Annotated in this window: 53 protein-coding genes; 42 read left to right on the top strand and 11 right to left on the bottom strand. The window is 72.4% G+C overall.

From position 1 onward, the window contains the following. The 23 genes from ACYU96_RS01910 to ACYU96_RS02020 form a co-directional block, all read left to right on the top strand. The coding region (locus tag ACYU96_RS01910; RefSeq protein WP_460748596.1) for an SEC-C metal-binding domain-containing protein at positions 1–447 on the top strand (447 nt) is incomplete at its 5' end. Between the two features lie 16 nt (positions 448–463). After that, the gene (locus tag ACYU96_RS01915; protein WP_460748598.1) at positions 464–1747 is read left to right on the top strand and encodes a homoserine dehydrogenase; all 1284 of its coding nucleotides are present in this window, start codon (positions 464–466) and stop codon (positions 1745–1747) included. A gap of 2 nt (positions 1748–1749) precedes the next feature. After that, complete coding sequence (gene thrC / locus ACYU96_RS01920) at positions 1750–2850, top strand: threonine synthase (RefSeq protein WP_460748600.1); 1101 nt, start codon at positions 1750–1752, stop codon at positions 2848–2850. 70 nt (positions 2851–2920) lie between these two features. Next, complete coding sequence (gene thrB / locus ACYU96_RS01925) at positions 2921–3895, top strand: homoserine kinase (RefSeq protein WP_460748707.1); 975 nt, start codon at positions 2921–2923, stop codon at positions 3893–3895. Between the two features lie 299 nt (positions 3896–4194). Continuing rightward, positions 4195–6207: a transcription termination factor Rho gene (gene rho, locus ACYU96_RS01930; protein ID WP_460748602.1), complete on the top strand. Its 2013-nt coding sequence runs from the start codon at positions 4195–4197 to the stop codon at positions 6205–6207. Between the two features lie 122 nt (positions 6208–6329). Beyond that, on the top strand, positions 6330–6545 hold the full coding sequence (rpmE, locus tag ACYU96_RS01935) for a 50S ribosomal protein L31 (RefSeq protein ID WP_460748604.1): 216 nt from the start codon (positions 6330–6332) through the stop codon (positions 6543–6545). A gap of 150 nt (positions 6546–6695) precedes the next feature. After that, positions 6696–7796 carry a peptide chain release factor 1 gene (gene prfA / locus ACYU96_RS01940; RefSeq protein WP_460748605.1) on the top strand — a complete coding sequence of 367 codons (1101 nt, stop codon included), beginning with the start codon at positions 6696–6698 and terminating at the stop codon, positions 7794–7796. Positions 7797–7839: 43 nt separating this feature from the next. Then, positions 7840–8916, top strand: a complete 1077-nt coding sequence (locus ACYU96_RS01945) for a N5-glutamine methyltransferase family protein (protein WP_460748607.1) — start codon at positions 7840–7842, stop codon at positions 8914–8916. 13 nt (positions 8917–8929) lie between these two features. Further along, positions 8930–9595, top strand: coding sequence for an L-threonylcarbamoyladenylate synthase (locus ACYU96_RS01950; protein WP_460748609.1), 666 nt, complete (start codon positions 8930–8932; stop codon positions 9593–9595). Further along, entirely contained in the window at positions 9592–10848 is a 1257-nt protein-coding gene (locus tag ACYU96_RS01955) for an MraY family glycosyltransferase (protein WP_460748610.1), read from the top strand. The genes ACYU96_RS01950 and ACYU96_RS01955 overlap by 4 nt, the downstream gene beginning before the upstream one ends. Then, the gene (locus tag ACYU96_RS01960) at positions 10841–11263 is read left to right on the top strand and encodes a hypothetical protein (protein WP_460748612.1); all 423 of its coding nucleotides are present in this window, start codon (positions 10841–10843) and stop codon (positions 11261–11263) included. Before ACYU96_RS01955 ends, ACYU96_RS01960 begins: the two co-directional genes overlap by 8 nt. A 200-nt stretch (positions 11264–11463) precedes the next feature. Beyond that, positions 11464–12270, top strand: a complete 807-nt coding sequence (atpB, locus tag ACYU96_RS01965; RefSeq protein ID WP_460748613.1) for a F0F1 ATP synthase subunit A — start codon at positions 11464–11466, stop codon at positions 12268–12270. A 140-nt stretch (positions 12271–12410) separates the two neighbouring features. After that, positions 12411–12647 (top strand): ATP synthase F0 subunit C, encoded by a 237-nt coding sequence (locus ACYU96_RS01970; protein ID WP_119142629.1) that lies wholly within the window; start codon positions 12411–12413, stop codon positions 12645–12647. Beyond that, positions 12647–13240, top strand: coding sequence for a F0F1 ATP synthase subunit B (locus ACYU96_RS01975; RefSeq protein ID WP_460748709.1), 594 nt, complete (start codon positions 12647–12649; stop codon positions 13238–13240). Before ACYU96_RS01970 ends, ACYU96_RS01975 begins: the two co-directional genes overlap by 1 nt. Further along, complete coding sequence (locus ACYU96_RS01980) at positions 13240–14052, top strand: F0F1 ATP synthase subunit delta (protein ID WP_460748615.1); 813 nt, start codon at positions 13240–13242, stop codon at positions 14050–14052. Before ACYU96_RS01975 ends, ACYU96_RS01980 begins: the two co-directional genes overlap by 1 nt. A gap of 57 nt (positions 14053–14109) precedes the next feature. Further along, a complete protein-coding gene (atpA, locus tag ACYU96_RS01985) occupies positions 14110–15735 on the top strand; it encodes a F0F1 ATP synthase subunit alpha (RefSeq protein WP_460748617.1) in 1626 nt (541 codons plus the stop codon). Between the two features lie 3 nt (positions 15736–15738). Continuing rightward, on the top strand, positions 15739–16638 hold the full coding sequence (locus tag ACYU96_RS01990; RefSeq protein WP_460748618.1) for a F0F1 ATP synthase subunit gamma: 900 nt from the start codon (positions 15739–15741) through the stop codon (positions 16636–16638). Between the two features lie 67 nt (positions 16639–16705). Next, positions 16706–18172, top strand: a complete 1467-nt coding sequence (atpD, locus tag ACYU96_RS01995; protein WP_460748620.1) for a F0F1 ATP synthase subunit beta — start codon at positions 16706–16708, stop codon at positions 18170–18172. Positions 18173–18260: 88 nt separating this feature from the next. Beyond that, complete coding sequence (locus ACYU96_RS02000; protein WP_460748622.1) at positions 18261–18521, top strand: F0F1 ATP synthase subunit epsilon; 261 nt, start codon at positions 18261–18263, stop codon at positions 18519–18521. An 11-nt stretch (positions 18522–18532) separates the two neighbouring features. Next, positions 18533–18943 carry a DUF2550 domain-containing protein gene (locus ACYU96_RS02005; protein ID WP_460748623.1) on the top strand — a complete coding sequence of 137 codons (411 nt, stop codon included), beginning with the start codon at positions 18533–18535 and terminating at the stop codon, positions 18941–18943. 99 nt (positions 18944–19042) lie between these two features. After that, positions 19043–19738, top strand: coding sequence for an endonuclease NucS (nucS, locus tag ACYU96_RS02010; RefSeq protein WP_460748625.1), 696 nt, complete (start codon positions 19043–19045; stop codon positions 19736–19738). A 54-nt stretch (positions 19739–19792) separates the two neighbouring features. After that, positions 19793–21124 (top strand): N-acetylglucosamine-6-phosphate deacetylase, encoded by a 1332-nt coding sequence (locus ACYU96_RS02015; RefSeq protein WP_460748627.1) that lies wholly within the window; start codon positions 19793–19795, stop codon positions 21122–21124. Between the two features lie 24 nt (positions 21125–21148). Then, the gene (locus ACYU96_RS02020) at positions 21149–21766 is read left to right on the top strand and encodes a ribonuclease FAU-1 family protein (protein WP_460748628.1); all 618 of its coding nucleotides are present in this window, start codon (positions 21149–21151) and stop codon (positions 21764–21766) included. Positions 21767–21800: 34 nt separating this feature from the next. Here the strand turns inward: ACYU96_RS02020 and ACYU96_RS02025 are convergent, their stop codons facing one another. Next, complete coding sequence (locus ACYU96_RS02025) at positions 21801–22403, bottom strand: hypothetical protein (protein ID WP_460748630.1); 603 nt, start codon at positions 22401–22403, stop codon at positions 21801–21803. Between the two features lies 1 nt (position 22404). Further along, positions 22405–23010: an RNA polymerase sigma factor gene (locus tag ACYU96_RS02030; RefSeq protein ID WP_460748631.1), complete on the bottom strand. Its 606-nt coding sequence runs from the start codon at positions 23008–23010 to the stop codon at positions 22405–22407. An 86-nt stretch (positions 23011–23096) separates the two neighbouring features. Between ACYU96_RS02030 and ACYU96_RS02035 the strand changes: the two genes are divergently transcribed. Next, entirely contained in the window at positions 23097–23507 is a 411-nt protein-coding gene (locus tag ACYU96_RS02035; RefSeq protein WP_460748633.1) for a hypothetical protein, read from the top strand. Between the two features lie 15 nt (positions 23508–23522). Here ACYU96_RS02035 and ACYU96_RS02040 read toward each other — a convergent pair whose 3' ends face one another. Continuing rightward, positions 23523–26057 carry a glycoside hydrolase family 3 C-terminal domain-containing protein gene (locus ACYU96_RS02040; RefSeq protein WP_460748635.1) on the bottom strand — a complete coding sequence of 845 codons (2535 nt, stop codon included), beginning with the start codon at positions 26055–26057 and terminating at the stop codon, positions 23523–23525. A 199-nt stretch (positions 26058–26256) separates the two neighbouring features. On the opposite strand from ACYU96_RS02040, the gene ACYU96_RS02045 reads away from it, so the two are divergent. Genes ACYU96_RS02045 through ACYU96_RS02055 form a run of 3 tightly spaced genes read left to right on the top strand, consistent with a single transcriptional unit; the run spans position 26257 to position 29871 of the window. Further along, complete coding sequence (locus tag ACYU96_RS02045) at positions 26257–27927, top strand: type 2 periplasmic-binding domain-containing protein (protein ID WP_460748637.1); 1671 nt, start codon at positions 26257–26259, stop codon at positions 27925–27927. Positions 27928–27929: 2 nt separating this feature from the next. Further along, positions 27930–28952: an ABC transporter permease gene (locus ACYU96_RS02050; RefSeq protein ID WP_460748639.1), complete on the top strand. Its 1023-nt coding sequence runs from the start codon at positions 27930–27932 to the stop codon at positions 28950–28952. Beyond that, positions 28939–29871: a carbohydrate ABC transporter permease gene (locus tag ACYU96_RS02055; RefSeq protein ID WP_460748641.1), complete on the top strand. Its 933-nt coding sequence runs from the start codon at positions 28939–28941 to the stop codon at positions 29869–29871. The genes ACYU96_RS02050 and ACYU96_RS02055 overlap by 14 nt, the downstream gene beginning before the upstream one ends. 28 nt (positions 29872–29899) lie before the next feature. Here ACYU96_RS02055 and ACYU96_RS02060 read toward each other — a convergent pair whose 3' ends face one another. Then, positions 29900–30700 carry an S-methyl-5'-thioadenosine phosphorylase gene (locus ACYU96_RS02060; RefSeq protein WP_460748643.1) on the bottom strand — a complete coding sequence of 267 codons (801 nt, stop codon included), beginning with the start codon at positions 30698–30700 and terminating at the stop codon, positions 29900–29902. 132 nt (positions 30701–30832) lie between these two features. Here ACYU96_RS02060 and ACYU96_RS02065 point away from each other — a divergent pair, with 132 nt between their 5' ends. Continuing rightward, a complete protein-coding gene (locus ACYU96_RS02065) occupies positions 30833–31843 on the top strand; it encodes an NAD-dependent epimerase/dehydratase family protein (protein ID WP_460748645.1) in 1011 nt (336 codons plus the stop codon). 45 nt (positions 31844–31888) lie between these two features. Here ACYU96_RS02065 and ACYU96_RS02070 read toward each other — a convergent pair whose 3' ends face one another. Beyond that, a complete protein-coding gene (locus ACYU96_RS02070; protein ID WP_460748647.1) occupies positions 31889–33022 on the bottom strand; it encodes a sensor histidine kinase in 1134 nt (377 codons plus the stop codon). Continuing rightward, entirely contained in the window at positions 33022–33774 is a 753-nt protein-coding gene (locus ACYU96_RS02075) for a response regulator transcription factor (protein WP_460748648.1), read from the bottom strand. Before ACYU96_RS02075 ends, ACYU96_RS02070 begins: the two co-directional genes overlap by 1 nt. Positions 33775–33913: 139 nt before the next feature. Here ACYU96_RS02075 and ACYU96_RS02080 point away from each other — a divergent pair, with 139 nt between their 5' ends. The 3 genes from ACYU96_RS02080 to ACYU96_RS02090 are packed head-to-tail and all read left to right on the top strand — an operon-like array spanning position 33914 to position 35960. Then, the gene (locus tag ACYU96_RS02080) at positions 33914–34567 is read left to right on the top strand and encodes a glycosyltransferase family 2 protein (RefSeq protein ID WP_460748650.1); all 654 of its coding nucleotides are present in this window, start codon (positions 33914–33916) and stop codon (positions 34565–34567) included. Next, the gene (locus ACYU96_RS02085; RefSeq protein WP_460748652.1) at positions 34564–35298 is read left to right on the top strand and encodes a TIGR04282 family arsenosugar biosynthesis glycosyltransferase; all 735 of its coding nucleotides are present in this window, start codon (positions 34564–34566) and stop codon (positions 35296–35298) included. The genes ACYU96_RS02080 and ACYU96_RS02085 overlap by 4 nt, the downstream gene beginning before the upstream one ends. Beyond that, positions 35295–35960 (top strand): methyltransferase domain-containing protein, encoded by a 666-nt coding sequence (locus tag ACYU96_RS02090; RefSeq protein ID WP_460748653.1) that lies wholly within the window; start codon positions 35295–35297, stop codon positions 35958–35960. Before ACYU96_RS02085 ends, ACYU96_RS02090 begins: the two co-directional genes overlap by 4 nt. A gap of 45 nt (positions 35961–36005) precedes the next feature. Here the strand turns inward: ACYU96_RS02090 and ACYU96_RS02095 are convergent, their stop codons facing one another. The 4 genes from ACYU96_RS02095 to ACYU96_RS02110 all read right to left on the bottom strand — a co-directional run bounded on the left by ACYU96_RS02095 (position 36006) and on the right by ACYU96_RS02110 (position 40240). After that, the gene (locus ACYU96_RS02095) at positions 36006–36362 is read right to left on the bottom strand and encodes a hypothetical protein (protein ID WP_460748655.1); all 357 of its coding nucleotides are present in this window, start codon (positions 36360–36362) and stop codon (positions 36006–36008) included. Continuing rightward, positions 36359–37660, bottom strand: coding sequence for a molybdopterin-dependent oxidoreductase (locus tag ACYU96_RS02100; RefSeq protein ID WP_460748656.1), 1302 nt, complete (start codon positions 37658–37660; stop codon positions 36359–36361). Before ACYU96_RS02100 ends, ACYU96_RS02095 begins: the two co-directional genes overlap by 4 nt. Further along, positions 37654–39120, bottom strand: coding sequence for a hypothetical protein (locus ACYU96_RS02105; RefSeq protein ID WP_460748657.1), 1467 nt, complete (start codon positions 39118–39120; stop codon positions 37654–37656). Before ACYU96_RS02105 ends, ACYU96_RS02100 begins: the two co-directional genes overlap by 7 nt. A gap of 79 nt (positions 39121–39199) precedes the next feature. Continuing rightward, complete coding sequence (locus ACYU96_RS02110; protein ID WP_460748659.1) at positions 39200–40240, bottom strand: LacI family DNA-binding transcriptional regulator; 1041 nt, start codon at positions 40238–40240, stop codon at positions 39200–39202. A gap of 225 nt (positions 40241–40465) precedes the next feature. Between ACYU96_RS02110 and ACYU96_RS02115 the strand changes: the two genes are divergently transcribed. From ACYU96_RS02115 to yicI, 5 genes are all read left to right on the top strand, one after another. Continuing rightward, positions 40466–42592, top strand: coding sequence for a beta-galactosidase (locus ACYU96_RS02115; protein WP_460748661.1), 2127 nt, complete (start codon positions 40466–40468; stop codon positions 42590–42592). Further along, entirely contained in the window at positions 42589–43914 is a 1326-nt protein-coding gene (locus ACYU96_RS02120; protein WP_460748662.1) for an ABC transporter substrate-binding protein, read from the top strand. Before ACYU96_RS02115 ends, ACYU96_RS02120 begins: the two co-directional genes overlap by 4 nt. A 112-nt stretch (positions 43915–44026) precedes the next feature. Then, a complete protein-coding gene (locus ACYU96_RS02125) occupies positions 44027–44899 on the top strand; it encodes a carbohydrate ABC transporter permease (RefSeq protein WP_460748711.1) in 873 nt (290 codons plus the stop codon). Beyond that, positions 44896–45735 (top strand): carbohydrate ABC transporter permease, encoded by an 840-nt coding sequence (locus ACYU96_RS02130; RefSeq protein ID WP_460748663.1) that lies wholly within the window; start codon positions 44896–44898, stop codon positions 45733–45735. The genes ACYU96_RS02125 and ACYU96_RS02130 overlap by 4 nt, the downstream gene beginning before the upstream one ends. Positions 45736–45859: 124 nt before the next feature. After that, on the top strand, positions 45860–48319 hold the full coding sequence (gene yicI, locus ACYU96_RS02135; protein WP_460748665.1) for an alpha-xylosidase: 2460 nt from the start codon (positions 45860–45862) through the stop codon (positions 48317–48319). 38 nt (positions 48320–48357) lie between these two features. Here the strand turns inward: yicI and ACYU96_RS02140 are convergent, their stop codons facing one another. Beyond that, on the bottom strand, positions 48358–48597 hold the full coding sequence (locus ACYU96_RS02140) for a hypothetical protein (RefSeq protein WP_460748667.1): 240 nt from the start codon (positions 48595–48597) through the stop codon (positions 48358–48360). 172 nt (positions 48598–48769) lie between these two features. Between ACYU96_RS02140 and ACYU96_RS02145 the strand changes: the two genes are divergently transcribed. The 6 genes from ACYU96_RS02145 to nrdF all read left to right on the top strand — a co-directional run bounded on the left by ACYU96_RS02145 (position 48770) and on the right by nrdF (position 56221). After that, positions 48770–50215 (top strand): GH1 family beta-glucosidase, encoded by a 1446-nt coding sequence (locus tag ACYU96_RS02145; protein WP_460748668.1) that lies wholly within the window; start codon positions 48770–48772, stop codon positions 50213–50215. Positions 50216–50314: 99 nt separating this feature from the next. Continuing rightward, complete coding sequence (locus tag ACYU96_RS02150; protein WP_460748670.1) at positions 50315–51823, top strand: serine hydrolase domain-containing protein; 1509 nt, start codon at positions 50315–50317, stop codon at positions 51821–51823. 461 nt (positions 51824–52284) lie between these two features. Continuing rightward, positions 52285–52527: a glutaredoxin-like protein NrdH gene (gene nrdH, locus ACYU96_RS02155; protein WP_460748671.1), complete on the top strand. Its 243-nt coding sequence runs from the start codon at positions 52285–52287 to the stop codon at positions 52525–52527. A 26-nt stretch (positions 52528–52553) separates the two neighbouring features. Continuing rightward, the gene (nrdI, locus tag ACYU96_RS02160; protein ID WP_460748673.1) at positions 52554–53003 is read left to right on the top strand and encodes a class Ib ribonucleoside-diphosphate reductase assembly flavoprotein NrdI; all 450 of its coding nucleotides are present in this window, start codon (positions 52554–52556) and stop codon (positions 53001–53003) included. Next, positions 53000–55135: a class 1b ribonucleoside-diphosphate reductase subunit alpha gene (gene nrdE / locus ACYU96_RS02165; RefSeq protein ID WP_460748674.1), complete on the top strand. Its 2136-nt coding sequence runs from the start codon at positions 53000–53002 to the stop codon at positions 55133–55135. The genes nrdI and nrdE overlap by 4 nt, the downstream gene beginning before the upstream one ends. 105 nt (positions 55136–55240) lie before the next feature. Next, the gene (gene nrdF / locus ACYU96_RS02170) at positions 55241–56221 is read left to right on the top strand and encodes a class 1b ribonucleoside-diphosphate reductase subunit beta (protein WP_460748676.1); all 981 of its coding nucleotides are present in this window, start codon (positions 55241–55243) and stop codon (positions 56219–56221) included. Positions 56222–56537 lie beyond the last annotated feature (316 nt).

Consider the following 56537-nt stretch of genomic DNA (forward strand, 5'->3'; position numbering starts at 1 on the left):
CCGCCCGGCGCCGCCCCGGCGACCGGCCCCGCGGGCCCTGCGCGGACCACCGCCGACGCCGCCGCCGTCCCGGGCGCGAGCGGCATGACCAACGTGATGCCCGCGGTGGGCCGCGACGAGCAGGTCCCGCCCCGCGGCGGGCGGCTCGGCACCGGTCAGCCGGAGCCCACCGAGACGCAGCAGCTCCCGGTGCTCCAGGCCCGTGGACTCGAAGCGCCGCGTCGTACCCCGTTGACGTACAGTGCGCCCAGTGACGACGGCAGCGGTTCCGCCTTCGTCCAGGGACCGGGGACCCGTCGCGGCCGTCGTGCCGCGGGAGGGGCGACCGGCCAGGCGTCGTCGGGCACTGCCGACACGCGAACCTTCCCGGGCACGCCGCGCAACGCGCAGTGCCCCTGCGGTTCTGGCAAGAAGTACAAGGCCTGCCACGGCCTGAACGACACGTGAGGAGACACGAGAGCCGATGACCGGACCCCGCCCGCTGCGCGTCGCCCTGCTCGGGTGTGGAGTCGTCGGCACCCAGGTCGCCAAGACTCTCCTGTACGACCAGGAGGACCTCTCCGCGCGCGTCGGCGCGCCGCTGGAGATCGCCGGCATCGCGGTGCGCGACGTCGACGCTCCGCGCGACATCGCGATCCCCCGCGAGCTGTTCACCAAGGACGCGGAGGCGCTGGTCGACGAGGCGGACGTCGTCGTCGAGCTGATGGGCGGGATCGAGCCCGCGCGCACCCTGCTGCTGCGGGCGATCGAGGACGGCGCCGCCGTCGTCACGGCGAACAAGGCGCTGCTGGCCGACGACGGGCCCACGCTCTACCAGGCCGCGGACGCCGCGGGCGTCGACATCCACGGTGAGGCCGCCGTCGCCGGCGCGATCCCGATCGTCCGGCCGCTGCGTGAGTCCCTCGCCGGTGACGACATCACGCGCGTGCTCGGTATCGTCAACGGCACCACGAACTACGTGCTCGACCAGATGTCCTCCCTGGGGCTGGAGCTCGACATCGCGGTGAAGCAGGCGCAGGAGCTCGGCTACGCGGAGGCGGACCCTACCGCCGACGTCGAGGGGCACGACGCGGCCGCCAAGGCCGCCATCCTCGCGAGTCTCGCCTTCCACACCAGGGTCCGGCTCAAGGACGTCTCCTGCGAGGGCATCACCGGGATCACGGCCGAGGACGTGGAGTGGGCGGACCGCACGGGGTTCTGCGTGAAGCTGCTGGCCATCGCTGAGCGGACGTCGGAGGGCGTCTCCGCGCGCGTGCACCCGGCGCTCGTCCCGAAGGACCACCCGCTGGCGAACGTGCGCGGCGCGTTCAACGCCGTGTTCGTCGAGGCCGACGCGGCCGGCCCGCTCATGTTCTACGGCCAGGGCGCGGGCGGTCGTCCGACGTCGTCGGCCGTGCTGGGCGACATCGTCTCCGCGGGCCGGCACCGCGTGCTCGGCGGCAAGGGCCCGCAGGAGTCCACGTACGCCGCGCTGCCCGTGCTGCCGCAGGACGCCGCGGTCACCCGCTACCAGATGCGCCTCGAGGTCGCCGACCGCCCGGGCGGTCTCGCCGAGGTGGCCGGCGTGCTCGGTGACCACGGCGTCTCGATCGACACCGTGCGCCAGACGCCCGCCACCAGCGGCAGCGCCACTCTCGTCCTCACGACGCATGCCGCGCGTGAGGCCTCCCTGGCGGCCACGGTCGCCGCGGCGGACGGCCTCGAGTCCGTCCGCCGGATCGTGTCCGTCCTGCGAGTCGAGGGATGAAGATGACCGTCGCAGCACCCACCGCCCACCAGTGGCGCGGTGTCATCAACGAGTACGCCGACCGCCTTCCGGAGCACCTCACGACGCACGTCGTGACGCTCGGCGAGGGGGGCACGCCACTGATCCCGGCCCCGGCGATCGGTGACCGCGTCGGCGCCGAGGTGTACGTCAAGTTCGAGGGCATGAACCCGACCGGCTCGTTCAAGGACCGGGGGATGACGGCGGCGATCTCGGCCGCGGCCGCCCGCGGCGCGGAGGCGGTGGTGTGCGCCTCGACGGGCAACACGTCCGCGTCCGCCGCCGCGTACGCCACGCGCGCCGGGATGACCTGCGCGGTCCTCGTGCCGGACGGCAAGATCGCCATGGGCAAGCTGAGCCAGGCGATCGCGCACGGCGCCCGGCTGCTGCAGGTGGACGGGAACTTCGACGACTGCCTGGTCGCCGCCCGGAAGCTGGCCGAGGCCTACCCGGTCGAGCTCGTGAACTCCGTGAACCCGGACCGCATCGAGGGCCAGAAGACCGCCGCGTTCGAGGTGGCCGACGGGCTCGGCGACGCGCCGGACATCCACGTCCTGCCCGTGGGCAACGCCGGGAACATCACGGCGTACTGGAAGGGCTACACGGAGTACGCGGACCCGGCGGCAGGGCCGGTCGGCGCGACGCGCACGCCGGCGATGTGGGGCTTCCAGGCCGCCGGCGCCGCGCCGATCGTGCTGGGGCACCCGGTGGACCAGCCCGAGACCGTCGCGACGGCCATCCGCATCGGCAACCCGGCGTCCTGGCAGCAGGCGATCGACGCGCGGGACACGTCCGGCGGCGTGATCGAGGCCGTGTCCGACGAGGAGATCCTCGCCGCGCACCGGATCCTGTCGGCCGAGGTCGGCGTGTTCGTGGAGCCGGCCTCCGCCGCGGGCGTCGCGGGCGTGCTGTCGCGTGCCGCGCGCGGCCTCGTGCCCGCCGGCGCGCGGATCGTCATCACCGTGACCGGCCACGGGCTCAAGGACCCGGGCTGGGCGCTGCGCACCGCCGACGGCGGCGAGGTCAGGCCGACGAAGGTCGGCGCCGACGTCGTCACCATCGCCGCGGCGCTCGGTCTCGACTGACCCGGACGCTGGGCAGCCCGCCCGCTTCCTCCAATACCGCTCCGCCGCCATGACCCAGAAGGCAGACCAGATGCAGCTCGGTGCCGACCACGTGGTGGTCCGGGTGCCCGCGACGAGCGCCAACCTCGGTCCGGGGTACGACGCCCTGGGGCTCGCGCTCGCGGTGTACGACGAGGTCGAGGTGCGGCTCGTCGCGGCCGACGAGGTGACCGTCGAGGTCGAGGGCGAGGGCGCCGGGGAGGTGCCGCTCGGGGAGGACCATCTCGTGGTGCGCGCACTGCGCCGCACGCTGGACCTCGCGGGCGCCACGCCGACCGGGATCCACATGACCTGCCGCAACGTCATCCCGCACGGGCGGGGCATGGGGTCCTCGTCGGCCGCCGTCGTCGCCGGGATCGTCGCGGGGCGAGCCCTGCTGGCCGACCCGCGCGCCATCGACGCGGCGACCGTGCTCCGGCTCGCCACCGACTTCGAGGGCCATCCTGACAACGCGGCGCCGGCCATCGCCGGCGGTGCCACGGTGGCCTGGACCGACGACGACGGGCCGCGCGCCGTCGACCTGGAGGTGGACCCGGACATCGAGGCGACGGTGGTCGTGCCCGACGTGCGCCTGGAGACCTCGCGCGCTCGTGCCGCGCTGCCGGAAGCCGTCCCGCACGCCGACGCCGCGTTCACCGCGGGACGCGCCGCGCTGCTGGTCGAGGCGCTGGCACGCCGGCCCGAGCTGCTGTTCGACGCCACCGAGGACCGGCTGCACCAGTCGTATCGTGGGGCGGTGCTCGGGGCGTCCGGCGAACTTCTGCGTTCGCTGCGCGCGGAAGGACTCGCGGCGACGGTCTCCGGTGCGGGACCCTCGGTGCTGGTTCTCACGAGCAGCCAGGACACCGGGCGGTTGGACGGTGTGCTGGCGGCGCTGATCGACGAGACCGCGGGCTGGCGCGTGCTGCGGCCCGGGATCGATGCCGCGGGTGCGCGGGCGAGGAGACGAGCCGGCAACGCGGATGCGTTATCGTCCGCGCCCAGGACCCGGGAAAAAAGGGCCTGAGTTACTGGATACCAAGCCTTGACGAGGTGGTAGGATGCAGTGAGCCTTTCGGGATAGAAAGCGGCATCAAGTGAGTCATCACGCCGCGAACCCGTGAGCAAGGCCGAACCACCCGCCGTCCACACTGTGTTCGTGTGCGCGAGCTCGTTCGGTTGCCGCATCTCAGGCCGACAACTGCCCCCGTCAGCCGACGTCGTACCACTGATGCGAGGTTTTCAGCGCCCGTTCCCATCTGGGCGCACCGCCTATGTGGCCTTCCCAAGAGAGCAGGCCGCAGTTCCGAGGGGGAAGGGTCCTTCGTGACAGACACCACCGATAACGCCAAGCCCGCAAGCGGCGCGCTGAGCGCCATGCGTCTGGCAGAGCTTCAGTCGCTCGCCTCCGAGCTCGGCGTCAAGGGCATCTCGAAGATGCGCAAGAGCGATCTCGTCGAGGCCATCCGAACCACCACCGGTGAGCCCGTCGGCGGCGCAGCGTCGCGTCGTCGGCCTGCGAAGGCGGCGAGCGCATCGCAGCCCGCCGACACACCGGCCGAGTCCGCTGCTCCCGTCGCGGCCGCGGCGTCCGCCCCCGTGGCGACCGCCGTGGTCCCCGCCACGGCGAGCGCGACCACCGAGACCAATGCTCCGTCGGGCGAGGACCGCGCCGCCCGCCTCGCCGAGCTGGCCGAGGCCGTCGCGCAGCCGCGCTCGCGCCGCGCGAGCCGCGACCAGGGCACCCCCGCCGGGGACGGCCAGCAGAACGGCGAGACCGGTGAGAACCGCCACGGCCAGACCCGCCAGGGCAAGCAGGAGCGCACGGGCAGCGGCTCGGGGCGCGACACCGGCCGGGAGAGCAACGGCCGGGACGGCAACGGCCGGGACGGCGCTCGTGACGCCGGCCGGGACACCAACGGCCGCGACGGCGGCGCCCGGGATAGCCAGGCCCGCGACGGCGGCAACCGCGGCGAGGCGCGTCGCGACACCCGCCAGCGGGACAACGGCCCGCGCACCGACGGCCCGCGCACCGAGCGTGAGGACGACCGCTCACGCCGGCGCCGGGGCCGGGACCGCGGCCGGGACCGCAAGCGTCGCGGTGGCCGGGGCCAGGGCCCGGACGTCGACCTGGAGAGCGTCGAGGTCACCGAGAGCGATGTGCTGCTGCCCGTCGCCGGCATCCTCGACATCCTCGACAACTACGCGTTCGTCCGGACGTCGGGCTACCTCGCCGGGTCGAACGACGTGTACGTGTCGCTGAACCAGGTCCGCAAGTCGGGCCTGCGCCGCGGTGACGCGATCACCGGCGCGGTGCGCCAGCCCCGCGAGGGCGAGGAGCCGCCGTCGGGCAAGAACGCGCGGAACAAGTTCAACGCGCTCGTCCGGCTCGACACGGTCAACGGCATGACGCCGGAGGAGGCGGGGGAGCGCCCCGAGTTCGGGAAGCTCACCCCCCTGTACCCGCAGGAGCGCCTGCGTCTGGAGAACCCCGAGGCCACGAAGCTCACGCCGCGCGTGATCGACATCGTTGCCCCGATCGGCAAGGGCCAGCGCGGCCTGATCGTCGCACCGCCCAAGGCCGGCAAGACGCTGATGATGCAGCAGATCGCCAACTCGATCACGGCGAACAACCCTGAGGTCCACCTCATGGTGGTGCTCGTGGACGAGCGGCCGGAGGAGGTCACCGACTTCTCGCGGTCGGTGCAGGGTGAGGTCATCTCCTCGACGTTCGACCGGCACGCCTCGGACCACACGCTGGTCGCGGAGCTCGCCATCGAGCGGGCGAAGCGCCTCGTGGAGCTGGGCCAGGACGTCGTCGTGCTGCTGGACGGCATCACCCGCCTGAGCCGTGCGTACAACCTCGCGGCCCCCGCCTCCGGGCGCATCCTGTCCGGCGGTGTGGACGCCGCGGCGCTGTACCCGCCCAAGAAGTTCTTCGGCGCCGCCCGCAACATCGAGAACGGCGGCTCGCTGACGATCCTCGCCACGGCGCTGGTCGAGACCGGCTCCAAGATGGACGAGGTCATCTTCGAGGAGTTCAAGGGCACCGGGAACATGGAGCTACGGCTCTCGCGTTCTCTCTCCGAGAAGCGCATCTTCCCGGCGATCGACGTCAACGCGTCGAGCACCCGCCGGGAAGAGATCCTCATGTCCAAGGAGGAGCTGGCGATCGTCTACAAGCTGCGCCGCGTGATGGGCGCACTCGACACGCAGCAGGCCACCGAGCTGCTGCTGGGCAAGCTCAAGGAGCACAAGTCCAACGTCGAGTTCCTCATGGAGGTCCAGAAGACGACGCCGGGCAAGCTCACGGACGAGAACCCGGGCGAGACCGTCTGAGATCACACGTCGCCGGGGCCGACAGCCTCGGCGACGTCTGGCAGAATAGTTCCTCGGCCTGCCGCTTCACGGCCCGCAGACAGCGGGGCGACCCGGCAGCCTCAGATCAAGGAGCATCATCCATGAAGTCCGGTATCCACCCCGAGTACGTCCTCACCGAGGTCACCTGCACCTGCGGGAACACCTTCGTGACGCGTAGCACCGAGACGTCCGGCAAGATCAGCGCCGACGTGTGCAGCGCCTGCCACCCGTTCTACACGGGCAAGCAGAAGATCCTCGACACCGGTGGTCGCGTGGCTCGCTTCCAGGCGCGCTACGGCAAGAAGACCGCCAAGTAGCACTCTCGCAGCGCCGGCGGGACCGCCGCGTCACAACCTCTCCAGGGGCAGTCGACGCGCGGGCCCGCCGGCGCTGCTGTTGTCCCGAGCGCAGGGGCCGGTCGGTCGTGCGCCGGACGCCCTGCCCGCAACCGAACCTGAGGTGACTCCGTGACCGAGCAGTTCTCCGCCGTCGGGCCGCTGCTCGAGGAGCATGCCGACATCGAGCGTGCGCTCGCCGATCCGGCCGTGCACGCCGATCAGGGGCGCGCGCGGAGCCTCGGACGGCGGTACGCCGAGCTCAACCAGGTGGTCGCGGCACATCGCGCGTGGCAGCGGGCGCGGGAGGACCGGGAGACGGCGGAGGAGCTCGCCGCGCTCGAGGACGGCGCCGACGCGGAGTTCGCCGACGCGCTCCCCGGCCTCCGGGACGCCGAGGCGGAGGCTGCCGAGAAGCTCCGCCGGGTCCTGATCCCGCGCGACCCCGACGACGGCCGCGACGTCATCCTGGAGATCAAGGCCGGTGAGGGCGGCGACGAGTCCGCCCTGTTCGCCGGGGACCTGCTGCGCATGTACGTCCGGTTCGCGGAGCGGCGCGGCTGGTCGGCCCAGGTGCTCGACGGGAACCGCACCGAGCTCGGCGGGTACAAGGACGTCCAGCTCGCGATCAAGGCGAAGGCCGTCGAAGACCCGTCTCAGGGCGTGTGGGCCAACCTCAAGTACGAGGGCGGCGTGCACCGGGTGCAGCGTGTCCCGGTCACGGAGTCGCAGGGGCGTATCCACACGTCAGCCGCCGGCGTGCTGGTCTTCCCCGAGGTGGACGACCCGGGCGAGATCGAGATCGACCAGAACGACCTGCGCATCGACGTCTACCGGTCCTCCGGTCCCGGCGGCCAGTCGGTCAACACCACGGACTCCGCGGTCCGCATCACGCACGAGCCCACCGGCATCGTCGTGTCGATGCAGAACGAGAAGTCGCAGCTCCAGAACCGTGAGGCCGCGATGCGGGTGCTGCGGGCGCGCCTGCTCGCCGCCCGGCAGGAGGCGGCCGCCGCCGAGGCCGCCGACCTGCGCCGTTCCCAGGTGCGCACCGTGGACCGCTCCGAGCGGATCCGGACGTACAACTTCCCGGAGAACCGCATCGCGGACCACCGCACCGGCTTCAAGGCGTACAACCTGGACCACGTCCTGGACGGTGACCTGGAACCGGTCGTCCGCTCGGCGATCGAGGCGGACGAGGCGGCACGGCTGGCGGAAGCGGGCGAGGCGTGAGGTCGCCGGCGCGCGCACGGTCCGCCGGCGCCCGCACGGCCCGATGAGCGTGCCGCACGTGCCGGGCCCGCCACCGGCGGACACGGACGGTCTCGTCCGTCAGGCCGCGCAGGTGCTGTCCGACGCCGGTGTCGGGTCCCCGCGGGTCGACGCCGAGCTCCTGCTCGCACACGCACTCGGCGTCGGGCCCGCGGAGGTGCGCCGCCGCGCGATCCTCGGCACGCCCGTGTCCGACGACGAGCGCGCGCGTCTCGCCGGTCTCGTCGCCCGCCGTGCGGCGCGGGAGCCGCTGCAGCACCTGACCGGTGTCGCGGCCTTCCGGTACCTGGAGCTCGCGGTGGGCCCGGGTGTCTTCGTCCCCCGCCCGGAGACCGAGCAGGTCGCCCAGGTCGCCGTCGACGAGGCCGCCCGCCTCGCGCGCGCGGTCGTCGTCGATCTGTGCACCGGGTCCGGGGCGATCGCGCTCGCCGTCGCGACCGAGGTCCCGGGCAGCCGCGTGCACGCCGTGGAGCTCGACGCCGGCGCTCACGCGTGGGCGGCCCGCAACATCGCCGCCGCACCTGTGCGAGCCGCCGCGCCCGGTGGCGGGTACGCCGACCCGGTGGACGCCGCCGGGCGGGCCGAGGCGCTGGTGCACCTCGTCAAGGGCGATGCCCGGACCGCGCTGCGCGAGCTGGACGGCGCGGTCGACGTCGTCGTGTCCAATCCGCCCTACGTGCCGCCGGACGCCGTGCCGCGCGACCCGGAGGTGGCCGAGCACGACCCGGCCGTCGCGCTGTACGGGCTGGGCGCGGACGGGCTGGAGGTGCCGCGCGGGATCGCCGCCGCGGCCGCGCGGCTGCTGCGGCCCGGCGGCCTGTTCGTCATGGAGCACGCCGAGGTGCAGGCGTCCGAGGCCCGCGCGATGGTGGACGCGGTTCCCGAGCCCGGCGCCGCCCGCCGGGCCACGCCGGGACCGTCCGGCCCGGAGCCCACGGAGCCCACGGGGCCCCGGACGCCCGCCCCGGCCGCCGTCGGCCCCGCGTTCGGTCGCGCCGCGACGCGCGACGACCTCGCGGGCCGGCCGCGGATGGTCGTCGCGCGCCGCGCGGACCGGCGCGGACGAGCACGCGAGTCATGAAAGACTGTGACGCGTGACCGTACCTGTACGTCCCGTGCTCGATGCCACTGACCCGGGGTCCTGGGGACCGGCGATCGACGAGGCGGTCAACGCGATCTCGCGCGGCAGCCTCGTGGTGCTGCCCACCGACACCGTCTACGGGATCGCAGCCGACGCCTTCGACGCCGCCGCCGTCGCCGCGCTCCTCGCGGCCAAGGGCCGCGGCCGCCAGATGCCCCCGCCGGTGCTGATCGGCGACGTCGCCACGCTCGACGGGCTCGCCACCGACGTGCCAGGCGTCGCCCGCGACCTCGCCGAGGCCTTCTGGCCCGGCGGCTTCACGATCATCCTGCACGCCCAGCCGTCCCTGCAGTGGGACCTGGGGGAGACGAACGGCACGGTCGCGCTGCGGATGCCCGACCACCCGGCCGCGCTCGCGCTGCTGCGCCGCACGGGGCCGCTGGCGGTGTCGAGCGCGAACCTCTCGGGCCAGCCGGCCGCGGGCGACGTCCACGAGGCGCTCGAACAGCTCGGTGACTCGGTAGCCGTCTACCTGGACGGCGGGGCGGCGCCCGGAGGGACGGCGTCGACGATCGTCGACGCGACGGGGGAGGAGCTTCGCGTGGTACGTTCCGGCGCGATCGGGCCCGGGGCGTTGCACGAGGTGGCGCCCTCGCTCAGCCTGGAGGAAGACGCGTGAGGGTGTACCTGCTGCTGATGCTCGTGGCCGCCGCGGTCACGTTCCTGACGACCCCTGCCGCCCGCTGGGTGGCGCTGCGCACCTCGGCCATCTCGGCGGTCCGCGCCCGCGACGTGCACTCGGTGCCGACGCCGCGCGCCGGCGGGCTGGCGATGATGCTCGGCATCATCGTGGCGGTGCTGCTGGCTTCCCGGATGCCGTTCCTGGAGGGAGTCTTCGCGGACCGCCAGGTCTTCGGCATCGTCGGCGGGGCGCTCATCGTGTGCCTGCTCGGCTGGGCCGACGACGTCTGGGACCTCGACTGGCTGACCAAGCTCGCCGGCCAGGCCCTCGCGGCCGGGTTCATGGCGCTGCAGGAGGTACAGCTCGTCACCCTGCCCACCCCCGGCAGCCTCACCATCCCCTCGTCGCGCCTGTCGCTGATCGCCACGGTGCTCGTGGTGGTGATCGCGATGAACGCGGTGAACTTCGTGGACGGCCTGGACGGGCTGGCCGCGGGGATCATCGCCATCGGCGGCACGGCGTTCTTCCTGTACACGTACACGCTCACGGCCGAGGACACGCCGGACAACTACGCGTCCGTCGCGTCCCTGATGATGGCAGTGCTGGTGGGCGTGTGTCTGGGCTTCCTGCCACACAACTTCTTCCCGTCGCGGATCTTCATGGGCGACAGCGGGTCGATGGTGCTCGGCCTCGTCATGGCCGGCGCCGCGATCACCGTCACCGGCAACGTCAAGCCGGACGTCATGACCGGTGTCGCGGCGATCCCCGCCCTGTTCCCGCTGCTGCTGCCCGTCGCGGTGATCATGCTGCCGCTGACCGACATGGCCATGGCCGTCGTGCGGCGGCTCGCCGCCGGGAAGTCGCCGATGGCGCCCGACCGCCTGCACCTGCACCACCGCATGCTCGCCCTCGGCCACTCCCACCGCCGCGCCGTGCTGATCCTGTACGTGTGGACCGCCGTGTTCGCGTTCAGCGCGGCGGCGCTCGTGGCGTGGGACTGGCGGATCGTGATGGCCTGCACGGCGGCGGCCGTCCTCGTGGCGGTCGTGGTGACGATGGGTCCGCTGCGGAACCGCGGACGTTTCCTGGACGACGACGCCGCGCTGGCGCACCACGGGAAGGAGCGGACCGAACCGGGCCCGCGCACGGGTGCCACGGCGCACGGTGCGGAGATCGGGGCCGCGCCCGCTGCCGCGGCGCAGTCGGTCGCCACCGACCCCACCACGAAGAACGAGGAGAGCAATGTCTGAGACGTCCGACGCCCACCGCACCGAGCGTGCGGTCCTGCGCACCGCCCTGCGCGACGGCGGTCTGCTGGTGGCCGGCCTGGCCGTGGTCGGGTCGGTGGTGGGCCTGATCGTGTCCGGGACTGCCGGCGTGTGGGGTGCGCTGATCGGTGCCGCCCTGGCGGCCTTCTTCTCCGGCGTGACCGTCTGGTCGATGTCGCGAACCATCGGCAAGGACCCGACGACCATGGGTGCCGTGGTCATGGGCAGCTGGCTCGGCAAGATGGCCGTGCTGGTGGTCGTTCTCGTGGTGCTGCGCGGGCAGGACTTCTACGACCGCGTGATCCTGTTCGTGGTGCTCCTGATCGGTGCCGTCGGGTCGGCCCTGCTCGACTACCGCGCCGTGCGCGGCGGCCGGGTGCCGTACACCGATGCGTGATCGTCCTGACATCCCATTGCGCAATTCGTCACAAGGGGCCTCTTGACTGGTCTCAGAGGCCCTGAAGGTACGAAACATGCGTTAGGCTACTTGCGAATCCATGACGGCCAGGCCCGATGGTGCGCCCGTTCCGCCAGTCGGCAATGCGCGCCAGGCCTCTGACCAATCTGGGAGTCCTCCTGTCCACGTTAGCGACGTCCATGATCCTTGCCGCCGCAGAAGGCCACGAGGACGCGGGCGGCTTCCACCCGCCGTCGTTGTCTGACTTCTTCCCGTCGGCCATCGCGTTCGGCGAGACCATCTTCCAGATCGATCGGATCTGGATCATCCGCGTCATCGCGACGATCGTGCTGCTGTCGGTCTTCGTGATCGCCGCCCGTCGCGCCAAGGTCGTGCCCGGCCGGTTCCAGGCCGCGGTCGAGTACCTGCTCCACTTCGTGCGCGTGCAGATCGTCGAGGAGATCATGGGCAAGGAGCGCGCCAAGCGCTACGTGCCCATGCTGACCACGATCTTCTTCACGATCCTGGCGTTCAACCTCACGGGCGTCATCCCTGGCCTGAACCTGGCCGCGACGTCCCGGATCGGTGTCCCGCTGCTCCTGGCGCTCTGGGTGTTCGTGACGTACTGGCACGCCGGCATCCAGAAGCACGGCCTCGGCGGCTACCTCAAGGCGAACCTCTTCCCGCCCGGCGTGCCGTGGCCGATCTACTTCATCCTGACGCCGATCGAGCTGCTGCAGATCCTGATCATCCGCCCGGGCTCGCTGATGGTCCGGCTCGTGGCCAACATGGTCGCCGGACACATCATGCTGGTGCTCTGCTTCGCGGCCACCCAGTTCTTCGTCGTCGACTCGGCCGGTACCGGCCTGATGGCCTTCGGCGTCCTGACCCTCCCCGCCGGCATCTTCGTGACGCTGTTCGAGGTCCTGGTCGGGTTCCTGCAGGCGTACATCTTCGCGCTGCTGGCCGCGGTCTACATCAACATGTCGCTCGAGGAGGAGCACTGAGGGCCGTCGGCCCGCACTGCTCCCCGCGCACGGCACCCGAACACTTCAACTGAACCCCATGGCGATGGGCGCACGATGCGTCCGTACGCAACCACGCGACGCCGGACCGAGCTCCGGCGCCCAACGGAAGGAAGACGCAAGTGGACGTCACCACTCTCGCTGAGGTCACCGGTAACCTGAACGCGGTCGGCTACGGTCTCGCCGCCACCGGCCCGGGTATCGGCCTCGGCATCCTCATCGGCAAGACGATCGAGGGTATGGCCCGCCAGCCCGAGGTCGCCGGCCAGCTTCGCGCGACCATGTTCCTCGGTGTTGCTTTCGTCGAGGTGCTCGCCCTGCTCGGGCTCGTCGCCGGCTTCCTCTTCCCGGCCGCGTGATGTCGGCGCGCGCGAGCGCCGCCAACATCCTGGCGGCGACGGAAGAACCGGAAGGTATCGACCTGTTCCTGCCGGCCGGCTACGACCTGTTGTGGTCGGCGGTGGTGCTGGTCATCATCGCGGTCACGTTCTACAGGTACGTGCTGCCCCCGATGAACAAGGTGCTCGACGAGCGCGCCGCGCAGATCGAGGGCGGTATCAAGAAGGCCGAAGAGGCGCAGGCGCAGGCCGACAAGGCTCTCGAGGAGCAGGAGCGCCTGCTGTCCGAGGCCCGTGGGGAGGCGGCGCAGGTGCGCGAGGAGGCCCGTGCCGAGGGCTCCGCGATCATCAGTGATCTCAAGGCCAAGGCGAGCGACGAGGCAGCCCGGATCACGGAGACCGCGCACCGGCAGATCGAGGCCGAGCGCCAGGCGGCCGCCGTGTCGCTGCGTTCCGAGGTCGGTTCGCTGGCCACGGACCTCGCGTCCAAGATCGTCGGTGAGTCGCTGGAGGACTCCGCACGCCAGTCGCGCGTCGTGGACCGCTTCCTCGACGATCTCGACGCGGCCCAGGCCCAGGACACGGTGTCGGCCGGAAGCACCAAGGAGGCGTGATGCGGGGAACGAGCGGAGCATCGCTGGAGGCGGCGCAGGAACGGTTCGAACCGGTCCTGACCGCCGCGGGTGCGGACGCCCTCACGCTCGGCGAGCAGCTGTTCGCCGTCGTCGAGGCGCTGGACGAGTCGGGCGCGCTGCGCCGCTCGCTCTCCGACCCGTCCCGCGGCGGCGAGGACAAGGCTGCTCTGGTGGCCGGGCTGCTCGGTCGCTTCGACGAGCGCGTGGTCGACCTGGTCTCCGGTATGGCCCGGTCCCGCTGGGCGAGCGAGACCGACCTGGTGGACGGTCTCGAGCGGCTTGCCGTGGACGCGACGCTCGCCGCGGCGGAGTCGCGCGGCACGCTCGAGACGGTCGAGGACGAGCTCTTCCGGGTGACCCGGGTGCTCGTCGGGCAGCGTGCGGCACGCCAGGCGCTGTCCGACGCCACCACCGACGTCGCACGGCGTCGCGCCCTGGTCGACGCGCTGCTCGGCGGCAAGGTCGACGAGGTGACGCTGGCGCTCGCGCTGCGGGCGACGTCGCACCCCCGGGGCCGCCGCTTCGTCCCGGCGCTCACCTGGTTCGGCGGGGTCGCGGCCGAGCGCCGCAAGCGCCTCGTGGCCGTGGTGACGTCGGCGACGGTGCTGAGCCGGGCCCAGGAGGAGCGTCTCGGCGCGATCCTCGCGCGGTCGTACGGCCGCGCCGTGCAGCTGAACGTCACCGTCGACCCCGCGGTCGTCGGTGGCCTGCGCATCCAGGTCGGCGCCGATGTCGTCGACTCCACCGTCCTGTCGCGCCTGGCCGACGCGCAGCGTCGCCTGGCCGGCTGAACCACGTGAGTTACAACCTTCCGCCGCGCCCGACCGCGGCACGACAGGAGAAGAGCAATGGCTGAGCTGACGATCCGGCCGGACGAGATCCGTGCCGCGCTGGACAGCTTCGTGCAGTCCTACGAGCCCGACGCCGCGGTGGCCGAAGAGGTGGGCCGCGTCGTCTTCGCCGCCGACGGCATCGCTCGCGTCGAGGGTCTGCCCGGTGCGATGGCCAACGAGCTGCTGCGTTTCGACGACGGCACGCTCGGCCTCGCGCTGAACCTGGACGTCCGCGAGATCGGTGTGGTGCTCCTCGGAGAGTTCACCGGTATCGAGGAGGGTCAGGAGGTCCGCCGTACGGGTGAGGTCCTCTCGGTCCCGGTGGGCGAGGGCTACCTCGGCCGCGTCGTGGACCCGCTGGGGAACCCCATCGACGGTCTCGGCGAGGTCGAGACGGACGGCCGGCGTGCCCTGGAGCTCCAGGCGCCCGGCGTCATGCAGCGCAAGTCGGTCCACGAGCCGCTGCAGACCGGCATCAAGGCGATCGACTCGATGATCCCGATCGGCCGTGGGCAGCGCCAGCTGATCATCGGCGACCGTCAGACCGGCAAGACGGCGATCGCGGTCGACACGATCATCAACCAGAAGGCGAACTGGGAGACCGGCGACCCGAACCAGCAGGTGCGCTGCATCTACGTCGCCATCGGCCAGAAGGGCTCGACCATCGCCTCCGTGCGGGGCGCGCTCGAGGAGGCCGGCGCCCTGGAGTACACGACGATCGTCGCTGCTCCGGCGTCCGACCCGGCGGGCTTCAAGTACCTCGCGCCGTACACGGGCTCGGCCATCGGCCAGCACTGGATGTACAGCGGCAAGCACGTGCTGGTCATCTTCGACGACCTGTCGAAGCAGGCCGAGGCCTACCGTGCCGTCTCCCTGCTGCTGCGCCGCCCGCCGGGCCGCGAGGCGTACCCGGGTGACGTCTTCTACCTGCACTCCCGCCTGCTCGAGCGTTGCGCGAAGCTCAGCGACGACCTGGGCGCGGGCTCGATGACCGGCCTGCCGATCATCGAGACCAAGGCGAACGACGTCTCGGCGTACATCCCGACGAACGTCATCTCCATCACGGACGGCCAGATCTTCCTGCAGTCCGACCTGTTCAACGCGGACCAGCGCCCGGCGGTCGACGTCGGTATCTCGGTCTCCCGTGTCGGCGGTGACGCCCAGGTCAAGGCGATGAAGAAGGTCGCCGGTACGTTGAAGCTGGAGCTGGCGCAGTACCGCTCGCTCGAGGCGTTCGCGATGTTCGCGTCCGACCTCGACGCGGCGTCGCGCGGTCAGCTGCAGCGCGGTGCGGCCCTCATGGAGTTGCTCAAGCAGCCCCAGTACACGCCGTACCCGGTCGAGGACCAGGTCGCCTCCGTGTGGGCCGGCACCAAGGGCAAGCTGGACGACGTCCCTGTCGCCGACATCAAGCGCTTCGAGGCGGAGATGCTGGACCACCTGCGGCGCAAGTCGGACGTGCTGCAGAAGATCGCCGAGACCGGCAAGTGGAACGACGAGGTCGAGGGCGCTCTGCAGAGCGGCGTCGACGAGTTCCGCAACGGCTTCGTCAAGAGCGATGGTGTCGCCCTGGTCGGCGGCGACGACGGCCAGCCCGTCGACGTCGAGCAGGAGCAGATCGTCGTCAAGAAGAAGGCCTGAGACATGGCCGGTGGAATGCAGCGCGTCTACAAGGCGCGGATCAAGTCGACGCAGTCGCTGAAGAAGATGTTCCGTGCACAGGAGCTCATCGCAGCGTCGCGCATCGGTAAGGCCCGGGCGCGGACCGCCGCTGCGGCCCCGTACGCCACGGCCGTCACGCGCGCCGTGTCGGCCGTGGCGGCGCACGCGAGCATCGACCACCCGCTGACCACCGAGCGCAAGGACCCGTCGGGTCGTGCCGCGGTGTTCGTGGTCTCGTCGGACCGCGGGATGGCGGGCTCGTACTCGGCGTCCATCGTGCGCGAGGCCGAGCGCCTCGTCGGGCAGCTCACCGAGGAGGGCAAGGAGGTCGTGCTGTACGTGGCCGGCCGCCGCGCCGTCTCCTTCTACTCGTTCCGCGACCGCGAGCTCGCCGGCACGTGGGCCTACGGGTCCGACGCGCCGACGGCGGACGTCGCCGACGAGATCGCCGACGCTCTCCTGGGGGCCTTCCTGGCGCCCGTCGAGGAGGGTGGTGTCGACGAGCTCCACGTGGTCTCCACGCAGTTCGTGAACATGGTGACGCAGCGCCCCCGCGTGGTGCGGATGCTGCCGCTCGAGATCGTCGAGGGCGTGAGCGTGCCGGGAGAGCACGACGTGACGCCGCTCTACGACTTCGAGCCGTCTCCGGAGTCCGTGCTCGACGCCCTGCTGCCGCGGTACGTGCGCTCCCGCATCTTCGCGGTCCTGCTCGACGCCGCGGCGTCCGAGCTGGCCGCGCGCCAGCGGGCCATGCACACGGCGACCGAGAACGCCGAGGACCTGATCCGCACGTACACGCGTCTGGCGAACCAGGCACGACAGGCCGACATCACCCAGGAGATCAGCGAGATCGTCTCGGGTGCCGACGCACTGGCCTCTTGAGCAAGCGCCGAGAAGACAACAGACACCCCGCCGGAGGACCCTCCGGCCCACCGAAGCGAGGCAAGCAATGACCGCCACCACCGTGGAAGCCACGGTCGAGCACTCGAGCGGCCCCGGCACCGGCCGGGTCGCGCGGGTGACCGGCCCCGTCGTGGACATCGAGTTCCCCGAGGACGCGATCCCCGACATCTACAACGCCCTCACCACCGAGATCGACCTGGGCGAGAACAGCCTCACCCTCACGCTCGAGGTCGCCCAGCACCTGGGTGACTCGCTCGTGCGGGCCATCGCCCTGAAGCCGACCGACGGCCTGGTCCGCGGTGCCACCGTGACCGACACCGGCGAGGCGATCAGCGTGCCCGTCGGTGACGTCACCAAGGGCAAGGTCTTCAACGTCACCGGTGAGGTCCTGAACCTCGCCGAGGGCGAGAAGTTCGAGGTCACCGAGCGCTGGCCGATCCACCGCACGGCCCCGGCCTTCGACCAGCTCGAGTCCAAGACGCAGATGTTCGAGACGGGCATCAAGTCGATCGACCTCCTCACCCCGTACGTGCAGGGCGGGAAGATCGGCCTCTTCGGTGGTGCGGGCGTCGGCAAGACGGTCCTCATCCAGGAGATGATCCAGCGCGTCGCGCAGGACCACGGCGGTGTGTCCGTGTTCGCCGGCGTCGGCGAGCGCACGCGTGAGGGCAACGACCTGATCGCCGAGATGGACGAGGCCGGCGTCTTCGACAAGACGGCCCTCGTGTTCGGCCAGATGGACGAGCCCCCGGGCACCCGTCTTCGCGTGGCCCTGTCGGCCCTGACGATGGCGGAGTACTTCCGTGACGTGAAGAAGCAGGACGTGCTGCTCTTCATCGACAACATCTTCCGCTTCACGCAGGCGGGCTCCGAGGTCTCCACGCTGCTCGGGCGTATGCCGTCCGCGGTGGGCTACCAGCCGAACCTCGCGGACGAGATGGGCCTCCTCCAGGAGCGCATCACCTCGACGCGCGGTCACTCCATCACGTCGCTGCAGGCCATCTACGTGCCCGCGGACGACTACACGGACCCGGCCCCGGCCACGACGTTCGCCCACCTGGACGCGACGACCGAGCTCTCCCGCGAGATCGCGTCGAAGGGTCTCTACCCGGCGATCGACCCGCTGACCTCGACGTCGCGCATCCTCGACCCGCGCTACGTGGGCCAGGAGCACTACGATGTCGCCACCGAGGTGAAGTCGATCCTGCAGCGCAACAAGGAGCTGCAGGACATCATCGCGATCCTCGGTGTGGACGAGCTCTCGGAGGAGGACAAGACGCTGGTGGCGCGTGCGCGCCGCATCCAGCAGTTCCTCTCGCAGAACACCTACATGGCGAAGAAGTTCACGGACGTCGAGGGTTCGACGGTGCCGCTGACCGAGACCATCGAGGCGTTCAAGAAGATCGCGGCCGGCGAGTTCGACCACGTCGCCGAGCAGGCGTTCTACAACATCGGTGGCCTCGAGGACCTCGAGCGCAACTGGGCGAAGATCCAGAAGGAGTACGGGGCCTGAGCCTCGTCGTCTCGCCGCGGTACGCCGTCGGGCCGGGTTCCGGCCCGACGGCGTATCATGACCCGCACTATCGAGAGGGAGGCCCTGAGTGGCTGAGCTGAGCGTGGATCTCGTGGCCACGGACCGCAAGGTCTGGTCGGGTGCCGCCAAAGAGGTGAGCGCGCCGTCGGTGGACGGGCAGATCGGAGTCCTGGCCAACCACACGCCGCTGCTCGCGGTGCTGCGTCCGGGCACCGTCTCCGTGCGAACGGACACGGGCACGGCCGTGGAAGCCCAGGTCGACGGTGGGTTCGTCTCCGTCGACGAGAACCTGGTGACGATCGTCGTCGACGAGATCAACCTGGTCTGAGGGAGGGACGGGTGCCGGGCGTCGTATGGATCGCGTTGGCGATCGTGGCCGCGATCGCACTGGTGCTCGCTGCGGGCGTGTCCCGCCTGCGCACCCTGTCCCGCCGCGTCGGGTCGTTCTCCTGCCACGCCCGCGGGGGTGAGCAGGAGCCCTGGACCGCCGGCATCGCCCAGTACGCGGTCGGCCGCATCGAGTGGTGGCGCTGCTGGTCGCTGTCGCCCCGGCCCGCCCGGACCTGGTACCGGGACCGGCTCGAGATGGTCGGCCGTGAGGAGTTCGACGACGACGGCCCGGAGCACTACCTCGTCCGATGCCGCTACGAGGGCCGGGACTTCGAGCTCGACCTCGCGTCGGGCGACTACTTCGGCCTCGCCTCGTGGCTGGAGGCCGCACCCCCGGGCCGCCGCGACCTGGTCCTGTAAACACTCCTGACCTGCACGATCGTAGAGTGCACACTCGTGGTGGGTCCTGAGACGGGGCTCCGGCCACCCGTGTGCGCCCCGCTGTCCTGAGGAGAATTCTTGCGTCTTGTCGTTGCCGACTGCTCCGCCCGGTACACCGGGCGGCTCACCGCTCATCTGCCGCTCGCCACGCGGCTGATCGTGGTCAAGGCGGACGGGAGCGTGCTGCTGCACTCCGACGGCGGCTCCTACAAGCCGCTGAACTGGATGAGCCCGCCGTGCACGCTGACGGAGGCGGAGCCCGGCGACGACGCCGTGGAGCGCGGTGTGACCAACGTCTGGACGGTGCAGAACAAGAAGTCGGACGACCGGCTCGAGATCGACCTGCACGCCGTGCACCACGACTCCGCCCACGATCTCGGCGTCGACCCCGGTCTGGTCAAGGACGGCGTCGAGGCGCACCTGCAGGAGCTGCTCGCGGAGCAGATCGGCCTGCTCGGTGAGGGCAGCACGCTGATCCGCCGTGAGTACATGACCGCGATCGGCCCGGTCGACATCCTCGCCCGCGGCCCCGAGGGTGCCACGGTCGCCGTGGAGATCAAGCGCCGCGGCGAGATCGACGGCGTCGAGCAGCTCACGCGCTACCTGGAGCTCCTGAACCGGGACCCGCTGCTCGCGCCGGTGCGCGGCGTCTTCGCCGCCCAGGAGATCAAGCCCCAGGCCCGCGTCCTGGCTCTCGACCGAGGCATCGGTTGTCTCGTCCTGGACTACGACGCGATGCGTGGCGTCGACGACATCGATTCCCGCCTCTTCTGAGCACGGCGCGGAGGAAAGTTCTCGGCACGCGCCGTCGTACGGCAGGATGAGCCCATGGCGGAGCAACCTTCCGAAGTGGTCCTGCGGGGACGCGTCGTCCTGCCCGACACGGTGGTCGAGGACGGCGTCGTGGTCGTCCGGGGTGGTCGCCTGGCGTTCGTCGGCTCGCCGGCCGGGGCCCGGGAGGCCGGTCTCGACGCACAGGTGAGCCAGGTCCCGCCGTCGTACGACTACCTCCTGCCCGGGCTCGTGGACCTGCACAACCACGGCGGGGGCGGCGTCGGGTTCCCCGACACCACGAGCGCGGCCGAGGCGTTGCGCGCCGTGCTCGAGCACCGCGCGCACGGCACGACGACGATGCTCGCCTCCCTGGTCACGGCCGACCCGGAGACGCTGTCCACGCGGGCGGCGATGCTCGCGGACCTCGCCGAGGAGGGCGAGATCGCGGGCATCCATGCCGAGGGGCCGTTCCTGTCGCACGAGCGCCGTGGCGCTCACGACCCCGCTCACCTGCGCGAGGGTGAGGTGGACCTGGTTCGTGAGCTGGCGAAGGCGGCGCGCGGTCACCTCACCACGATGACGGTCGCCCCGGAGGTGCCGGGCGTGGCCGGCCCGGGCGGCGTCGCGACGGCGCTCATCGAGGCGGGCGTGATCCCGTCACTCGGGCACACGGACGGCACCACGGAGGCGGCGGAGGCCCTGATCTCGCAGGTCACCGCGGGTCTGCGGCTGGCCGCCGATCTTGCGGGCTCCGTGGCCGGCGCCGGGGGGCCTGCCGGCTCCGTGGCCGGTACCGGTGTCGGGTCCGTCCCTGCCGCGGCCCCGCCCGGTGCCGCGCGCCGCCGCGAGATGACCGCCACCCATCTCTTCAACGGCATGCGTCCTCTGCACCACCGCGCGCCCGGTCCCGTCGCGGCCTGCTTCGCGGCGGCGGCCCGCGGGGACCTCGTGGTCGAGCTCGTCGCGGACGGCGTCCACCTCGACCCGGCGACGGTCCGCACGGTGTTCGGCACGGTGGGTGCCGATCAGGTGGCCCTCGTCACGGACGCGATGGCGGCGGCGGGCATGCCGGACGGTTCCTACGACCTGGGCCCGATGCGGGTCGCCGTCCGGGACGGCGTGGCCCGGCTGGTCGACTCCGCGACGCCGGACGGCGGGACGATCGCGGGTGGTACCGCCCACCTGATCGACGTCGTCCGCCACACCGTGGCCGCGGGGGTCCCCCTCGTGGACGCGGTCCGCGCGGCGTCGGGCGTCCCGGCGCGTGTCCTCGGCCTGGACCGCCGGCTGGGCAGCCTGACCCGAGGGCTCAGCGCGGACCTCCTGGTCACGGACGAGGACCTGCACCCGCGACGGGTGCTGCGCGGCGGCGCCGACGTTCGCTGACACGCCGCTGTTACCGTGCGGACCATGACGACCCTCTTCACGCCGGGCGGCACCGTGGTGCGCCGCGAGATCATGCGCGGCGAGCCGTGGATCGCGATCCCGCAGGTCTGCGTGCACGACGACGGCGACCTGCTCGTCACCTACACGCCGGGCGGCACACCGATGGGGTACCCCGGCTCGGGGACCTTCCCGGTCGGTGAGCACCCGTGGAAGCTCGCCGGCGGCACGCACTGGCGTGGACATGGACGCCTCGAGCTGCACTGGACGGGCGTCGAGCACTCGATCTTCCTGTTCTGGGCCGGCGACGAGCGGGAGTTCCAGGGCTGGTACTTCAACCTGGAGGACGCGCCCCGGCGCACGGAGATCGGCTTCGACACCCTCGACCACGAGCTCGACGTCTGGTGGGCGGCCGACGCCGAGCGGTACGTCTTCAAGGACGTCGAGGAGTTCGAGGAGGCCGGCCCCGACCGCTACCCGGGCCGGATGGGCGCGATCCGCGCCGAGGGCGACCGGATCGCCCGCCTCCTGGACGCCGGCGAGCACTGGTGGGACAAGTCCTGGGCGGACTGGACCCCGGACCCGGCGTGGACGCCGCGCGCCTTGCCGGGGGACTGGGACACGATCCCGTTCGAGTCCCGCTGAGGCGTTCCCGGAGCGGAACGACTCCGCGGGCCGTTCAGGATCCGGAGGCCGGTGCGGAGTCCTGACAGGCGTCGCCCGGAGGGCTCCCGTTGCCCGCGGGCCTCGGGTCCGTCGGCTCCGGGTCCGTCGGTTCCGGCACTGTCGGTTCCGCCTCCGTCGGTGTCCGTGCGGGTTCGGGAAACGCTGTGACGTGGGGTCCCGGTGTCGGTTCGGGAGACGCCGGAGGCGGCGTGCACTCGTACGGGTGGGCCGTGCCGGTCGGCTCGGGCGTCTCGGGCGGGCTGCTCGCTCGTCCGGTCGGCCCGGTGCCCGGTGTCGGCGGGGCGGGAGAGCCCGGCAGCGTCTCGCCGGGCTCGGGCCACGGCAGGGCCGCGCCCAGGCCGGTGCCGCCGAGCAGCAGCACCGTCGCGGTCAGCGCCCAGACGGCGGTCCGCCGTCGCGTGGCCGCGGGTCGCCGGCCCGGGGGGACGATCTCCACGGTGACGGTGCCGCCGACGGGAGTGCCCGCCACGGCCGTGACCGGCCGGGCCGCGGCGGCGCGCGCCGCCGCCGAGCGCACGCGGTCCAGGTCCAGCTCGGCGTCGACCGTCGTCAGGGCGGCGCGGGCGCGGCGCAGGGGGTCCTGGTTCCTGGCCATCTCAGCTCTCCTGCTCGTCGGTGACTCTGCGGTAGGCGGCGCGCAGGCGTCGCCGGGCCCGGTAGACGCGCGTCGCCGCCGACGGAGCGCTGCAGCCCAGCACCTGCGCGATCTCCGACGTGCTCAGCTCGCCGGCGGCCAGCAGCTCGACGACCTCCCGGTCCGCCGGCCGCAGGAGGTCGAGCGCTCGGTGCAGGAGGTCGAGCTCGTCGACCAGCCGGGCGTCGTCGGGCCCCGGTGGTGCCGGGTGGCGCCACGCGCGTTCCTGGAGAGCCGTCCGCCGGCGCTCGGACCGGACCTGGTTGGCCAGCACCCGGCGAGCGATCGCCAGCAGCCAGGCCCGCGCGTCGTCGGGGACCGCGCCCTTGCGCCAGGCGATCGCGAACACCTCCGCCACCACGTCTTCCGCGGCGGTGGGGCCCAGGCGGGTGCGGGCATACCGGTGCACGGCCCGCGCGTGCTCGGCGAACAGGAACTCGGTCTCGGCGGACGTGAGCGGGTCCTGGCCAGGTGGGTCCGGGGCGAGGCCACGTGGCTCGGCATGAATGGACAGGGTGTCTCCAGGGACAGGCCGACGGGTCTTCTCACTGTTCGGTGTCCGGCGCACGGTCCTTCATGACACCCGCCCGATATGGGACAGGCCACACCCGGTGACCTGTGACGAGAGGCCCCTCGCCGCACACTGACCGCAGTATGACGCTTCACCGAACACAGCCCACCGATTCTTCGACGAGGAACGAGGCGGGCCGTCGCGGTCCCCGGGGCCTCGTCGCCCGCGGGGCTGCCGCCGCGGGCGGCGCGCTCGCCGTCGCGCTCCTGGCCACGGCGTGCACCGCGGCGAACGCCGCGCCCGCGCACGACGACGCCGCGACGACGGCGCCCGCCGAGCAGGCAGCTCAGCCCACCGTGACCCCGCCGGGACCCGGCGACGGCGCTCCGGCCGACGAGGCCTCACCGGTCCCGACGGTTGCCGGCGACGGCTCCTCGCCCGCCGCGGTGCCCACCGAGAAGGCTTCGCCCGTCCCGACGGAACCCGGCGACGGCGCTCCGGCCGAGCAGGCCTCGCCCACCCCGACGGATCCCGGCCTCGTCGTCACCGGCTGACAGGCGCCCGCACCGTCAGGCGTCGATCGTCAGGGTCGCCCTCGTCGTCAGGGCGCCCGCCGACGGCCCGCCGGCGAGCGCGTACTCACCCGGCTGGACGCGCAGGTCGCCCGTCGCTTCGTCCCAGACCGCCAGCCGGTCCACCGCGAGCGGGAGGACGGCCTCGCGCGTCTCGCCCGGCTCCAGCCGTACCCGTGAGTGGCCGAGCAGCAGGCGCCGCGGCGTCTCGACCGCTGCACCCGCGAGCCCCAGCGAGTACACCTGGACGAGCTCCTCGGCCGGCCGGTCACCGTCGTTCCGCACGGTGACGGTCGCGGACCGCTCCCGGGCGTCGTCACCCCTGGTGGCGGCGCCGGGCGCGGTCGGCGCGCCGCCGTCGTCGGTCACCGTCAGCCCCGTGTACGCGACGTCGCCGTAGCCGAGACCGTGCCCGAACCAGAACGCGGGCTCGTCCCTCTGCCACCGGTACGTCTGCCCCTGCGCCCGCACGTCGTAGTCGAACAGGTCTCCGGCCTGCTCCGCCGTGGCGGGCCAGGTCTGGGCGAGCCGCCCGTACGGTTCCGCGTCCCCGGTCAGCACGTCCACGAGCCCGTTCCCCAGCTCCTGCCCGGCGTGGCAGGTCCACACCACGGCCCGCGCGTCGTCGCAGGCGTCGCCCAGGACGTACGGGTAGCTCGACACCACCACCAGCACAGACGCCTCGTTCGTGTCCCGGGCGGCCCGCCACAGGTCCCGCATCGACGCGGGCAGTCCGAGCGACGTCCGGTCCTCCGTCTCGCGCCCCAGCAGGTGGGGGTCGTTCCCGACGGCGACCAGCACGGCGTCGGCGCCGTTCGCGGCCCGGGCGACGTCGTCGGCCCCGGAGTAGAGGCGCTCCCACCCGAACCGTTCCGCGTCCTGGGGCCGGGTCGCCTCGGTGACCAGGGCGCCGATGTCGCGCTGCACCCGCAGCCAGCGCCCGCTGCCGACGTGCTGCAGCGCCCACGCCCCGCCGACGTCGACCCGCCGGAACGACTCCTGCACCACCCAGCCGCCGACCCGGTCCGCGTCGGCCCGGACGATCCAGCCCGCGCCGGTCAGCAGCCGCCCGGACGCGGCCGAGCGCAGCGTGAGCAGGCCGTCGCCCCAGTCCGTCACGTCGAACCAGGTGTCGAACGTCGGCTCGGAGGCTCGGGCGGTCACCGTGCCGTCGTCGTCCACCGAGACCCACGAGTCCAGGCCGAGCGCGTGCAGCGCCACCCGGTCCGCACCCGTGACCACGTCGACCGTCGCCCCGGCCCAGCGCCGGCGGACCGCTCCCGCGAGCGTCACCGCGTACGGCGGGGTCCCGGAGTACCAGTCCGTGAGCACCTGGTCGGCGTGCGGGCCGACGACGGCGACCCGCGCCGGGGCGTCCTCGTCCGGCCGGCCGCCGCGGAGGGGTGCCTCGCCCTCCGTGGCCGGCTCCGGGCCGGGCGCGGCCAGCGGCAGCAGCCCGTCGTTCCGCAGCACCACCACCGACTTCGCGGCTGCCTCCCGCGCGAGGGCGCGGTGCTCGGGAAGGTCGATGGACTCCGGCCCGATCACCCGGTAGGGGTCGGCGCCCGGGAGCCCCGGGTCGTCCAGCTCGCCGGTCCGGATCCGCAGCTCGAGCAGCCGCAGGGCGGCGGTGTCGACGTCGCCCCACGTCAGCAGGCCTCTGTCCAGCGCCGTGCGCAGCCGGCCCAGGGAGACCGACGCGTCCGCGTCGTTGTCGGTGAACGAGTCCACCCCGGCCCGCACCATCGCGGCGTGCCCCGCGGCGTGGTCGGTGAATGCCCGCTGCACGGTCACCAGGAAGGTCGGCGCCCCGGCGTCGGACACGACGGCGAGCGACCCCGGCGCGGCCGCGCGCAGGCGCGCGATCAGGTTTCCGGCCACGTGCGCCGGCGTCTTGTTCACCCGGTTGTACGAGGGCATCACCGCCCCGGCGGCGCCCGCCGCGACCGGCCCGAGGTAGCAGGGCAGCTCGTACTCGTGCAGGCTGCGCGGGTCCAGGTGCGACGACGTCGCCGAGCGGTCCGTCTCGTTCCCGTAGCCCAGGAAGTGCTTGAGCGTGGGCACTGTCTTCCAGACCCGCGCGTCGTCGCCCCGCAGGCCCTGGGAGTACCGGGTCGCCAGCTCCGCGACCAGCCACGGCTCCTCGCTGTAGCCCTCCTCGGTGCGGCCCCAGGCGGGGTGGCGCAGCGGGTTCACCACGGGCGCCCAGACGTTGAGGCTCACGGACGGGTCGGCGGCGTGCTTCGCGCGGACCTCCGTCGACACGGCGTCGCCCACGCGGCGGAGCAGGTCGCCGTCCCAGGTGGCGCCGAGTCCCACGGGCTGGGGGAACACGGTCGCGGTGCCGAGCCAGGCGAGGCCGTGCAGGGCTTCGTTGCCGGTGTGGAACGCGGCGATCCCGAGCCGCTCGACGGCCGGCTGGTGCTGGTGCAGGAGCGCCAGGCGCTCGTCGGGCGTGAGCTGGTCCAGCAGGTGGCTCGCGCGCGCGGACAGGGAGGCTCGCGGGTCGCGGAACAAGGGCGAGGTGGGCACGACGTCGTGCTCCTTTCACTCGAATCGGTTCAATGGCGAGGATAGCGGCAGGCATTGATATGTCGGACACTTTTGCCCTATCGTCAGCGGCGACGGCGAATTGAAGCGCTTCGACGGGCAGTAGCGGGAAGCGGTTCCCCGCTACCGTCGTCGGGCGTCGACCACAGCGCAGTGTGTCGCTCACGAAGGAGTGAACTTCATGTCCCAGAGTCCCCTCGCCACGGCATCGCACGCCGTCGGCTCCGTGAACCGCCGGTCGTTCCTCGGCCTCGTCGCGCTCGGCGCGGGCGTCGTCGGCGTCCCGTCCTTGCTCACGGCCTGCACCAGCGGTCCCGCAGGACCGGTCGAGGGCGGCGGCACCGTCAGCTCCGGCGTGCTACCGGCCTATGTCCCCGTCGAGTACGTGCAACCCGACTTCCCGAGCGTGAACGGCTCCACCGCGGGCTACGCGTCGATCCCCGACGAGCTCGTCGCCGCGTTCGAGACGCCTCCGGGGTCCGGCGGGACGTACACGGCGATGACGCCGCTGTGGAGCGCGATCCCGAAGACGTCGGGCAACCCCTACTTCGACGCCGTGAACGGGGCGATCGGGGCGACGATCGAGTTCCAGATCTCCGACGGGAACACGTACGGCGACAAGCTGGCCGCGGTGCTCGCCTCGGAGAAGGACGTGCCGGACTGGGTCAGCGTGCCGACCTGGAACTTCCCGCCGCGCTTCGGGCAGGCCGTCGACGCGCTCTTCGAGGACCTCACGCCCTACCTGTCGGGCGACAAGGTCAAGAAGTACCGGAACCTCGCCAACATCCCCACGGACGCCTGGCGCTTCGGTGTCTTCAACGACAAGCTCTACGGCCTGCCGTTCCCCGGCGAGCTCGTCCACCTCGCGACGTTCTACCGGGCCGACCTGCTCGCCGAGCTCGGCATCACCGAGCAGCCGCGGGACGCGGACGAGCTCATCGAGCTCGCCGTCGAGCTGACCGACCCGGGCAAGAAGCGCTGGGGCTCGGCGGACCAGTGGATCACCGCGAACATGATGTTCGCCGTCCCCCCGGAGAGGGGCTGGAAGCTGGCCGACGACGGCTCGCTGATCAGCCGTGTCGAGTCCGAGGAGTACCGCGCGGCACTCGACTGGCAGACGAGGCTGTACAAGTCGGGTGCGGTCCACCCGGACGCGGTGGCGGACAAGGCCGAGGAGATGAAGACGCTCTTCGAGGCGGGCGAGATCCTCGTCGTCAACGACGGCATCGGCGGCTGGCACGAGTCCCTCGGCCGGGTGCTCCCGAGCAACCCGGACTTCGACCCGCGGCCGTTCGACCCGATCGCGCACGACGGCGGCACCCCTCGGGTCTGGAAGGGCGCTCCGGCGGACATGTTCTCGTTCCTCAAGAAGAAGGAGGACAAGGCGGAGATCGAGGAGCTGCTCGCCGTCGCCGACTTCCTCGCCGCACCGTTCGGGACGCAGGAGTTCCAGCTCATCAACCACGGGATCGAGGGCGAGCACTACGAGTACGACGCCGACGGCCTGCCCCAGGCGACCGACGCCGCCGCCCACGAGGTGGCGCAGTCCTACATCTTCCTCGTCGACCCGCCCAAGGTGAACGCGCAGGTGCAGTACCCGGGCTTCGTCGAGGCGTACTGCACGTGGATGGCCGAGGCGTCGGAGCACGTCGAGGAGCCGCTCTTCTACGGCATGCAGATCACGGAGCCGCAGCGGTTCGCGGCGCTGCACACACCGTTCGAGGACCTGGAGAAGGACATCGCCCGCGGCCGCAGGACCCTCGACGACCTCGACGACGCCATCGAGACCTGGCGCTCCAGCGGCGGTGAGGAGCTGCGCGCGTTCTACCAGGGCATCCTGGACGAGCAGTGAGCATGGACGTCCGTTCCCGCAAGGGCCGGCCACGGGCGACGTCGGACGGCGGATCCGGGCCCGGCGGGCCACCCGTCCTGTCGTCCTCGGCACCCGTGGGCCGCCGCAAGGTCACGCTCCGCGCGCGGCTGCGCCGCGACGGCGCGCTGCTGCTCATGACGCTGCCGGCCGTGCTGCTGCTGGCGGTGTTCGCCTACGTGCCGATCCTCGGCAACGTCATCGCCTGGCAGGACTACTCGCCGTACACGGGCGTCCTGAACAGCCAGTTCGTGGGCTGGTGGAACTTCCAGCGGGTGTTCACGAACGAGCTGTTCCTGGACGCCGTGGTGAACACGCTGATCATCTCCGCGTTCCAGATCGTGCTGTTCTTCCCGATCCCGATCGTGCTGGCCCTGCTGCTGCACAGCGTGCTGTCGCCGGCGGTGCGGACCACGATCCAGTCGATCGTGTACCTGCCGCACTTCTTCTCCTGGGTGATCGTCGTGACGATCTTCCAGCAGATCTTCGGCGGGGCCGGGTTCGTGAACGAGCGGCTGACGTCCGGCGGCTACGACGGGTTCGACCTCATGACGAACCCCGACACGTTCTACCTGCTCATCACCGCCCAGGTGGTCTGGAAGGACGCCGGCTGGGGGATCATCATCTTCCTCGCCGCGCTGAGCACGGTGAACCCGAACCTCTACGAGGCGGCGGTGGTCGACGGCGCGAACCGGTGGCGCCGCACCTGGCACGTGACCCTGCCGGCGCTGCGGCCGGTGATCGTGCTGCTGCTGATCCTGCGGCTCGGCGACTCGCTGACCGTCGGGTTCGAGCAGCTGATCCTGCAGCGCAACGCCGTGGGCGTGGGCGTGTCCGAGGTGCTCGACACGTTCGTCTACTACCAGGGCGTCGTCAACGGCGACTGGGCGTTCGCGGCGGCGGCCGGCCTGGTCAAGGGTGTCGTGTCGCTGGTCCTGGTGCTGGCCGCCAACCGGGTGGCGCACGTCTTCGGGGAAGCGGGGGTGTATCAGCGTGCTGAGCGCTAGTTCCTACCGGAAGCTCATCAGGGGCCGGAACCGGCCCGTCTGGGAGGAGGACCCGAACCCGGCCGGGCTCGTCGTCAAGGCCCTGGTGCTGGCGGCGATCGTGGCCGCGGTGCTGTTCCCGCTGTACACGATCGTGCTGACGAGCCTGTCCACGCAGGCCGACGTCACGCGGTCCGGCGGGCTCGTGACCGTGCCCGGGACGCTGTCCCTGGCCGCCTACGAGCAGATCCTGTCCGGGGGGATCGTGACGCGGGCGACGCTCGTGTCGATCGGCGTGACCACCGTGGGGACCCTGCTGTCCACCGTGGTGTCCATCCTGGCCGCGTACGGGATGAGCCGTCCCGGCTCGCTGTTCCACCGGCCGATCCTGTTCGTCTTCCTCGTCACCATGTTCTTCGGTGCGGGGATGATCCCCACGTACCTGCTGGTCAGCAATCTCGGCCTGATCGACTCGTACTGGTCACTGATCCTGCCGACGGCGGTCTCGGCGTTCAACGTGCTGATCCTGCGGGCGTTCTTCATGGGGATCGACCGCGAGATCCTCGACGCCGCGCGCGTCGACGGGGCCGGCGACTGGCTCGTCCTGGGGCGGATCGTGCTGCCGATGTCGAAGGCGGCGATCGCCGTCGTCGCCCTGTTCTACGGGGTGGGGTACTGGAACGCGTTCTTCAACGCGATGCTGTACATCAACGACAACGCCAAGTGGCCGCTGCAGCTCGTGCTGCGCTCCTACGTGCTGCAGGGGGTGACGCTGCCCGGCAGCGGCACCGGCCAGGTCGACGTCGACGACGGCGCCGTGACCGGCCTCCCGGTGAAGATGGCGGTGCTGGTGCTGGCGGTGATCCCGGTGCTGCTGGTGTACCCGTTCGTGCAGCGGCACTTCACGAAGGGAGTGATCCTGGGCGCGATCAAGGGATAGGCGCGGGCACCGCGCCGCGGAGGGCGGCTCAGGGCAGCGTGATCGGCAGCGGCTGCCCGTCCAGGACGTGGTGGCAGTCGCACTCGTCGTCCGGCAGGGCGGCCACCGTGGACTCCAGGACGTCGGAGAGCTGGGTCACGTTGCGGGCGAACAGCTCCAGGACCGCCTCCTGCGTGACGTGCTCGCCGCCCTCGACGCCCGCGTCCGCGTCGGTGACGAGCGCGAGGGTGGTGCAGCACAGGGCGAGCTCGCGGGCCAGCGCCGTCTCGGGCATGGCGGTCATGTTGACGACGGTCCCGCCGTCCCGGGCGTTGCGCCGGGACTCAGCCCGCGACGAGAACCGGGGCCCCTGGATCACCACCATCGTGCCGCCGTCCACGGCGGTCAGCGGGCCGGCCTGCGCCGCGGCGACCGCGGCCGCCCTGCCGCGCGCGCAGTACGGGTCGGCGAACGGGACGTGCACCACCGGCCCCTCCACGTCGTAGTACGTGTGCTCGCGCCCCCACGTGCGGTCGATCACCTGGTCCGGCACGACGACGGTGCCCGCGACCAGCTCCGGCGCCAGGCCGCCCACCGCGCACGACGTCACGAGCTGCCGGGCCCCCAGGGCACGGAGCGCCCACAGGTTCGCCCGGTAGGGGATGCGATGGGGCGCGAACCGGTGGTCGGCGCCGTGCCGGGGCAGGAACACCACCTCCCGCCCGCCGAGCGTGCCGCGGGCCGGAGCCTCGGACGGCGGGCCGTAGGGGGTGTCGACGGTGACCGGCTCCGCGTCCGCCAGCAGCCGGTACATGCCGGATCCGCCGATGACTCCGATGGGTGCGCTCATGGCCCCCAGGCTAGGGCGCACGCCGCGGCCTGGGCGCTCCGGCGTGCCGTCCGTCAGCAGATGGTCAGGTCCGAACGGTCGCGCCGAGCGCGTGCGGGCGGTTGACTCAGGGGCGGAGAGAAGGGAACGACGATGCGCGTGCTGGTGACAGGAGGGGCCGGATTCATCGGCCGGGAGGTGGTCGCGGCGCTGACCCGCCGCGGTGACGACGTGGTCGTGCTCGACTCGCTGCGCGCGGACGTGCACGGCCCGGGCGCGGTCGCCGGCGAGCGCACCGTCGTCGGCGACGTGCGGGACGCGGAGACGGTGGGCCGGGCGCTGTCCGGGTGCGACGCCGTGGTGCACCTGGCGGCGAAGGTCGGCCTGGGGGTGTCCCTGGCCGACATCGACGACTACGTGTCCAGCAACGACCTCGGGACCGCCGTGCTGCTGCGCGCCGCCGAGGTGCCGCACGTCGTGTACGCGAGCTCGATGGTGGTGTACGGCGAAGGCAGGTACGACTGCCCGGAGCACGGCCAGGTCGCGCCACCGCCCCGCCGGACGGAGGACCTGGACGCCGGGTGGTTCGAGCCGCGGTGCCCGGTCTGCCGGGCCGCGCTGCGGCCCGGGCTGGTCGCCGAGGACGCGCGGCTCGACCCGCGCAACGTCTACGCCGCGACCAAGGCGCACGGCGAGGCGCTGCTCGCCGCCTGGGCGCGGCAGACCGGCGGCAGCGCCACCGCGCTGCGCTTCCACAACGTGTACGGGCCGGGCATGCCGCGCGACACCCCCTACGCGGGAGTGGCGGCCCTGTTCCGCGCGGCCGTGGAGCGCGGCGAGGCGCCGACCGTCCTGGAGGACGGCCAGCAGCGCCGGGACTTCGTCCACGTGACCGACGTGGCACAGGCGGTCGCGGCGGCGGTCGCCCTGCCGCGGGAGACGGGGACGGTGACGCCGCTGAACGTCGGGTCCGGCGTGGTGACCACCGTCGGCGAGATGGCCCAGGTCACGTCCAAGCTCCTCGCGGGGCCGGACCCCGTGGTGACCGGCGGCTACCGGCTCGGCGACGTGCGGCACGTGACGGCGTCGAGCGAGGCGGCGGCCGCGGCCCTCGGCTGGCGCGCCGGTGTGGGACTGGCCGAGGGGCTGGCCACCCTCACCTGATCCGGGCCGGCCGTGGCGTGGCCCGGACCGGCGCCGGCCGTGGGGTCAGTCCACGGCCGGCAGCCGTACCTCGACGTCGCATCCGGTCTCCGTGCTGTGCACCGCCACCTGCCCCCCGTGCTCGTCCACCACCCGGCCGACGTACGCGAGCCCCAGCCCGGAGCTCCCCGCGTGGTCGCCCTGGAAGCCCGCGTGGAACAGGTGCGGCACCTGGTCCTCGGGTATGCCACCGCACGTGTCCTGCACGGTCAGGCGCGCGAAACCGTCCTGGCTCGTCACCCCGACCAGCACGCGCCCGCCCTGGCCGCTGGACCGGACGGCGTTCGACACCAGGTTGTCCAGGACCCGCCCCAGCTCGTCCGGGTCGCCGTGCACCCGCACGCTGCCCGCCACGGACCCGGCGAGCTCGACACCGCTCTCCGCGGCCGCCGGACGGGCATGGGCGAGGACGTCCCGCAGCACCATGGCCATGTCCACCGCACGGGGCTCCGTGCGCCGGGGTAGCTCGTCCGAGCGGGAGAGCTCGTCCAGGTCGCCGATCATCCGGGACATCCGGTCCACGGCCGCGGCGATGCCGTCCACCGCGGTCGCCGGGTCCGGGAACGCGCCGTCCCGGAGCCCGTCGGCGGCCGCACGGATGCCCGACAGCGGGGAGATCAGGTCGTGGCTCACGAAGCCGATGATCTGCCGGCGGGCGCGCTGGGCGGCCTGCTCCGCCGCGCGGGCCGCGGCCAGCCGGTCCCGCGTCGCCTCCAGCTCGGCCATCACCGCCGCCAGCTCGGCGGTCGCCGGCGTGGGCGTCCCGGCGCCGGGAGACCCGGTCGCGTCGTCGGACGTCTCGCCGGCCGCCGGGGCCAGGCCGAGCCGCCGCGCGCCGTCGACGACGAGCCGGACCTCCCCGGCGACCAGCCGGCCGAGCGCCAGGGCGAGCAGGACCGCGAGCACCGAGGCCGTGCCCAGCACGATCCGGACCACCGAGGCGTCGTGCGGGGAGATGAACATCGCCGACACGTTGACCGCCAGCGCCGCGACCACCGCCGCGAACGGGACCAGGGCGGCGACCAGCAGGGCGAGCATCAGCGAGACGCGCCGGGCCAGCCGGAGCGCGACCAGGCCCACGACACCGGCCACCACCGAGCAGGCGACGGTGACCAGCACCATGAACTGGATGTCGGTCATCACACGGTCTCCCTGGATCCCGGGGCTGCCGTCGTCCCCGCCTCCGCGGTGCCGTCGTTCGCCGTCGGGCCGTCCGCCACCAGCATGTACCCGGCGCCCCGGAGGTTGACGATCAGCTCCGGCTCGGCCGGGTCGTCCTCCAGCTTCTTGCGCAGCCGCCGGATGTGGACCATCACGGTCGAGTCGTCGCCGAACGTCCAGCCCCAGACCCGGCGCAGGAGCTCCCGGCGGCCGAACGGGTGCCGGGGGCGCTGGGCGAGAAAGCTCAGCAGCGCGAACTCGCGGGGCGTCAGCTCCGCCACGCGGTCCCGGTAGGTGGCTGTGCGTGCGGCCTCGTCGAGCACCAGCCCGCCGGCCTCGACCCGGACGGGCACGGGCTGCACGTCGAACGGACCGCGCCGCAGCAGCGCCTCGACCCGGAGCACCAGCTCGCGCGCGTCGAACGGCTTGGTCACGTAGTCGTCGGCGCCGTGCTCCAGGCCGACGACCCGGTCGTCGACGGCGCTCAGGCCCGACAGCAGGAGCACCGGCGTGGCGTCGCCGTCGCGCCGTCGGCGGGTCAGCATCTCCAGGCCGGAGCCGCCGGGCAGGAGCACGTCGAGCACCACGGCGTCCGGCTGCCAGGTGCGCCACGTGCGCTCGCCCTCGGCGGCGTCGGCGGCGGTGCGCGGTTCGTGGCCGGCCGACGTGAGGTAGGCCGCGACGCTCGCGGCCGTCAGAGCGTCGTCGTCCACCACAAGAACCTTCGTCATGAGGGAAACCATAGTCACGGTCCCGACGGCGTCTGACCTGCCGGCCCGGCCGGAGGAACGTCACCGCGACGCGGGCGTCAGGTAGCTGTCAGGTCTGTCGGCCTGCCGGAGAGCGGGGTCCAGGCTTAACGTCGAGACCATGGTGCCGACAGTGGACGTCGTTCTGCCCTGCCTCGACGAGGCAGAGGGTCTCGCCTGGCTGCTTCCCCGGCTGCCGGACGGGATGCGGGCGGTGGTGGTCGACAACGGGTCCACCGATGGGTCCGCCGAGATCGCGCGCGACCACGGTGCCCTCGTCGTCCGGGCCGAGCAGCGCGGCTACGGGGCGGCCTGCGCCGCCGGGCTCGACGCGGCCGGCGCCGACGTCGTCGCGTTCTGCGACGCCGACGCCAGCCTCGACCCGTACGACCTGCCCCGGGTGACCGGGCCGGTGCTCGACGGGCAGGTCGATCTCGTGCTGGGGCGCCGGCGCCCGGAGCCCGGCGCCTGGCCGTGGCACCTGCGCCTGGCGAACGCCGAGCTGGCACGCCGGGTACGCCGTCGTACCGGGGTGAGCATCCGCGACATCGGGCCGATGCGCGCGGCGCGCCGCGCGCCCCTGCTCGCTCTCGGCCTGCGCGACCGGCGCAGCGGCTACCCCCTGGAGACGCTGGTCGCGGCCGCCGACGCCGGGTGGCTCGTCGCCGAGGTCGACGTGCCCTATCGCAAGCGGCGGGGCAGGTCGAAGGTGACCGGCACCCCGCTCGGCGCGTGGCACGCGGTGCAGGACATGTCCAAGGTGCTGGCCTCGTGACCGGCCCGACGCCGCCGCGGGTCGTCGTGGTGCTGGCAAAGGAGCCCTTGCCCGGGAAGGTCAAGACCCGCCTGATCGGCGACCTCACCGCGGCCGAGGCCGCCGGGCTGGCCCGCGCGTCGCTGGAGGACACGCTGGAGGCGGTCGGCGCGCTTGCCGGGGTGCGTCCGGTGCTCGCGCTGGACGGGCGGCCGGGACCGTGGGTGCCGCCCGGCTTCACGGTCGTCCCGCAGGTCTCCGGCGGGCTGGACCGCCGGATCGCGGCGGCCTTCGACGATGTCCTGGGGCCGGACGGCGACGGGGGACCCGCGCTGCTCGTCGGGATGGACACCCCGCAGCTCGGCCCGCACCTGGCGGCGGTGGACTTCGCCGGGCACGACGCGGTGCTGGGGCTCGCCGACGACGGCGGGTACTGGACCGTCGGCCTGCGGCGGCCGGACCCCGCGCTGTTCCACGGCGTGCCGATGTCCGAGGCGGTGACCGGGCGGGCGCAGCTCGAGCGGCTCCGCGCAGCGGGCCTGCGGGTCCGGATCCTGCCGCCCCTGCGCGACGTCGACACGGTCTCCGACGCCGCCGCGGTGGCCGGGGCTGCCCCCGGGACGCGGTTCGCCCGGGCGTGGTCCGGGGTGTCGGAGGCGCGCCACGGGTCCGCCGGATCCGGGTCCGCCGGGGGCACCGGGGGTGCCGGGTCTGCCGGGTCCGCCGGGGGTGCGCGGGAGCGCCTCCCATGACCGCCGGCGCGCCGCGCCCGGTGAACCCGCTGGTGCTGTTCGAGGCGGCGCTCGGGGGTGCACCGGTGACGGCGGTGCACCTCGCGCACACCGCGCCGGTGGACGTTGCCGCGTGGACGGCGGACCGGGACGCCGTCGACGACGCGATCGTGGCGCTGTGCGAAGGGCCGGTGCTGGACGTGGGGTGCGGTCCGGGCAGGTTCGCGGCCGCGCTCGCGGCGCGCGGCGTGCCCGCGCTCGGGATCGACGTCTCGCGGGCCGCGGTGCGGCACGCCCGGGCACGCGGTGCGGTGGCGCTGCGGCGCGCGGTCGAGGGGCCGGTGCCGGGTGAAGGCCGCTGGGGCACGGTGCTGCTGGCGGACGGCAACATCGGCATCGGCGGGGACCCGCGCCGCCTGCTGCGGCGCTGCCGCGAGCTCGCCAGGCCGGGCGGCCTGCTGCTGGTGGAGGCCGATCCCGACCCCGAGATGGACGTGTCCGGCCCGCTGGTGCTGCACGCCGAGGACGGCCGGCGGTCCCGCCCGCTGCCCTGGGCGCGGGCGGGGACCCTGGTGCTGCGGGTGATCGCCGACGAGCTCAGGCTCGTCGTCGCGCAGGAGTGGCAGCTGGCCGGCCGCGTGATGGTGTCGCTGCGCACGCCGCAGCCCGCCCGACCACGCTGAGGGGCGCGTCCGGACGGGTGGTGGCCGCCCGGACGCGCCCCGTCCTCAGCGCGCCGCGCTCCAGAGGGCGACGAGCCACACCAGCAGGAGCGTCCCGAGCACCATGACGGCTCCGCGCAGGACCACACCCACCCAGGGGTGTCGCGGCCCGTCGGTGACGCCCCGCTCGTCGGACCGGGCGCGGGCGAGCGCCGGAAGTCGGACGAGCACGACCCAGCCGAGCGCGATCACGAGCGGGGCGATCACGGCGTCGTGCAGCGCCACGGACCCGGCCAGCCAGATGCCCCAGGGCAGCCACCAGCGGGCCGGGATCGAGGTGAGCGCCAGCCAGGCCCACCAGGTCATGCCGGCCACGCCGGCCACGACCAGCACACGGCGTGACCACCCGGTCGCCGCGTTCATGCCGCGCTCCCTACGACGAGGCGCGAGACCCACTTGGTCTGCAGCACTCCCGGGCGGTTCGGCGCGATGATCCGTGCGGGGAAGCCGTGGTCCAGGTCGAGGTCCTCACCGGCCAGGGTGAGGGCGAGCAGGGTGTCGCCGTGCGCGACGTACGGGCCGGGCAGGTCGGAGGTCCCGTAGGACCCTCCGGTCTCCAGGCTCTCCACGTGGACCGGGTCGTCGGGCCGCCCGCCGCTGAGGGCCGCGAGGTCCCGCACCCGCACGCCGCTCCACCGCGCCGAGGCGCTCCAGCCCTCGACGCAGGAGATCGGCAGGACCGCCTCGTGCTGGCTCATGGCCAGCAGGTCGGACCGGGTCAGGTGCGTGGTACCGCCGGGCCCGACCAGCTCCAGCGTCCAGTCCTCGGCGGTCGCCACCTCCTCGACGCCCGCGCCGCTCGCCGTCCGGTTGACGGCGAGGCCCTGCGGGCCGTCGAACGGGTCGCGTGGCGCGAGCAGCGCGATGGCGCGCAGCGGGGTCACGGTCTGTCCCACGGTCAGGGCCGTGAGGGCGAGGGTGGCCACCGCCACCGAGCCGAGGAATCCGCGGCGCGTCGCCCCGTCCCCGCTCGTCGCCGGGTCGCTCGTGAGCGGGCCGGTCGCCCCGTCCCCGCCTGCCCGGTCCTCGCCTGCTCCCTCCCCGCTCGCCGCGTCCCCGCTCGCTCCGTCCCCGCGTGTCGCGGGCCCCTCCGGGCCGGTGGCGTCGAGGTCGCGTGCGGCGGCCGCGAAGGCCCGCACCACGACCGGGAGCTTGATCCCCACGTGCACCAGAGCCGCCCCGAACGCGAGCCAGGCAGTGGCGTAGTGGACGCTCGTGAAGCCGAACCCGAAGACGTAGAGCTTGAAGACGTTGAGGATCCCGGTCACGACCTGGAAGACCGTCGCCGCGACGAGCACGCCGACCGAGGCACGCTCCAGCGCGTGCTTCCACCCGGTGACCGGCGGGCGGACGAAGAACTGCGGGTAGACCGTGTACAGCTTGGCCAGGACCAGGGGCAGGCTGGCGAAGCCCACCGCCACGTGCAGCCCTTGGCTGAGCCGGTAGGCCCAGGCCGGCTCGGGGCTGAAGGGCAGCCACGCCACGGGGTGCTGGTGCAGGTGCGAGACCAGGCCGGTGACGAAGAGGATCAGGATCGCCGCGCCGAGGAAGGCGCCCAGGCGGGCCACCACACGCTCGTCGTGCAGGGGTGAGCGGAAGTCACCCGGCTCGGGTACTCGCAGCGACGCCGGCCGGATCGCGGACAGCGGTCGTCTCACCATGGTGACTCCAGGATCGTGTCGAGCAGGATGGCCAGGCCGCCCTGAGCCCACAGCCAGGACGCGGGCAGCGGGCCCGGTGCGCCGGAGAGGCCGTCGGACGGCGGACGTGCCGCGTCGTCGTGCGTCCTGCGCAGGGCGGCCGCCGCGGGCACCACCCAGAACGCCACGGGGAGCCAGATGCGCTCCACCTCACCGCGCTCGAAGCCGAGCAGCGCGCCGGACAGGGCAGCGACCAGCGCGAGGCCGACGACCATCCGGGTGACGGGATCGGTCCGGCGCAGCCGGGCGAGACCGCCCACCGCAGCGGGGCCGACGACGGCGCCGAGCGCCGCGAGATCGACGAGGAGGAAGTACAGGTAGGGCCGGGCGTTCCCGACCGGCGCCCAGACGGCGTGGGTGGCGGCGATGCCGTCCCACACCCAGAAGCCGGCCAGGCCGAAGGCCACGAGCACGGCGACCACGACGAGGCCCGCCACGACGGTCGCGCCGGCGCGGCGGGACAGGATCACCGGCGCGAGTGCGATCAGGCCCATGTGGAGCAGGCCGTACGACAGGAACGGGCAGGCGCCCAGGAGGATCCCCGCCGCCACCGCGCAGGTCCACCGCACGGCGCCGTGGCCCGTGGGCCCGGTCGCGAGCGCGAGGAGCGCCACGCCCCAGGCGAGCACACCAGCGAAGAACGCGTCGGCCGACGTCGCCACCCACAGCGCGGCGGGCGCCAGGACGAGCACGGGTGCGACGGTGCGGGCGGTGCTCTCCGCGGCCGTGCCCGGGGCAGGACCGGCCGCACGGACCCTGGCGAGCGCCCGGAGCGTGACCAGTACCGCGGGCACCGCCGCCGCACCGGCCAGGATGAACAGGGCCGCCGCCCAGCCGGGACCGCCCAGCCCCGCACGGTCGAGCAGGCCCAGGAGGAGGACCAGGCCGGGCGGGTGGCCCTTCACGTGGATCGGGTAGCCGGGCAGGTCGTCGGTGAAGCTCGCGAGGAAGGCCGCGGGGTCGGCCACCACGAGCGGCACGACCGGCAGGTACTCGTGCTCCCCGCGGACCGGCGCCACCAGGTCGTCCCAGGAGGTGAGCACCGCCAGCGCCACCGCCCACGCGGCGGCAGCGGCCCAGGAGAGGAGCAGGAGGGGCCGCCAGGGCAGGCGGGCGGCAAGGCCTGGTCCGTACCGGACGGTGGCGGCCAGGAGCACGAGTGCGGCGAGGACGCCGGGGCCGGTGCGCACCACCCAGTGGCCGACGAACGGTTCCGCCCCGGTGAGCAGCGGTACGTCGGTCAGGTGTCGCAGCAGGGCGCCGACCAGCGCGAGCACGGGGACCGACACCGCCCAGAGGGTCACCGCCGCCGCGGGGCCGCGCCGCCGCCACCAGCCACGGGCGCGCGACACCGGGCCGTGGTCGGGGCGCCGCGGACCCTGCTGTGTCGTACCGGGCTCCGGTCCCGAGGTCGTGGTCACGCCTCCCATCGTGGCGTGCGATCGACGCGGAGGGGATCTGGGAGACCTGACGGAAGCCTGACGGTGCGCGGCCGGAACGTCACCTCGGCCGCATGAGCACGGGCGCCAGCAGGCGGGTCTCCGCCGGGACGTCGCCGTCCAGGCGGGCCATGACCATGTCGACCGCGGTGCGGCCGATCGTCTCGGCCGGGAGGTCGATGCTGGTCAGCGGCACTGCCTGCGCGGCGGCGACGTCGGCCGGGCACAGCGCGACGACGTCCGTCGAGTGCGGTGCGCCCGCTTCGCCGTCGTCGGGCACGGCCGGCCTGCCCACCTCCGCGAGCCGCGCCAGCACGTGCGGGAGCGCGCCCTCGTTGTGCACGAGCAGGCCGGTGGTGCCGGGCGCCCGCTCCAGCAGCCGGTCGACGGCGTCCCGGCCGCCCGCCGGTCCCGCCTCGCACGGCTCCACGGTCACCGTGACGCCTCCGGCCTCCGCCTGCGTCCGGAAGCCCCGCAGCAGCCGGTCCGCGTACGACGTGTGCCGTGCCAGCACCTCGGGCGGCGCTCCGATCAGCCCGATCTCGCGGTGCCCGGCGGCGGCCAGGTGGCGTACCGCCAGCCGCCCCGCGGCCTCGAAGTCGAGGTCCACACAGCTCAGTCCCTCGGGGTCGGCGGGCAGGCCGATCAGCACCGACGGCTGCTCGGCGGCCGCCACGACCGGCACGCGGGGGTCGTCGGCCTCGACGTCCATCATCACCAGCGCGTCGACGATCGAGCCGCTCGTCACCCGGTCGAGCCCGGACACGTCGTCCTGCGTCAGCAGGAGCACGTCGTGGGAGAAATCCCGCGCCCGCGCCACCACCCCGCCGACGAACTCCATGATGACGTGCACGTTCACGCCCACCCGCAGCGGCACCATGAGTGCGATCGTGCTGGTGCGGGACGACGCCAGCGCCCGGGCGCCGGCGTGCGGGCGGTACCCGAGGTCCGCGATCGCCTGCTCCACGCGCTTGCGGGTGGGTCCGGAGATGGGGCGTTTCCCGGACAGGACGTAGGACACGGTCGAGGTGGAGACCTTCGCCTCACGCGCCACGTCGTCGATGGTCACCGATCGCTTCACAGACACATCATCCCCGACCATCTCTCTTCCGAAGCGCTTCGACTCGCGGGCACTGAAGAACTGCGGTGGGCAGATCCGTCCCGTCGTCGCGCCGAACTGCCGTATCCGCGCACCAACGGCACCCTGGGCCCGCAGGCCTACCGAGCGGCAATCCCCTGGACACTACGGCCTCACACCGGTTAATGTGTTGAACCGCTTCGACGGTCGCAACGAGGTGACCGTCCCTCGCCACCTCAGGAGGATCGCGTGCCCGATCGCTTCGCCGCGCTCACCGATGAGTTCGGCCTCTGCTTCGGCGGCGACTACAACCCCGAGCAGTGGGACGCCGCGACGTGGCGCGAGGACGCCCACCTCATGCGCGAGGCGGGTGTGAACCTTGTGACCGTCGGCGTGTTTTCCTGGGCGCGCTACGAGCCCCGCCCCGGCGTGCGCGACTTCGGCTGGCTCGACGAGGTCCTGGGCCTGCTGCACGAGCACGGGATCGCCGTCGACCTCGCCACGCCGACCGCCTCGCCGCCGGCCTGGCTGGGCCGCGACCACCCGGACACCCTCCCCGTGGACGCCGACGGCGTGCGCCTCGTGGCCGGTTCCCGCAACCACTTCAGCCCCGCCTCCCGCGTCTACCGCGAGCACGCCCTCGCGATCACCCGCGACCTCGTCGCCCGGTACGCGGGGCACCCCGCGGTCCGCCTGTGGCACGTGGGCAACGAGCTCGGGCAGACGTGCCACGGCGACGAGTCCGCCGGCCGCTTCCGCGACTGGCTGCGCGCCCGGTACGGCGACGTCGACACGCTCAACGACGCCTGGGGCACGGCGTTCTGGTCGCAGCACTACGCAGGCTTCGACGAGATCGTGCCGCCCCGCCGGATGCCGTACCACGTCAACCCGGCCCAGCACCTGGACTGGCGCCGCTACTGCTCCGACCTGCTGCGCGACCTGTACCGCGAGCAGCGGGACGTCATCCGCTCGCTCGACGGCACCCGCCCCGTCACCACCAACTTCATGGGCTTCTTCCCGCTCGTGGACTACTGGTCCTGGGCCGATGACCTCGACGTCGTCTCCGACGACGCCTACCCCGACCCCGGCGACCCCCACGCGCCCGCCGACACCGCGCTCACCCAGGACCTCGTGCGCTCGCTGCGCGGCGGCGAGCCGTGGCTCCTCATGGAGTCCGCGACCGGTGCCGTCTCCTGGCGTCCGCACAACCTGCCGAAGTCGCCCGGGCGTTCCCGCCTCGAGTCCCTGCAGGCGGTGGCCCGCGGCGCCGACGGCGTCTGCTTCTTCCAGTGGCGGGCCTCGCGGTCCGGCGCCGAGCGCTTCCACTCGGCGATGCTGCCGCACGCCGGGCCGGACACCCTGGTGCACCGGGGCGTGCGGCGGCTCGGCGCGGACCTGGCCCGCCTGCGCCCCGTGGCCGGCGGCCGCGTCCCCGCGCGCGTCGTGCTGCTGTGGGACTGGCCGTCCTGGTGGGCCGCCACCGGGGCGGCCGTGCCCACCGACCGCCTCGACCCGCTGGAGCAGCTGCGCAGGTGGTACCGCGTGCTGTGGGCCGACGGCGTGGCGGCCGACGTCGCGCGCCCCGGCGCCGCGCTCGACGGGTACGACGCCGTGCTCGTGCCGAACCTCCACCTCATGGAGCCGACGGCGGCGGACCGGCTGCGCGACGTCGTCGACCGCGGCGGCAGCCTCGTCGTGGGGCCGTTCTCCGGGGTGGTCGACGCCGACGCGCGGGTCCGCACCGGCCGCTTCCCGGCGCTGCTGTCCGAGGTGCTGGGTGTCGGTGGCGAGGAGTGGGCGCCCCTCCCGGACCACGGTGCGGCGCTGGACACGGGCGGTCGCGCCACCATCCTCGGCGAGCGGCTCCGGGTGGACGGCGCGGAGGTGATCGCGAGCTTCACGCAGGGGCACCTGGCAGGGGGACCCGCCGTGACCCGCAGGACCGGGGTGACCCGCAGCACTGCCGCGGGCGGCCCGCGGGGCGCCGAGGCCGGCGCCACCGCCACGAACGACCGGCACGGCGACCCGGCGGCGGGGCCGCGCGAGGGCACCGCCTGGTACGTCGGCACCGTGCCCGACGACGCCCTCCTGGCGACGGTCCTGCGGGACGCCGTCAGCCGTGCCGGGGCGGGCAGCGTGCTGCCCGGCCTGCGGGAGCTGAACGCGGCCCGGGCCGCCGGCGCCGAGCTGGAGGCCGTGCGGCGGGGCGACGCCCTGTTCCTGCTCAACCATTCGGGCGCGCACGACGCGCCCGGCACGCCCGCGCACGTCGTCGTGCCGGGCTCCTGGACCGACCTGCTCACGGGTGCGGCGGTGACCGGCGAGGTCACGGTGGCGCCCGGGGACGGGGCGGTCCTCGTCGAGAAAGGGAAATGATGAAGGCAACGACGATGACGCGTGCCGCGGCGGCCGGGACCGCCTTGTTCCTCGCCGGCGGGGCGCTCGCCGGCTGCACCGGGCAGCCGGTGAGCGGCGGGACCGGTGGCGAGGACACGGACACCGGGACCCTGACGATCTGGCACTACGAGAACGAGACCTCCGCCATGGGCGTGGCCTGGGACAAGGCCGTCGAGATCTTCGAGGAGGAGAACCCCGACGTCACCGTCGAGGTGGAGAAGCAGACGTTCGAGCAGATCCAGAAGAACGCCAAGATCGTGCTCACCGGTGACGACGTGCCCGACGTCATGGAGTTCAACAAGGGCAACGCGACCGCCGGGCAGCTCGCCGCCCAGGGCCTGATCGCGCCGCTCACCGATGCCGCGGCCGAACGCGGCTGGGACGAGACGATCGCCGGCTCGCTGGCGACCACCGCGCAGTACGACGACGCCGGCCTCATGGGCTCCGGCGACTGGTACGGCGTGCCGAACTACGGCGAGTTCGTGGGCGTCTACTACAACAAGGACCTGTTCGCCGAGCACGGGCTCGAGGAGCCCACCACCCTCGACGAGCTCGAGGACGTGCTCGCCGCGTTCGCGGAGGAGGGCATCACCCCGCTCGCCGAGGCCGGCGCGGAGTACCCGATGGGGCAGCTCTGGTACGAGCTCGTCCTCGCCTACGGGGACCGCGGGCTCGTGGACGACTACCAGCTCTTCGCGAACGACCTCGACTTCCACGGCGACGCGATGACGCAGGCGACCGAGAAGCTCGCGGAGTGGATCGACAAGGGCTACGTCTCGGACGACGCCGCCGGTCTCACCGCCGAGGACATGGGCGTGTCGTTCATCGACGGCACCTACCCGATCATGGTCTCGGGCTCCTGGTGGTTCGGACGCCTCGACGCCGAGGTGAAGGACGACTGGGGCCAGTTCACCTTCCCCGGGAACGAGCTGCACCCGGGGTCCTCGGGCAACCTGTGGGTCGTGCCCGCGAACGCCGGCTCGCCGGGCCTGGCCGAGGAGTTCATCGACATCACGCTCCGGCCCGAGGTGCAGGACGTCCTCGCCCAGGAGGGCGGCCTGCCCGTCGCGGCCGACGCCTCCGGGATCGACGACGAGCGCACCCGCGAGCTGACCGAGAACTTCCAGGAGATCGTGGACGCCGACGGGCTCGCCTTCTACCCGGACTGGCCGGTCGCCGGCTTCTACGACGTGCTGGTCAGCCAGCTCCAGTCGCTCGTGAACGGCTCCAAGACGCCCGACGAGGTGCTCGACGGCCTGCAGGAGGCCTACGACGACGGCAAGGCTGACCTCGTTGAGTGAGACGTCGCCGAGCGAGGCGCCGGCGGGAGCGCCGCCGGCGACCGGGTCCCGCGCCGGGCAGCGCCGTCGCCGGACCCGGCACCGCGGGGACCGGTGGGGCTACGTCCCCTACCTGCTGCCGGGCGCCGTCGCGTTCGTCGCCGTGATCGGGTACCCGCTCGTCACGAACGTGTACTTCAGCCTGTTCGACTGGCGCGGCGGCATGTCGCCGCTGCGCTGGACCGGCCTGGGCAACTACGCCGACCTGATGGCCGACGACGCCTTCTGGACGTCGTTCGGCAACTCCGTGGCGATGATCGTCGCGATGGTCGTGGTGCCCACGGTCGTCGGGCTGGTGCTCGCCGCGGTGCTGTTCGACTACCTCGGACGGCGGTTCGGCGGCCGCGTGGCGTCGGTGCTGCGCGCCACCTACTACCTCCCGCAGATCCTCCCCGTCGCGGTGGCGGGCGTGCTGTGGAACTGGATCCTGAACGCGCAGTCCGGCGGGCTCAACGTGATGCTGCGCGGGCTCGGCGTCACCGACCCGCCCAACTGGCTCGGCGACCCGGCCACCGCCCTGCCCTCGGTGATGCTCGTGCTCATCTGGGTGCAGATCGGCTACCCCGTGGTCATCTTCATGGCCGCGCTGCAACGGGTGGACCCCGAGCTGTACGAGGCCGCCGAGCTGGACGGTGCCGGCTGGTGGCGGCGCTTCCGCTCGATCACCGTGCCGCAGATCCGGCCCGAGACGTTCGTGGTGACGCTGACCTGCACGGTCGCCGCGCTCAAGGTGTTCGGGCCGATCTACGTGCTCACCCGCGGCGGGCCCGAGAGCTCGACCCTGGTGCCCAGCTACTACTCGTACCTGAACTTCTTCGACAAGTCCCAGGTCGGGTACGGCGCCGCCGTCGCGACGGTGCTCACCGCGGTGATCGTGGTGGTGGCCGTCGCGATCCTCGCGCTGCAGTCCCGGGCCGAGCGGCGCGAGCGGGAGGGTGTCCGATGACCGCCGCGCGGTACCGCCGCGGCGCGGCACGCTGGTTCGTGCTCGCGGGCGCCGTCGTCGTGGCGCTCGCGATGCTGGCACCGTTCGCGATCATGGCGCTCAACGCGTTCAAGTCCCCGGCGGACTACTCGGCGAACGGTCCGCTGTCCTGGCCCACCGGCCTCTACCTCGACGGCGTCGTCGCCTTCTGGGAGCGGACGGAGTTCCCGGTCAAGCTCTGGAACTCGATCTTCATCGCGGGCACCGTGGCGCTCGCGGGGACGCTCCTGTCCCTGCTGAACGCCTACGCGATCGGCGTGGGGCGGGTGCGCGGGCGGCTGTGGATCGTGACCGTGTTCCTGCTGGCCAACATGCTGCCGCAGGAGGCGCTGATCTACCCCCTGTTCGCGGTGGCGAACGCGGTCGGGCTGTCGAACTCGCAGTGGTCGGTGATCATCATCTTCACCGTCATCCAGTCGGCGTTCGGCACCTACCTGCTGGCTTCCGTCCTCGGGACGTTCCCGACGTCGATCCTCGAGGCGGCCCGGCTCGACGGGGCGGGGCGCTGGCGCATCCTGTGGAGCGTCGTCGTGCCGGTGGCGCGGCCCACGCTCGCGGTCCTGATGATCTTCTTCTTCATCTGGACCTGGAACGAGTTCTTCATCCCGCTGGTCATGCTCACGACCAACGACACGCAGACCATCCCGATCGCCCTCGCGTCCCTGCAGGGCGACCGCATGATGGACGCGCCGACCACCAACGCGGGAGCGCTCGTCTCCCTGGTGCCGGCGGTCCTGTTCTTCCTGGTGTTCCAGCGGACCCTGACCCGGGGCGTGGCCGCGGGAGCGGTGAAGTGAGCGTGCGACCGCGGGGAGACGACGTGCCCGGCCGGCCCACCGGACCCCGCGGGGGAGACGGGGCACCGGTGGGCGAGGCAGCCGGCGGCGGCGAGGACGCCGTCGTCCTGATCGAGAGGCGTTCATGAAGTTCACAGACGGCTACTGGCACACCCGGAACGGCGTCGACGCGCTCTATGCGGTCGAGGTGGACGACGTCCGCGTCGACGAGGCGGCCGGGACGATGACGGTCTACGCGCCCACCGGGCGGATCGCCAGCAGGGGCGACACGCTCAACCGGCCGATGGTCACGATCACCTACTCCTCACCCGCGCCCGGCGTCGTGACGGTGAAGGTCGAGCACTGGGCCGGGGCGGTGCGGTCGGGTCCGGCGTTCCCCGTGACGGGGGAGCCCGGGTTCCGCCCGTCGGTGACGGTGGACGACGACGCCGGCGAGCTCACCTCCGGGAACCTGACGGTCCGCGTGCGGCGCACCGGGCCCTGGAACGTGACGTTCTCCTGCGACGGGCGCGAGCTGACCTCCAGCCTGCCGAAGTCGGTCGGGGTGATGGCCGCGTCCGGCGACGGGCCGCGGAAGGACACCGTCACGACGGCGTCCGGGACGGCGTTCGGGACGGCCGGGCCGGGACCCGACGGCGAGTCCGCGTGGGTCCACGAGCAGCTCACCCTGGAACCGGGGGAGCAGGTGTACGGGCTCGGGGAGCGCTTCGGCGCGTTCGTGAAGAACGGCCAGGTGGTCGACACCTGGAACGAGGACGGCGGTACGTCGAGCGAGCTGGCGTACAAGAACGTCCCGTTCTACCTGACCAGCAAGGGGTACGGCGTGTTCGTCGCGCACCCGGAGCGGGTCTCGTTCGAGGTGGCGTCCGAGGTGAACACGCGGGTGCAGTTCTCCGTGGCCGGGCAGTCGCTCGAGTACCACGTCGTCGCCGGTCCCGAGCCCAAGGACGTGCTGCGGCGCTACACGGCGCTGACCGGGCGCCCGCCCGCGGTCCCCGCCTGGTCCTACGGGTTGTGGCTGTCGACGTCGTTCACCACCGACTACGACGAGGCGACGGTCACCGGCTTCGTGGACGGCATGGCGGAGCGGGACATCCCGCTGAGCGTCTTCCACTTCGACTGCTTCTGGATGCGTGAATACCAGTGGTGCGACTTCGAGTGGGACCCGCGGGTCTTCCCGGACCCGGTGGGGATGCTCTCCCGCCTGCACGAGCGGGGCCTGAAGGTCTGCGTGTGGCTCAACCCCTACATCGCGCAGCGCTCGCCCCTGTTCGAGGAGGCGCGCGCGGCCGGCTACCTGGTGCGTACCACCGACGGCGGGGTGTGGCAGTGGGACCTGTGGCAGGCAGGCATGGGCCTGGTGGACTTCACGAACCCGGACGCGAAGGCCTGGTACCGGTCGAAGCTGGAGCGGCTGCTGGACCAGGGCGTGGACTGCTTCAAGTCGGACTTCGGCGAGCGGGTCCCGGCCGACGGCGTCGTCTGGCACGACGGCTCCGACCCGCGCAAGATGCACAACTACTACGCCCAGCTCTACAACGAGGCGGTCTTCGGGCTGCTGGAGCGGCGCCGCGGTGCGGGGGAGGCGGTGGTGTTCGCCCGGTCCGCGACCGCGGGCGGGCAGACGATGCCCGTGCACTGGGGCGGCGACTGCGACTCGACGTTCGCGTCGATGGCGGAGTCCCTGCGCGGCGGGCTCTCGCTGGGCCTGTGCGGTTTCGGGTACTGGAGCCACGACATCGGCGGCTTCGAGAACACGCCCGACGCGGCCGTGTTCAAGCGCTGGGCCGCGTTCGGGCTGCTGTCCTCGCACTCGCGGCTGCACGGTGCGGGCTCGTACCGCGTGCCGTGGGCCTTCGACGACGAGGCGGTCGACGTCGTGCGGCGCTTCACCCGGCTGAAGCTGTCCCTCATGCCCTACCTGGGGCAGGCCGCCGCCCAGGTGCAGGCCGACGGGACCCCGATGATGCGGGCGATGGTGCTGGAGTTCCCCGGTGACCGCGCCGCGCACACGGTGGACACCCAGTACATGCTCGGCGACGACCTGCTGGTCGCCCCGGTGTTCCGCGCCGACGGGCAGGTGAGCTACTACCTGCCCGCGGGCGAGTGGACACGCCTGCTCCCGGTGGTCGACGGTGCGAGCGACGCCGCGGGTGGTGACACGGGTGGCGACGCCCGTGACGCCGCCGCGGGCGGCGACGGATCGGGCGGCGACGGCGCTCGCGGCCTGGTGCCGACGACGGTGCGCGGCTCGCGGTGGGTCAGCGAGGAGCACGGCGTCGACTCCCTCCCGCTCCTGGTCCGGCCGGGCTCGGTGATCCCGGTGGGTGCCCGCGACGACCGGCCCGACTACGCCTGGGCGGAGGGCGTCACCCTGCACTGCTTCGAGCTCGCGGACGGGTACGAGCAGGACGTCGCCGTACCCGGCGGCACCGGGGAGCCCGCGACGTTCACGGTGCGGCGCAGCGGCGGCACGGTGCGGGTGAGCACCGCCGACGCATCTGCCGGGTGGGGCGTGACGATCGGCGGCCGTACCGTCCGGGCCGAGGGCGCCGGGGAGGTGTCGATCGACGTGGCCGGCTGACTGGCGCGCGAGCGCGCGGGGGCGCGCTCGCGCACGGGCTACCCGGCCGGTGCGTCCAGGTCTGACCCGCCACGCAGCACGGCGGCGCCCGGCGGGGCACCGACCGGGTGCGGCGGATCGGCGGGCACGTGCAGGACCGCCGGACGCACGACGACGTCGTACCGGGTGCCCAGCTCGGTGCGGGCCGGATGCGTGACGTCCGTGCGGAGGTACGTGACCTTCGCCGTCGTCAGGGCGGCGTCGACCGCCGCGGCCAGGGCCGACTCCGTTGCTGCCATCCTGAGCACCTCCACCACTCGTCGTCGTAAGTATGTTCGATCTTACCCGCACACCTCCATCCCCACCACCCGGTTTCGCCACCCGGCCCGTCCCGGGCGACGATAGAGGCGGTCACCGACACGGATGCCCGCACCGACACCGCAGTCCGACATCGATTTCACGGAGCGACACATGGCAACACCGAGCGACGCCCGCACCTTCCCCGACGACTTCGTCTGGGGCTCTGCCACGGCGTCCTACCAGATCGAAGGGGGCGCGACCGAGGGCGGCCGCGGCCCGTCGATCTGGGACACGTTCTCCCGCACCCCGGGCAAGACCCTGAACGGCGACACGGGCGACGTGGCCGACGACCACTTCCACCGCTGGCAGGAGGACGTCCAGCACATCAAGGACCTGGGCCTCGACGCCTACCGTCTGTCGATCGCCTGGCCGCGCGTGCAGCCCGGCGGCAGCGGCGACTTCAACCCCGAGGGGATCCGGTTCTACTCCGACCTCCTGGACGCCCTGATCGAGGCCGGCGTCCGGCCCGTCGTCACGCTCTACCACTGGGACCTGCCGCAAGAGCTGGAGGACGAGGGCGGCTGGACGAACCGCGCCACCGTCGAGGCGTTCGTCCGCTACGCCCGCCGGATGGCCGAGGAGCTCGGCGACCGTGTCGACATCTGGACCACGCTGAACGAGCCCTGGTGCACCTCGCTGCTCGGCTACGGCTCGGGCGTGCACGCGCCGGGCCTCAGCGACCCCGTCGCCGCGCTGACCGCGATCCACCACCTGAACCTCGCCCACGGCCTGGCGGCCCGGGAGATCCGCGATGTGCTCGGGGAGTCCGCCAAGGTGTCGATCACGCTGAACCTGCACGTCGTCCGGGCGGACGACCCGTCGTCGGACGCCGACCTCGAGGCCAAGCGCAAGGCCGACGAGATCGCCAACGAGGCGTTCCTGGGCCCCCTCCTGGAGGGCGCCTACCCGGCCGGCCTGCTGCGGCGTACCGCCGCGCGCACGGACTGGTCCTTCGTGCGGGACGGCGACCTGGAGGCCATCCGGCAGCCCCTCACCGTGCTCGGCGTGAACTACTACTCGACCGCCCGCGCACGGGCCTGGTCGGGCGAGGGCGAGCGACAGCAGGCGGACGGGCACAAGGACTCCGCGGGCACCCCGTGGATCGGGGCCGAGGACGTCGAGTTCCTGCCCCAGCCGGGCCCGCACACGGCGATGGGCTGGAACATCGAGCCGGCCGGGCTCACCGACCTGCTCCTCGAGGTGCACGAACGATACCCGGACCTGCCGCTCATGGTCACCGAGAACGGCGCGGCGTTCGACGACGAGGTCACCGTGACCGACGGCGTCGCGCGCGTGCACGACCCGCGCCGCGTCGAGTACCTCCACGACCACGTCGAGGCGCTCGGCCGGGCCCGCGACGCGGGCGCCGACGTCCGCGGCTACTTCGCCTGGTCCCTGCTGGACAACTTCGAGTGGGCCTACGGCTACGACCGCCGCTTCGGCATCATCCGGGTCGACTACGAGACCCTCGAGCGCACCTGGAAGGACTCGGCGTACTGGTACCGCCGCCTGGCCGCGACGGGCACGCTCCCGGAGGTGACCGACGTCGAGCCGTGACGTCGACCCGTGACGTCGCACGGCACGCACGCCGGGCCCTGGCGCCGGTCGACGACGCCAGGGCGCACGGTGCCGGTGCGCGTCGGTAGCCTGCCGGGCATGAACCACCTCGCGCTCGACCGCCTGCTGGACCGCACCCGCCGGCACGCCCGCGTGCCCGCTCTCGCCGCGGCCGCCGGGCGTCGCGGCGAGGTCGTCTGGGCAGGGGCGGCCGGGAGCGCGCACCTCTCCGGCGGGGTGTCCCCGGCGCCGTCGTTCGGTACGGGCGGCGCGGGGAGCGCGGCGGTGGCGCCCGGCCACGCGTTCCGCATCGGGTCGATCACCAAGCCGATGGTCGCCGTGGCCGTGCTCCGGCTCGTCGCGGAGGGGCGCGTGGCGCTCGCTGACCCGGTCGGTAAGCACGTCCCGGACGCGCCCGCCGGGGGCGCGACGGTGCGCCAGCTCCTCACCCACACCAGCGGCCTGCCCGCGGAGCCCCCGGGCCCGTGGTGGGAGCGTGCCGGCCACGGGCCCTGGGAGGAGCTGGTCGCGTCCGGTCCGCAGCCGCTCTGGGAGCCCGGCGACCGTTACCACTACTCGAACCCGGGCTTCGCCGTGCTGGGCCGGATGGTCGAGCTGCATCGTGAGCGCGCCTGGGACGCCGTGCTGCGGGAGGAGCTCTGGGAGCCGCTCGGGATGACGTCGACCGGCCGCGAGCCGGCCGGGCCGGCCGTGACGGGGTACGCCGTGCATCCGCACGCCGACCTCGTGCACGACGAGCCCGTCGCCGCGTACGGCGCGCTGGGCCCGGCGGGCGAGGTGTGGTCGACGGCGGCCGACCTGGTGCGGTTCGGGATGTGGCTGGTGGGCCGGGAGGCGGACGCGGCGGCGGGAGCTGCGGTGCTGCCCCGTGAGCTGCGTGAGCTCATGGCGGTGCCGCGCGTCGTCGCGGACGACGCCGGGCCGCGCGCGGGCTCGTGGGACACCGCGCACGGCCTGGGCGTCCGTGTGCGGCAGGACGGTGACGTCCGGACCGTCGGCCACGGCGGGTCCGTCCCCGGCTTCACCGCGGACCTGCGCGCCGACCTGGTCTCCGGTGACGTCGTGGCGGTCTGCGGGTCGTCCACGGCCGGGTTCGGTGGCGGCGGACCGTTTCTCGAGGCGTTGCGGGGTGCGGGAGCGACGGACCTGGGAGTGACGGACCCGGGGGCGACGGCGGTCAGGGTGTCGGCGGCCAGGACGGCACCGGCCGGCGACGGCAGCCTCGACGGCGGCGGTCCTGGGAACGGCGGCGGCCCTGACGGCGGGGCCGAGGGCGTGCTCGGCCTCGTCGGCACCTGGTACTGGGGCCCGGTGCCCTTCACGGTGAGTGCGGACGGCCCGGACCGTCTCGTGCTGCGTTCCGTGGGTGAGGGCGGCCGCGGGACCGCGTTCGTGCGCCGGGACGGCGGGGCGTGGACCGGCGTCGACGGCGGATACTGGCTGGGCGAGCGGCTGGTGCCTGTGGAGCGCGGCGGGCAGACCCTCACGCTCGACGTCGGCACGTTCTGCTTCACCCGGATGCCGTACGATCCGGCGGCGGACGTCCCCGGCGGGGTGACCGGCTGGTGGGCCGCGACTCTGGAGTGAGACACGCCCAAGCGAGTGCGACACGCCGCGAGTTCAACTCGGGTTCGCGCGACGTTGGTAGGCAGTTAGTCCTTTTTGTCGCCGCTCCCGAGTGCGCCGGACGCCGCCCGGCGAGGGTCCGCGCACCGCTCCCGGCGAGGGCGTCCCGGGGTCCGGCGTGTCGCCTCCGCGGTGTCGCGTGACGGGCACGGACGAGCGTCTCGCGGGCGTCCCGGACGCGCCTGCGGGGGAGTGTCGGACACCCGTGGCAGCATGGTCGGCGAGCGTGGTCCGGCGGGCGGGTGCACACACCCCATGGGTCGCGCTGTCGACGCCAACCACAAGATGTCGTTGCCGCGCGAGCGTCAGACACTAGGTGTAGTGTTTTCTGTAGCGGGGCCGATACGGCTCCGCGCAAACCACACCGGTGTAGTTCCGCCGGTGTTCTTCGAGGTCAAGGGCATCCCAGGGGAGGGGCGGACATGAGCGTCACCGTCTACAGCAAGCCGGCGTGCGTCCAGTGCGACGCAACGTACCGCGCACTCGACCGCAAGGGCATCGAGTACTCGGTCGTCGACATCACACAGGACACCGACGCGCTCGAGATGGTCCGCGGGCTCGGGTACCTCCAGGCACCCGTCGTGGTGGCCGGTGACGAGCACTGGTCGGGCTTCCGGCCGGACCGCGTCATGGCGCTCGCCGCCGACCGGGCAGTCGTCGCCTGACGATTCGTGAAGGCGGGTTCGGAGCCATGGGGTCCCTGGTCTACTTCTCCAGCGTCTCGGAGAACACGCACCGGTTCGTCCAGCGCCTCGGGCTCGAGGAGCTGGACATCCCGGTGCGGCGGATCCCTCTGCGACCTGCCGACGGGTTTCTGCACGTCGACGAGCCGTACGTCCTGGTGGTCCCCACCTATGGCGGGGGCAACGAGGGCGGCTCGGTACCGCGACAGGTCCGCAAGTTCCTGAACGACGAGCACAACCGGTCGTTCATCCGCGGCGTCATCGCCGCCGGCAACACCAACTTCGGGGCTGCGTACTGCATCGCCGGGGACATCATCGCTGCCAAGTGCGACGTCCCGTACCTGTACGCCTTCGAGCTCCTGGGCACAGCGCAGGACGTCACACGCGTCCGCAACGGATTGGCACGATTTTGGCAACAGCAACCACAGAACCAGCCCCGTCAGCCGCTCTCGGCATGAGCGTGGCCTCGCCGGAAGGCGTCCAGCCCGACTTCCACGCGCTCAACGCGATGCTGAACCTCTACGGCTCGGACGGGAAGATCCAGTTCGAGAAGGACCGTGAGGCGGCCCGCCAGTACTTCCTGCAGCACGTCCTGCCCAACACGGTGCAGTTCGAGACGCTGGAGGCGAAGCTCGAGTACCTCGTCGAGAACGAGTACTACGACGCGGCGGTGCTCGCGAAGTACTCGCCCGCGTTCGTCAAGACGCTCTTCCAGCGGGCGTACAGCATGGACTTCCGGTTCGAGACGTTCCTCGGCGCGCTCAAGTACTACACGTCGTACACGCTCAAGACGTTCGACGGGAAGCAGTACCTCGAGCGCTTCGAGGACCGCGTGTCGATGGTCGCCCTCGGCCTCGCCGACGGGGACGAGACGCTCGCCGAGCACATCGTCGACGAGGTGGTCGCGGGCCGGTTCCAGCCGGCGACGCCGACGTTCCTCAACGTGGGCAAGGCACAGCGCGGCGAGCCCGTCTCGTGCTTCCTCCTGCGCATCGAGGACAACATGGAGTCCATCGCGCGCGGCATCAACTCCGCGTTGCAGCTCTCCAAGCGCGGGGGTGGCGTGGCGCTGCTCCTGAGCAACATCCGCGAGCACGGCGCGCCGATCAAGCACATCCAGAACCAGTCGTCGGGCGTCATCCCGGTGATGAAGCTGCTCGAGGACTCGTTCTCGTACGCGAACCAGCTCGGCGCGCGTCAGGGCGCGGGCGCGGTGTACCTGCACGCGCACCACCCCGACATCATGCGGTTCCTCGACACCAAGCGGGAGAACGCGGACGAGAAGATCCGCATCAAGACGCTCTCGCTCGGCGTGGTCATCCCGGACATCACCTTCGAGCTGGCCAAGAAGAACGCGGACATGCACCTGTTCAGCCCCTACGACGTCGAGCGCGTCTACGGCAAGCCGTTCGCGGACGTCTCGATCTCCGAGAAGTACGACGAGCTGGTGGCGGACGACCGCATCCGCAGGACCACGATCAACGCACGCGACTTCTTCCAGACGGTCGCGGAGCTCCAGTTCGAGTCCGGGTACCCGTACATCATGTTCGAGGACACGGTGAACAGGGCGAACCCGATCGCGGGCCGCATCACCCACTCGAACCTGTGCTCCGAGATCCTGCAGGTCTCGACACCGTCGACGTTCCACGAGGACCTGTCGTACAGCGAGGTCGGCCGCGACATCTCCTGCAACCTGGGCTCGCTGAACATCGCCAAGGCGATGGACTCGCCCGACTTCGGCGCCACGATCGACACCGCGATCCGCGCGCTGACCGCCGTCAGCGACCAGACGAGCATCGACTCGGTGCCGTCGGTGCGGCACGCGAACGAGCTGGGGCACGCCATCGGGCTCGGGCAGATGAACCTGCACGGGTACTTGGCGCGCGAGCGGATCTACTACGGGTCCGACGAGGGCATCGACTTCACGAACATCTACTTCTACACGGTCGCCTACCACGCGATCGCCGCGTCGAACCGCCTGGCGATCGAGCGCGGGAAGAAGTTCGGCGGGTTCGAGGACTCCACATACGCGACGGGCGAGTACTTCGACAAGTACACCGGCCAGGAGTGGAAGCCGGCGACCGAGCGGGTGGCGCGGCTGTTCGCGGCCTCGGGCGTGACGATCCCGACGCGGGAGGACTGGGAGGCCCTCCGGGCGTCGGTGATGGAGCACGGCATCTACAACCAGAACCTGCAGGCGGTCCCGCCGACGGGCTCGATCAGCTACATCAACAACTCCACGTCGTCCATCCACCCGGTGCCGGCCAAGATCGAGATCCGCAAGGAAGGCAAGCTCGGTCGCGTCTACTACCCGGCGCCGTACATGACGAACGACAACCTGGAGTACTACCAGGACGCGTACGAGATCGGGTACGAGAAGATCATCGACACGTACGCCGCGGCGACCCAGCACGTGGACCAGGGCCTCAGCCTGACCCTGTTCTTCCCGGACACGGTCACCACGCGCGACGTGAACAGGGCGCAGATCTACGCCTGGAGGAAGGGCATCAAGACCCTGTACTACATCCGCCTGCGTCAGCTCGCGCTGGAGGGTACTGAGGTGGATAACTGCGTCAGCTGCATGCTCTGACGCCCCGAGGGTGTGCCCGGCCCTTCCGGGCGCACTCGCTCCCACCTGCATCGTCCCTGAACAGCCCGGCCGCAGCCGGCGTCGTACATCGGAAGAAGAACGAAGATGTCGCCCACAGGAAAGCTCAAGCTCATCGATCGCGTGACCGCGATCAACTGGAACCGCCTGGAGGACGAGAAGGACCTCGAGGTCTGGGACCGTCTGGTCGGGAACTTCTGGCTCCCCGAGAAGGTGCCGGTGTCCAATGACATCCAGTCGTGGCACACGCTGTCCGAGCCCGAGAAGGTGATGACGACTCGGGTCTTCACCGGCCTGACGCTGCTGGACACGATCCAGGGCACGGTCGGCGCGGTCTCGCTCATCCCGGACGCGCTGACGCCGCACGAGGAGGCGGTGTACACGAACATCGCGTTCATGGAGTCGGTGCACGCGAAGAGCTACTCGTCGATCTTCTCGACGCTGCTGTCGACGCGGGAGATCGACGACGCCTTCGCCTGGTCGGAGAACAATCCGCACCTGCAGAAGAAGGCCGAGATCGTCCTGGAGTACTACCGGGGCGACGACCCGCTGAAGCGCAAGGTCGCCAGCACGATGCTGGAGTCCTTCCTGTTCTACTCCGGCTTCTACGCGCCGATGTACTGGTCGAGCCGGGCCAAGCTCACCAACACCGCCGACCTGATCCGCCTCATCATCCGTGACGAGGCGGTGCACGGGTACTACATCGGCTACAAGTACCAGAAGGGTCTGGAGAAGCTCACGCAGGCGGAGCAGGACGAGCTCAAGAGCTACACGTTCGACCTGCTCTTCGAGTTGTACGAGAACGAGGTGGAGTACACCGAGTCCCTGTACGGCGAGTTGGGTCTGGTCGACGACGTCAAGGCGTTCCTGCGGTACAACGCCAACAAGGCCCTGATGAACCTGGGCTACGAGGCGCTGTTCCCGAAGGAGGACACGGACGTCAACCCGGCCATCCTCGCGGCGCTGAGCCCGAACGCGGACGAGAACCACGACTTCTTCAGCGGGTCGGGTTCGAGCTACGTCATCGGCAAGGCCGTGGAGACCGAGGACGACGACTGGGACTTCTGACACCTCGTTAGGAGCCCGTCGCCCGTAGCGGTTGACCAGAGGCCCGGAACCGCAGGATTCTGCGGATCCGGGCCTCTTTGCGTGCCGACTCTCCGAGGACACAGGAGGTCGGACATGGACAGAAGAACCCACGCGGTGAGGCACGGGGGTGGCACGCGCGCACCTGCCGATCGCCGACAGGTGTCGCCCGCACGCGAAATTCGGGTGCGGCTCGCCTCGTCGACCGTGCCAGATCGTGCCACGGACGAGCCGGTGAGGATGCGGAGAACGCTGGAATCTAGCGGATCTGAGAGCTCGTGGTGGATGAGTGGCACGG

Source organism: Myceligenerans cantabricum, assembly GCF_054777735.1.

Excerpts from the sequence above, each read along its gene's own strand:
- thrB (WP_460748707.1), top strand. The coding sequence starts at position 2,921 with ATGCAGCTCGGTGCCGACCACGTGGTGGTCCGGGTGCCCGCGACGAGC.
- rpmE (WP_460748604.1), top strand. The coding sequence starts at position 6,330 with ATGAAGTCCGGTATCCACCCCGAGTACGTCCTCACCGAGGTCACCTGC.
- ACYU96_RS02120 (WP_460748662.1), top strand. The coding sequence starts at position 42,589 with ATGATGAAGGCAACGACGATGACGCGTGCCGCGGCGGCCGGGACCGCC.
- nrdE (WP_460748674.1), top strand. The coding sequence starts at position 53,000 with ATGAGCGTGGCCTCGCCGGAAGGCGTCCAGCCCGACTTCCACGCGCTC.
- ACYU96_RS02065 (WP_460748645.1), top strand. The coding sequence starts at position 30,833 with ATGCGCGTGCTGGTGACAGGAGGGGCCGGATTCATCGGCCGGGAGGTG.
- ACYU96_RS02050 (WP_460748639.1), top strand. The coding sequence starts at position 27,930 with ATGGACGTCCGTTCCCGCAAGGGCCGGCCACGGGCGACGTCGGACGGC.
- ACYU96_RS01960 (WP_460748612.1), top strand. The coding sequence starts at position 10,841 with ATGTCTGAGACGTCCGACGCCCACCGCACCGAGCGTGCGGTCCTGCGC.
- ACYU96_RS01915 (WP_460748598.1), top strand. The coding sequence starts at position 464 with ATGACCGGACCCCGCCCGCTGCGCGTCGCCCTGCTCGGGTGTGGAGTC.
- ACYU96_RS02130 (WP_460748663.1), top strand. The coding sequence starts at position 44,896 with ATGACCGCCGCGCGGTACCGCCGCGGCGCGGCACGCTGGTTCGTGCTC.
- ACYU96_RS02095 (WP_460748655.1), bottom strand. The coding sequence starts at position 36,362 with ATGAACGCGGCGACCGGGTGGTCACGCCGTGTGCTGGTCGTGGCCGGC.
- ACYU96_RS02090 (WP_460748653.1), top strand. The coding sequence starts at position 35,295 with ATGACCGCCGGCGCGCCGCGCCCGGTGAACCCGCTGGTGCTGTTCGAG.
- thrC (WP_460748600.1), top strand. The coding sequence starts at position 1,750 with ATGACCGTCGCAGCACCCACCGCCCACCAGTGGCGCGGTGTCATCAAC.
- ACYU96_RS01980 (WP_460748615.1), top strand. The coding sequence starts at position 13,240 with ATGCGGGGAACGAGCGGAGCATCGCTGGAGGCGGCGCAGGAACGGTTC.
- ACYU96_RS02035 (WP_460748633.1), top strand. The coding sequence starts at position 23,097 with ATGACGCTTCACCGAACACAGCCCACCGATTCTTCGACGAGGAACGAG.
- nrdI (WP_460748673.1), top strand. The coding sequence starts at position 52,554 with ATGGGGTCCCTGGTCTACTTCTCCAGCGTCTCGGAGAACACGCACCGG.
- ACYU96_RS02150 (WP_460748670.1), top strand. The coding sequence starts at position 50,315 with ATGAACCACCTCGCGCTCGACCGCCTGCTGGACCGCACCCGCCGGCAC.
- ACYU96_RS02025 (WP_460748630.1), bottom strand. The coding sequence starts at position 22,403 with ATGGCCAGGAACCAGGACCCCCTGCGCCGCGCCCGCGCCGCCCTGACG.
- ACYU96_RS02110 (WP_460748659.1), bottom strand. The coding sequence starts at position 40,240 with ATGGTCGGGGATGATGTGTCTGTGAAGCGATCGGTGACCATCGACGAC.
- ACYU96_RS02100 (WP_460748656.1), bottom strand. The coding sequence starts at position 37,660 with ATGGTGAGACGACCGCTGTCCGCGATCCGGCCGGCGTCGCTGCGAGTA.
- nrdF (WP_460748676.1), top strand. The coding sequence starts at position 55,241 with ATGTCGCCCACAGGAAAGCTCAAGCTCATCGATCGCGTGACCGCGATC.
- ACYU96_RS02145 (WP_460748668.1), top strand. The coding sequence starts at position 48,770 with ATGGCAACACCGAGCGACGCCCGCACCTTCCCCGACGACTTCGTCTGG.
- atpD (WP_460748620.1), top strand. The coding sequence starts at position 16,706 with ATGACCGCCACCACCGTGGAAGCCACGGTCGAGCACTCGAGCGGCCCC.
- nrdH (WP_460748671.1), top strand. The coding sequence starts at position 52,285 with ATGAGCGTCACCGTCTACAGCAAGCCGGCGTGCGTCCAGTGCGACGCA.
- ACYU96_RS02015 (WP_460748627.1), top strand. The coding sequence starts at position 19,793 with ATGGCGGAGCAACCTTCCGAAGTGGTCCTGCGGGGACGCGTCGTCCTG.
- ACYU96_RS02080 (WP_460748650.1), top strand. The coding sequence starts at position 33,914 with ATGGTGCCGACAGTGGACGTCGTTCTGCCCTGCCTCGACGAGGCAGAG.
- ACYU96_RS02140 (WP_460748667.1), bottom strand. The coding sequence starts at position 48,597 with ATGGCAGCAACGGAGTCGGCCCTGGCCGCGGCGGTCGACGCCGCCCTG.
- ACYU96_RS02070 (WP_460748647.1), bottom strand. The coding sequence starts at position 33,022 with ATGACCGACATCCAGTTCATGGTGCTGGTCACCGTCGCCTGCTCGGTG.
- atpB (WP_460748613.1), top strand. The coding sequence starts at position 11,464 with ATGATCCTTGCCGCCGCAGAAGGCCACGAGGACGCGGGCGGCTTCCAC.
- ACYU96_RS01990 (WP_460748618.1), top strand. The coding sequence starts at position 15,739 with ATGGCCGGTGGAATGCAGCGCGTCTACAAGGCGCGGATCAAGTCGACG.
- yicI (WP_460748665.1), top strand. The coding sequence starts at position 45,860 with ATGAAGTTCACAGACGGCTACTGGCACACCCGGAACGGCGTCGACGCG.
- ACYU96_RS01945 (WP_460748607.1), top strand. The coding sequence starts at position 7,840 with ATGAGCGTGCCGCACGTGCCGGGCCCGCCACCGGCGGACACGGACGGT.
- ACYU96_RS02045 (WP_460748637.1), top strand. The coding sequence starts at position 26,257 with ATGTCCCAGAGTCCCCTCGCCACGGCATCGCACGCCGTCGGCTCCGTG.
- ACYU96_RS02075 (WP_460748648.1), bottom strand. The coding sequence starts at position 33,774 with ATGACGAAGGTTCTTGTGGTGGACGACGACGCTCTGACGGCCGCGAGC.
- ACYU96_RS02020 (WP_460748628.1), top strand. The coding sequence starts at position 21,149 with ATGACGACCCTCTTCACGCCGGGCGGCACCGTGGTGCGCCGCGAGATC.
- atpA (WP_460748617.1), top strand. The coding sequence starts at position 14,110 with ATGGCTGAGCTGACGATCCGGCCGGACGAGATCCGTGCCGCGCTGGAC.
- ACYU96_RS02060 (WP_460748643.1), bottom strand. The coding sequence starts at position 30,700 with ATGAGCGCACCCATCGGAGTCATCGGCGGATCCGGCATGTACCGGCTG.
- ACYU96_RS01975 (WP_460748709.1), top strand. The coding sequence starts at position 12,647 with ATGTCGGCGCGCGCGAGCGCCGCCAACATCCTGGCGGCGACGGAAGAA.